Below are 57,002 nucleotides of genomic sequence, written 5' to 3'. Positions count from 1 at the left end.
TTCAACCGTTAAATTGATCCCTTTTAACAAGGAATTTCTATGGCACGCATTATTGTTGTGACTTCGGGTAAAGGAGGCGTTGGCAAGACCACCTCCAGCGCGGCCATCGCTACTGGTTTGGCCCAGAAGGGAAAGAAAACCGTCGTAATCGACTTCGATATCGGTCTGCGTAACCTGGACCTGATTATGGGCTGCGAGCGTCGCGTGGTGTATGACTTCGTGAACGTCATTCAGGGCGATGCCACCCTTAACCAGGCGTTGATTAAAGACAAGCGCACCGAGAACCTCTACATTCTCCCGGCGTCACAGACCCGCGATAAAGATGCCCTGACCCGCGAAGGCGTGGAGAAGGTGCTCGACGATCTGAAAAAAATGGAGTTCGACTTCGTGGTCTGCGACTCCCCTGCCGGTATAGAAACCGGCGCGCTGATGGCGCTTTACTTCGCGGATGAAGCCATCATCACCACCAACCCGGAAGTATCGTCGGTACGTGACTCCGACCGTATTCTCGGCATTCTGGCCTCAAAATCCCGCCGCGCGGAAAATGGCCAGGAGCCGATCAAAGAGCACCTTCTGCTGACCCGCTACAACCCGGGCCGCGTGAATAAAGGTGACATGCTGAGCATGGAAGACGTGCTGGAGATCCTGCGCATCAAGCTGGTTGGCGTCATCCCGGAAGATCAGTCCGTGCTGCGCGCATCAAACCAGGGCGAGCCGGTGATTCTGGATACACAGGCAGACGCGGGTAAAGCGTATGCGGATACCGTTGACCGTCTGCTGGGAGAAGAACGTCCTTTCCGCTTCATTGAAGAAGAGAAGAAAGGTTTCCTCAAACGCCTGTTCGGAGGATAAGTTATGGCATTACTGGACTTTTTTCTCTCGCGGAAAAAAAGCACCGCCAACATCGCAAAAGAACGTCTGCAAATCATCGTTGCGGAGCGCCGTCGTAGCGACGCCGAGCCGCACTACCTGCCGCAGCTGCGTAAAGACATTCTGGAAGTGATCTGCAAATACGTGCAGATTGACCCGGAAATGGTCACCGTTCAGCTGGAGCAAAAAGACGGGGATATTTCGATTCTGGAGCTGAACGTGACGCTTCCGGAAGCGGAAGAGTCACGTTAAATCGTTTGTGGTTCGTAACCCCGGCAAGCGCAGCGCCACCGGGGAAATATGCCGGGTATATGCCCGGCATATTTGTTAGCACAGATACCCTTCCAGCAGGGTATTCAGGCGTTCGGCCATCAGTTCACCCCGCCATCCCGCGACCAGCTCCGGCAGGCCGTTCTGCGGCTTTAACTTCCAGTGCCAGTTCAGCAGCTGGTTAATCTGCCGACGTGAAGCCAGCAGCTCCGCGCTCAGCCTGCTTTCGCTCGCCACCGCCTGCACCAGCGCTTTGATATCCTTGAACGCTTTGCGGTAGCCCGGCATATCCATCAGGTTTAGCAGCGGCTCCGGCAGCGCCTCTTCCGGCAGCTGCCGGGCTTTCTCAACCAGCGCGAGCAGGGTTTTGCCGTGGAAGCGGATCTCGCTCCCGGAAAGGCCGATGCTGTCCAGCTCGCCAAGACTGCCCGGCATGTAGCGCGCTACGGCCCACAGATGCTCTTCGCGCACCACGAAATTAACCGCCAGGTCACGCTCGCGCGCTTTACGCAGGCGCCAGTCGGCCAGCAGCTGCAGGCAGGCCAGCTGGCGCGTGCGCAGCTGCCAGGCGTTGGTGATATCACGCCAGGCCTCTTTCGGGTCAACGACTTCCTGACGACGCTGCTGGGTCATGCGGCACTCGTCCAGCGCGGCGTCCAGCCAGCCGGAGGCTTCCGCCTCCTTCATTAGCTGGCCGGCGATCGGCAGCAGGTAGAACACGTCTGCCGCAGCATATTCAAGCTGGCGCGCGGTCAGCGGACGCGCCAGCCAGTCGGTGCGGGATTCGCTCTTATCGAGCGTCAGGCCGGTGTACTCTTCCACCATCGCCGCAAAGCCCCAGGAGAGCGGACGACCGCTGAACGCCGCGAGGATCTGGGTATCAATCAGCGGCTGCGGCATGATGCCAAAGGTGTTGAGGAATACTTCCAGATCTTCACTGCCTGCATGCAGATATTTCGTTACGGCGGTATCAAGCAACAGCTCGCGCATTGGCGCCCAGTCGGTGATGCCAAGGGGGTCAATCAACGACACGTGTTTGCCGTCATACATCTGAATCAGACCCAGCTGGGGGTAGTACGTTCGGGTGCGGACAAATTCCGTATCCAGGGCGATAGCGGGGAAATCACGCGTCACCTCGCACAGCGAAGCCAGCTCGTCGTTGGTAGTGATCATCTGGTAATTCAAATCGGACTCTCTTTTGTTTGCGCCCATAAAAAACGCCGGCTTAACCGGCGTCTGGGCGATTAACGTGAAGCTCAGGCCTTATTGTCCACGTTGGCACGGGCTTCGTCACGTAATTCTCGTCGTAATATCTTCCCGACGTTGGATTTCGGCAGCTCGTCGCGGAATTCCACCAGCTTCGGCACTTTATATCCCGTCAGGTGACGGCGACAGAAGGTTATCAGCTCCTCTTCCGTCAGCGAACCCTGTTTCCTGACCACAAATATCTTCACCGCTTCGCCGCTGCTGCCGGACGGGACGCCCACTGCCGCCACTTCCAGCACGCCGCTGTGCTGCATGACCACATCTTCAATTTCGTTCGGATAGACGTTGAAGCCGGAAACGAGGATCATGTCTTTTTTGCGATCGACGATGCGCAGGAAACCTTCGTCATCCATCACCGCAATGTCGCCGGTGTAGATCCAGCCGTCTTTGATGATGTCGTCCGTGGCATCCGGGCGCTGCCAGTAGCCCAGCATCACCTGCGGCCCTCTTACGCACAGCTCGCCGGGCTCGCCATGAGGCACTTCGTTGCCCTCATCGTCCACCAGCTTTGCTTCCGTCGACGGCACCGGCAGGCCGATGCTGCCGCTGTGGTAGTCAATATCGTGCGGGTTCACGCTGACCAGCGGCGCGCACTCCGTCAGGCCGTAGCCTTCCAGCAGATACTGCCCGGTGAGTTTCACCCAGCGCTCGGCAACCGCCTGCTGGACGGGCATACCGCCACCGGCCGAAAGGTGCAGCGTGGAAAAATCGAGCTGCTGGAACTCTTTGTTGTTAAGCAGCGCGTTAAACAGGGTGTTCACGCCGGTCATGGCGGTGAACGGGTATTTCGCCAGCTCCTTAACCAGGCCGGGGATGTCGCGCGGGTTTGTGATCAGCACGTTCTGGCCGCCCAGCTCGATAAACAGCAGGCAGTTCATGGTCAGGGCGAAAATGTGATACAGCGGAAGCGCGGTGATCACCAGCTCTTTGCCCGGGTGCAGCAGCGGGCCGTAGGTGGCGTTAACCTGCTCAAGGTTCGCCAGCATGTTGCGATGGGTCAGCATCGCCCCTTTAGCCACGCCGGTGGTGCCACCGGTGTATTGCAGAAACGCCAGATCTTCCGCCACGATTTCCGGCTTCACGTACTGCATCCGGTAGCCCGCATGCAGCGCGCGGCGGAAGGAGATGGCGTCCGGCAGATGGTATTTTGGTACCAGGCGCTTAACGTATTTGACGACAAAGTTGACCAGCGTACCTTTCGCGGTAGAGAGCTGGTCGCCCATGCGCGTCAGGATAACGTGTTTGACCTGGGTTCTTTCAACCACCTTTTCCAGCGTGTGGGCAAAGTTGGAGACGATGACAATCGCCGCCGCACCGCTGTCATTCAGCTGATGCTCCAGCTCGCGCGGGGTGTAAAGCGGGTTGACGTTCACAACGATCATCCCGGCCCTGAGGATCCCGAACAGCGCCACCGGATACTGCAGCAGGTTCGGCATCATCAGCGCGACGCGATCCCCTTTCTGCAACCCCAACCCTTCCTGTAAATAGGCCGCAAACGCCCGGCTGCGCTCTTCCAGCTTACGGAAGGTCATCACTTCGCCCATGTTCACAAATGCGGGCTGGTCAGCGTAACGCCGTACCGAGTGTTCAAATAATTCAATCAGGGATTGATAACGGTCAGGATTGATCTCCGCAGGGACATCCGCGGGATAACGGTTAAGCCAAACCTTTTTCAATGCATCACCTCTGAAATGAGTGTTCGTCGTCATCACAGCCCCGATAATAAACAGTTTGTTAACATTATATTAACTCAGCGTACCAGTTTATTAATTGTTCAGATTGCAGGTTGCGAAGCGCGTCACTCTTTTTTTTCGTTTTATCCGTAAAAAACAGAGACAGCGGCTAAGCCGCTGTCTCTTTTCTATCAATAACAGTAACTTACTCGGTTACGATGGTTTGTACCTGTGCAGGGCCCGGAGTGTACCAGCCCCAGCCACCGTAGCCGTAACGGTACGGATGAGGGCCCCACATCCAGGGGTCGATCGGCTGCGGCGGCATGACGACCTGCTGGGCAATACGCCAGCGCTTGTAGCCGTTAACCTGCATGGTCATAAATTTGTACGGCGTATTGCCGATTTTACCCGCCACCGAACCGGTGATCGGGCCGACAACGGTCACCAGCTGTCCACGGAAATCAACCGGGTCGAGGAAGCCGCTAACGTCCGCGTAGATCCGCCCGCGCGAGGCTTCACCCAGAACAGGCCGCGCGCCGCCGTCCAGCGGGACGGTGGCAATTTCCAGGCGGGTTTTACCCTGCTGGTTAACGACGTCAACCACCTTGCCGCCAAACCGCGCTTCCTGGCCAACGTACAGCTCCGGGGCATTCATCACGCGTACCAGATCCTGCTGTGGCGTCGGGCTGGTGCCCTTAATCGCATCAGGAACGGTAACGCACCCGCTCAGCGCTATGGCAAACGCGCCTGCCATAAAAAAGCGTACAACTTTAGTCTGAACCGCCATGATGCGACTCCTTTTTCTCAGTTCCTGTTACTGAGATTCACTCGCGGCCCGGAAGTTTCTTCCACGCGACGGTGTTTCGTAAATAAACCGGTTCAGCGTGTTCAACCGCCACGGTTTTACCTGCTGTAAGCAGCTGACCGGCGATCGGGAGCATATCTTCAGCGGCAGGCAGGAGCATGTTGCCGTCCACCAGCGTGATGCCGGTATCCTTCGCCATCTCAGGCCATGCCGGCCAGCCGGTTCCGACCGTTGCCCACTCGCCGGTGAGCTGCTTCAGGCGTTCCGTAATGGCTTCAGGCTTAAGCACCGCTTCCGTCTCTTCGCCGTGCCAGACGCCGTTTTCATCGCGGGTATATTCCGCCCAGTACACTTCACCCATGCGGGCATCAATCGCGGCCAGCACGCGGGTGGCCCCGGTCATGCGCCAGGCGCCCTGAGCCATCGTTGCAAGCGTAGAGACGCCGATCATCGGCAGCTCGGCGCCCAGCGCCAGCCCCTGCGCAATGCCAATCCCGATACGTACGCCCGTGAAGCTGCCCGGCCCACGGCCATAGGCCAGCGCGTCGAGATCGGCCAGGGCGGCGTTGCCCTCGGTTAAAATGGTTTTCACCAGGGGCAGAATACGCTGGGTGTGTTCCCGTGGGCACTCTTCGAAATGAGCAAAGATCGTTCCGTCGTTCCACAGGGCAACGGAACAGGCCTCTGTCGCGGTATCAATAGCCAGAATTCGCATCAGTCGTCGCGCTCTCGCAATGGTCAGTCACAAAATGGCGCGCATCTTAACACACTCCGGCGAGAATTACTCCGCCGTTGGGTTCGCCAGGAAGCGAACCGCGCGTTTAATATCCCGCGTGCGCGGCGCGGGCGGCAGGCTGGCAAGGAAGGTGGCACCGTAGGGGCGCATCACCAGGCGGTTGTCGCAGATAACCAGCACGCCACGATCGGTAACGTCGCGGATCAGGCGCCCTACCCCCTGTTTAAGGGTAATTACCGCGTCCGGCAGCTGAACGTCGTCGAACGGATCGCCCCCGCGCAGGCGGCAATCCTCCATGCGCGCTTTCAGCAGCGGGTCGTCCGGCGAGGTGAACGGCAGTTTATCGATAATCACCAGCGAGAGCGTATCGCCGCGCACGTCCACCCCTTCCCAGAAGCTGCTGGTTGCCACCAGCAGGGCGTTACCGGCGCTGACGAACTGCTGGAGCAGCTGGCCTTTGCTGGTTTCTCCCTGCAACAGCACCGGCAGGGTCATGGTGGCGCGGAACTGCTCGGCCAGATCGCGCATCATGGCGTGAGAGGTACAGAGCATAAAGCAGCGGCCGTTGTTGGCCTCAATCATCGGCTTAAGCATTGCCGCCAGATGGCGAGCCGCCCCCGGCTGATTCGGCAGCGGCAGATTGCGCGGCACGCACAGCAGCGCCTGTTTTTCATAGTCAAAAGGGCTCGGCAGAAGCAGGGATTCTGCCTGCTCGATGCCGAGGCGTTCGGTAAAGTGGTGCAGATCGTCATTGACGGACAGCGTGGCGGAGGTAAAGACCCAGGTGCCGGGCTTTTGCGCCATCACCTCTTTGAACTTATCGGCAACGGTCAGCGGCGTCAGCGCCAGGGTGAAGTGGCGAGAGGTGCATTCATACCAGTAGCTGTACCCCGGCTGGTTAATCTCCTTCAGCCGCTTCAGCCGCCCGCGATAGAGCGTGGCGCGCTCAAAGGCGGCGTCCAGCAGGGCGGAGCGTCCGAGAGACAGCTTCGCCACGTCGTAGCAGAGCTCAAGAGCGTCATCGAGCAGCAGCAGCGCGCGCTGAATGTTTTTGTCTGCGAGCAGTTCGCGCAGGTTGCCGCGATAGCCCGGCTCGCCGAGCTGTAAACGGAAGTCCTGCGCGCACTGCGCCAGGCGATCGGCGCACTTTTGCAGCTGCTGGGTGTCTTTTAATTCGGTGCGATAGGCAATGGTGAAATCTTTCGCCAGATCCTGAAGCTGGCGGCTTGAGAGCGACTGGCCGAAATACTGGCTGGCGATGTCCGGCAGCTGGTGGGCTTCATCGAAGATCATCACCTCCGCTTCGGGAATGAGTTCCCCAAAGCCGCTGTCTTTCACCACCATATCGGCGAGGAACAGGTGATGGTTGACCACCACCACATCCGCATCCATGGCGGTTTTGCGCGCTTTCACCACAAAGCAGTCTTTATACAGCGGACAGTCGCTGCCGAGGCAGTTATCGTTGGTGCTGGTCACCAGCGGCCAGGCGGGGGAGTCTTCCGGCACGCTCGCGCAGGTGCTAATATCCCCCTCCTCCGTCTGGTTGGCCCAGGCGCGCAGGACAATCACATCGCTCAGGGTTTGCACCGGCAAATCGCCTCCCGCCAGCGCCTGCTGTTCGAGCCGCTCCAGGCAGAGGTAGTTAGAACGCCCTTTCAGCAGGGCCAGACGGCCTTTGTATTTCAGCGCTTTCGCCACCGTCGGCAGGTCACGGCTGTAGAGCTGGTCCTGTAGCGCTTTTGATCCCGTAGAGATGATTACCTTCTTTTTCGCCCGCAGCGCAGGCGCGAGGTAAGCGTAGGTTTTCCCCGTGCCGGTTCCGGCCTCCACCACCAGAGGCTGCGCCTTGTCGATGGCGTGCGCGACGGCATGCGCCATCTGACGCTGGGGTTCACGCGGCTTAAAGCCGGGAATAGCCTGTGCTAACTGACCTTCTGGGGAAAAATCGTCTGCCACGGTGTTCTCTCACTGTATTTTTGCACAGGGATTATGTCAGTCCATCCTCTCCTGTGCCACCCCAAATAGTGACGACGGCGGAACAATATGGCAGTCTTGCCGGCTGACGACGAAAAATAACGAGGATACGTTTATGACTATTGTGCGCATTGATGCCGAAGCCCGCTGGTCTGATGTGGTGATCCACAACCAGACGCTCTACTACACCGGCGTGCCCGCTAATCTGGACGCCGACGCCTTCGAGCAGACCGCGAACACCCTGGCGCAGATCGACGCCGTGCTGGAAAAACAGGGCAGCGACAAATCCCGCATTCTGGATGCGACGATTTTCCTGGCAAATAAGGACGATTTCGCGGCAATGAACAAAGCCTGGGATGCGTGGGTGGTGGCAGGTCACGCGCCTGTACGCTGTACCGTACAGGCCGCGCTGATGAAACCGGAATATAAGGTAGAGATCAAGATTATCGCGGCGGTGTAAGCCCGTTACTCTTCATCTTCATCCTCAAAACGCGCCACGATCCGCTCGCCGGTATGGGTGGCGCGAAGTTCTTCCGCGACCTGGGAAATCGCCTGTCCGCTGCTCATCCCCTGGGACATCAGCTCCTGGATACGCTCAACAGCTTTCTGCTGCTGGTCATGGCTGAGAGAAGGTAAACCTGCAAACATCGTCAACTCCTGCTAAATTATTCGCGCTAATTATTTCACGCTGCCCGGTAGTATGCCATACATGAACATGCGCTTCCCCACAGTTATTGCCTTGCCCTGGCGTGAAGACGCCGCCGAGTTCTGGTTTTCTCGTCTGAGCCATCTTCCCTTCGCCATGCTGCTGCACTCGGGCCATGCGGATCACCCCTACAGCCGTTTCGATATTCTGGTAGCCGACCCGGTAAAGACGCTGACCACCGAAAGCCTTTTACCGACGGACGATCCGCTGATGCGGCTTCAGGAGGAGATCGGCGCGCTGGGATTATCAGCCGCCCCAAACCCGGATCTCCCGTTCCAGGGTGGCGCCCTGGGCCTGTTTGGCTACGATCTGGGCCGCCGCTTTGAAACGCTGCCCGGACGGGCGCTGGCGGATATTTCCCTGCCCGATATGGCGGTGGGGCTGTATGACTGGGCGCTGATCGTGGATCACCGCAAACAGACGGTTTCCCTGTTATGCCATGGTGACGTGCAGGCACGTCTGGCCTGGCTTGAGGCGCAACGTCCCGCTCCGGTGGAACCATTCAGGCTTGCCTCCGGCTGGCGCTCGAACATGACCGCCGCGGACTACGCGGAAAAATTCTCCCGCGTACAGGCCTATCTGCAAAGCGGTGACTGCTATCAGGTTAACCTTGCCCAGCGTTTCCAGGCCGCGTACCGCGGGGACGAGTGGCAGGCGTTCACCCGCCTTAATGCCAGCAATAAGGCCCCGTTCAGCGCGTTTTTACGCCTTGAACGCGGCGCGATCCTCAGCCTGTCGCCCGAGCGTTTTATTCATCTGGCGGAAGGTATTATTCAGACACGCCCGATTAAGGGCACCCTGCCGCGCCTTGCCGATCCGGATGCCGACCGCCAGCAGGCGGAAAAGCTGGCGGCCTCGCCGAAAGACCGGGCTGAAAACCTGATGATTGTCGACCTGATGCGCAATGATATCGGCCGCGTCGCCGAGCCGGGCAGCGTGCGAGTGCCGGAGCTGTTCGTCGTGGAGCCTTTCCCGGCGGTACATCATCTGGTCAGCACCGTTACCGCGCGTCTGCCCGCGTCGCGCTCGGCCTGCGATCTGCTTCGCGCGGCGTTTCCTGGCGGCTCCATCACCGGTGCGCCAAAGGTCCGCGCAATGGAGATTATCGATGAGCTGGAGCCACATCGCCGCAACGCCTGGTGCGGAAGCATCGGCTATATCAGCCTGTGCGGGACTATGGATACCAGCATCACCATTCGCACCCTGACGGCCAGCAACGGCACCCTGTACTGCTCTGCGGGCGGCGGCATTGTCGCCGACAGTCAGGTTGAGGCGGAATATCAGGAAACCTTTGATAAAGTGAATCGTATTCTGAAGCAGCTGGAGAACTAACGGTGGAGAAAGAGAACCTGACGCTGGATGATTTTTTATCGCGCTTTCAGCTTTTGCGGCCCCAGATTAACCGCGCCACGCTGAATCAACGTCAGGCGGCGGTGCTGATCCCCGTGGTGCGTCGGGAGCAGCCGGGCCTGCTGCTGACGCAACGCTCCCCCCATATGCGAAAACACGCCGGCCAGGTTGCGTTTCCCGGCGGCGCGGTGGACAGCACCGACGCTTCGCTGATTGCTGCCGCACTGCGTGAGGCGCACGAAGAAGTGGCCATCCCGCCTGAAGCCGTCGAGGTCATCGGGGTGCTGCCGCCGGTGGACAGCGTAACCGGTTTTCAGGTCACCCCGGTCGTCGGCATTATCCCCCCCAACCTTCAGTATCACGCCAGCGTCGATGAAGTGTCTGCGGTGTTCGAAATGCCGCTGGAAGAGGCCCTTCGATTAAGCCGCTATCACCCGCTGGATATTCACCGTCGCGGACACGATCATCGGGTCTGGCTGTCGTGGTACCAGCATTATTTTGTCTGGGGCATGACGGCAGGCATTATTCGTGAACTGGCCCTGCAAATCGGCCTGAAGCCTTGACTATACTTTACATTCCACCCTTTTCTGGCAGGTTTGCGATCGGCGTCGCGCTATTAGCAAAACCATCGTTAACCATTAGTTTAATTCATGTGAATAGTTAAGCCGAGGTTGATGTTCCCTCTTACACTATGCGCAGTTATAACATCGTTACTGGAACCCCAGTAACCCTGTCAGGAGTGTGAAAGTGATTAGTATATTCGACATGTTCAAAGTGGGGATTGGCCCGTCCTCTTCCCACACTGTAGGGCCGATGAAGGCCGGTAAACAGTTCGTCGATGATCTGGTCGAAAAAGGATTACTGGAAAGCGTTACCCGTGTCGCCGTAGACGTTTACGGTTCACTGTCATTAACGGGTAAAGGCCACCACACCGATATCGCCATTATTATGGGTCTGGCGGGCAACATGCCGGACACTGTTGATATTGATGCCATTCCGGCATTCATCCGCGACGTGGAAACGCGCGGTCGCCTGCTGCTGGCTAACGGTCAGCACGAAGTGGATTTCCCGCAGGATGACGGGATGCGTTTTCGCAGCGACAACCTGCCGCTGCATGAAAACGGCATGACCATTCATGCCTGGAGCGGCGAAAAAGAGATCTACAGCAAAACCTATTACTCCATCGGCGGCGGCTTCATCGTTGATGAAGAGCATTTTGGTAAAGAGAGCGCGGGCGACGTCAACGTCCCCTATCCGTTCAAATCCGCTACCGAAATGCTGGGCTACTGCAAAGAGACCGGCCTGTCCCTGTCCGGTATGGTGATGCAGAACGAGCTGGCGCTGCACAGCAAAAAAGAGATCGAAGACTATTTTGCCAACGTGTGGCAAACCATGCGCGCCTGTATCGACCGCGGGATGAACACCGAAGGCGTTCTGCCCGGGCCGCTGCGCGTGCCGCGTCGTGCCTCTGCGCTGCGCCGTATGCTGGTGACCACGGACAAGTTCTCCAACGACCCGATGAACGTGGTTGACTGGGTAAACATGTTCGCGCTGGCGGTTAACGAAGAGAACGCCGCGGGTGGCCGCGTCGTGACGGCGCCAACCAACGGCGCGTGCGGTATCGTTCCGGCCGTGCTGGCCTACTACGATCACTTTATTGAGCCCGTGACGCCGGACATTTATATCCGTTATTTCCTCGCGGCAGGCGCCATCGGCGCGCTGTACAAGATGAACGCGTCTATCTCCGGCGCTGAGGTAGGCTGTCAGGGTGAGGTGGGCGTTGCCTGCTCCATGGCGGCAGCCGGTCTGGCGGAGCTGCTGGGTGCAAGCCCAGAGCAGGTTTGCGTGGCGGCCGAAATCGGTATGGAGCATAACCTCGGTCTGACCTGCGATCCGGTTGCCGGTCAGGTACAGGTGCCGTGCATTGAGCGTAACGCCATCGCCTCCGTCAAGGCCATCAACGCCTCTCGCATGGCGATGCGCCGTACCAGCGAGCCGCGCGTGTCGCTGGATAAGGTTATCGAAACCATGTACGAAACCGGCAAGGACATGAACGCGAAGTACCGCGAGACCTCTCGCGGCGGTCTGGCCATTAAGGTGCAGTGCGACTAATACTTCCCCTCGCCCGTCTGCAACGGATGGGCGAATTTTCCCTTCTCGTCTCGTCGCTTCCCGTATTCCCCACTACACTGTCTCTGTTGCGTCCGGCTTTTTTGACTGGTGCTTATCAGGCGACCGTTCATGCAAAATGCACAAACGATCATTAAAGACTATCGCCGAAAGCGCGCTATCGTCTGCGTCACGGTTGCGCTCGTTACGCTCGTCCTGACCCTGGGCGTGCGCTTTATTTCGCAGCGCAACATAAATCAGGATCGGATCCTCGACTTTACCCACGGCACCGTGCGCGCGCTGGACAAGGTGCTTATGTCCCTGGAAACCCACCGTGAAACGCTCCTCTCGCTGGTTGGCGAACCCTGTTCTGAGGTGAATCTGGTCCTGCGAAAGCAGGCTGCGATTCTGCAAACCGTACGCTCGATCGCCCTCATAAAAGACGGAACGCTGTATTGCTCAAGCGTGTTTGGCATTCGTAACGTTCCCGTCAGCGAATTTCAGCCGATACTGCCGTCCAGTGAACCAAAGCTGCTGTTACTGACCGACCGGTGGCTGTTAAAAGGCAGCCCGGTGCTTATCCAGTGGTCCCCCGTGGCGGGCCAGGGCACGGACGGGGTAATGGAGGTGGTGAATATCGATCTTATTACCAAAATGATCCTCGAGCCGCAGCGGCCGCTTATTACCGACGTTGTCCTCAAGGTAGGCGATAATTTTCTCCGCTACGGGCAGCAGGTTTCGGATACCCTGGCCCTGGATGAAAACGCGGCCCGGCTGGAACAGCCCTCGCAGCGTTATCCGTTCAGCGTTACCGTGAGCGGGCCAGGCCCCGGCGAGATGGCGTTAAAAAATCTGCCAACCCAGCTGCCGCTGGCGCTGATGCTCAGCTTGCTGATGGGCTATATCGCGTGGCTTGCTACGGCGCGGCGCATGAGCTTTACCTGGGAAATCAACATGGGGATCGCCGCCCGGGAGTTTGACCTCTTTTGCCAGCCGCTGGTCAATGCCCGCACCGGGGAGTGCGTCGGCGTTGAGATCCTCCTGCGCTGGAATAACCCGCGCCAGGGGTCGATCTCTCCCGACGTGTTTATACCCCTGGCCGAAGAACATAATCTGATTGTGCCGCTTACCCGCTACGTCATCAGCGAAACGGTGCGTCAGATTGGCTATTTTCCCGCCTCACGGGATTTTCATATTGGCATCAACGTGGCAGCCAGCCATTTTCGCCGCGCCGCGCTGATCCGGGATCTCAACCGGATCTGGTTTAACGCCAGCCCGGTTCAACAGCTGATTATTGAGTTAACCGAACGCGATGCGCTGCTCGACGTGGATTACCGCATCGTGCGCGAGCTGCACCGTAAAGGGGTGAAGCTTGCGATTGATGATTTTGGTACCGGCAACAGTTCCCTTTCCTGGCTCGAAAAGCTTCATCCGGACGTGCTGAAAATCGATAAGTCCTTCACCGCCGCGATCGGCACCGACGCCGTAAACTCAACGGTAACGGATATTATTATTGCCCTGGGCCAGCGGCTGAACATTGAACTGGTTGCGGAAGGGGTTGAAACCGGGGAGCAGTCGCGCTATTTGCGCCGTCACGGCGTGCATATTCTGCAGGGATTTTTGTATGCGCGGCCTATGCCGCTGCGGGAGTTTCCGAAATGGCTGGCGGAGAGTTCCCCTCCGCCAGCGCATCACAACGGACACATCGTGCCCTTAATGCCGTTACGCTAGATGGCGTTACTCTTCTTCGTCGTGGGCTGACTGCTCTTTAACAATACGCACCATATCCACGCGATAGTCGTTGGCCTCAACGATGGTAATTTGCAGCGGCGGCAGTTCAAGCACGTCACCGACGCGCGGGATCTGTCCGTTAACCGCAATCACCAGTCCCGCCACGGTAGCGATGTCTTCGTCATCATTCACCACGTTTTCCACGCCCAGCGTGTGCGACAGCGCGTGCAGGTCGGTGGTCCCTTTTACCAGCCAGCCGTCGCCGTCGGCAACGATTTCCGGCGTTTCATCCGCATCGGGGAATTCCCCGGCGATGGCTTCCAGCACGTCCAGCGGCGTCACCAGACCCTGTACCACACCAAATTCGTTGGTGACGATAACAAAGCTTCCGCGCGCGCGGCGCAACACGCCCAGCAGGTTAATCGGATCCAGCGTCTCCGGCACCACAATAGCGGGCGACGCGGCGGCGACAGCTTCGACGTTGATGCCCTCTTCCAGCGCCACCAGCATCTCCTTCGCGCGCACCACACCGATGATTTCATCCAGCTCGCCCCGGCAAACCGGGAACAGGCTGTGCGGTGAGGAGAGCAGCTGCTGACGAATTTCATCGACGCTCAGGTTGGCATCGACCCAGCTGATTTCACCGCGCGGCGTCATGATGCCGCGCAGGGAGCGGGAGGCCAGGGAGAGCACGCCGTTAATCATGTAACGTTCTTCTTCCACGAACGCCCCTTCCGGAACCGGCACCGGGTTACGGTTTTCGGAATCAGACTGCACGTTCACCTGTCGGCGACCGCCCATCAGACGCAGGATCGCATCTGCGGTACGGGCGCGCAGCGGCTGATTCGACTGCTGCTTAATAAAGTTACGGCGTGCAATCTGGTTAAACAGCTCGATCAGGATCGAGAAGCCAATCGCGGCGTACAGGTAGCCTTTCGGAATATGGAAGCCAAAGCCTTCCGCCACCAGGCTCAGACCAATCATCAGCAGGAAGCTCAGACACAGCACCACTACCGTCGGATGCTGGTTGACGAAGCGCGTCAGCGGCTTCGAGGCCAGCAGCATTACCGCCATCGCAATCACAACGGCCGCCATCATCACCGGCAGATGGTTCACCATGCCCACCGCCGTAATCACCGCATCCAGCGAGAAGACCGCATCAAGCACCACAATCTGAAGCACGACCACCCAGAAGCTGGCGTAGCCTTTCCCGTGCCCACCGTCGTGCTGCCGGTTCTCCAGCCGTTCATGTAGCTCTGTTGTGGCTTTGAACAGCAGGAAAAGCCCCCCCACCAGCATGATCAAATCGCGTCCGGAGAAGGTGAAATCCATAACGGTGAACAGGGGCTTCGTCAGGGTGACCATCCACGAGATCACGGACAGTAAGCCCAGTCGCATGATCAGCGCCAGCGAGAGGCCGATCAGACGCGCTTTATCACGCTGTTTCGGCGGCAGCTTGTCCGCGAGGATGGCGATAAATACCAGGTTGTCGATACCGAGAACGATCTCCAGCACGACCAGCGTAAGCAAGCCGACCCAGATTGACGGGTCCATTAAGAATTCCATGAGACGCTCCTGCTAAAGAAATGACAAAGCGGTGCCCCGGTACGGTTGGGCAGATCACAGGGAATGAGCGATGGTGCGTGGCGAAGATCGCCGTTGAAGAAGGCGCGGGATGGCCTGATAGATGACTGACGTCGGTGACGGTCCATATAGTGGGCTGTAGCCCTATACTCCTGAATAATTAAACGGAGGCTAAACATATCAGAGACAAGTGGTTTTTAGCAAAGATTTACGTTCCTTTGCAATCTTCTGTAACACGCGCGGTTTATCTTACAGAAAAATCTGTAAGGCGTAGCTAAATTACGGATCTTCATCACATAAATTATTTTTTCACTATCTAAAATAATTCGCGGAAGTCTTAGTTTTTTAGAACTCTAACCCTTATCTGAATCGATTCGGTTCGCCAATACGATTCTCAATACGCCTGCCTGGCAGACGTATCAATGATAATAAAAGGAGGTAGCAAGTGACCATTGCTATTGTCATAGGCACACATGGTTGGGCTGCGGAGCAGTTACTCAAAACGGCAGAGATGCTGTTGGGCGAGCAGGAAAACGTCGGCTGGATCGATTTCGTTCCCGGTGAAAACGCCGAGACGCTGATTGAAAAGTACACTGCTCAGCTGGAGAAACTGGATACCAGCAAAGGCGTGCTGTTTCTCGTGGATACATGGGGCGGCAGCCCGTTCAACGCTGCCAGCCGCATTGTCGTCGATAAAGAGCATCATGAAGTCGTCGCCGGGGTGAATATCCCGATGCTGGTGGAAACCTTCATGGCGCGCGACGACAACCCAGGCTTCGATGAACTGGTGGCGCTGGCGGTGGAAACCGGCCGCGAAGGCGTGAAGGCGCTGAAGGCCCAGCCGGTTGAAAAACCCGCCCCTGCTCCCGCGGCACCGAAAGCGGCAGCCCCGGCGAAGCCAATGGGCCCGAACGATTATATGGTTATCGGCCTCGCGCGTATCGATGACCGTCTGATCCACGGGCAGGTGGCGACGCGCTGGACCAAAGAGACCAACGTACAGCGTATTATCGTGGTCAGCGACGAAGTGGCCGCCGACACCGTCCGTAAAACCCTTCTTACCCAGGTTGCACCGCCGGGCGTCACCGCGCACGTTGTGGATGTCGCCAAAATGATCCGCGTTTATAACAACCCGAAATACGCGGGCGAGCGCGTGATGCTTCTGTTCACCAACCCGACAGACGTCGAGCGCCTCGTTGAAGGCGGCGTGAAAATCACCTCCGTTAACATTGGCGGCATGGCATTCCGTCAGGGCAAAACGCAGGTCAACAACGCGATTTCAGTCGATGCGAAAGATATCGAGGCCTTCAACAAGCTGAATGCACGCGGTATCGAACTGGAAGCCCGCAAGGTTTCCACGGATCCGAAACTGAAAATGATGGATTTGATCGGCAAAGTGGGGAAATAAGCCCGGGCCGGTTTTCACATAAAGCTTATGTAATAGGAGAAGTACAATGGAGATTACCACTCTTCAGATTGTGCTGGTGTTCATCGTCGCATGTATTGCGGGTATGGAGTCCGTACTTGATGAATTTCAGTTCCACCGCCCTCTGGTGGCCTGTACGTTGATTGGCGCCGTTCTCGGGGACATGAAAACCGGTATCATCATCGGTGGTACCCTGGAAATGATCGCCCTCGGCTGGATGAACATCGGTGCGGCAGTGGCGCCGGATGCGGCGCTGGCGTCCATTATTTCAACCGTTCTGGTTATCGCCGGTCATCAGAGTATCGGTGCCGGTATCGCACTGGCCATCCCGCTGGCCGCTGCGGGCCAGGTGCTGACCATCATCGTTCGTACTATCACCGTTGCCTTCCAGCACGCGGCGGATAAGGCAGCCGAAAACGGCAACCTTACGGCGCTCTCCTGGATCCACGTTTCGTCCCTGTTCCTGCAGGCGATGCGTATCGCGATCCCTGCGGTTATCGTGGCGATCTCCGTCGGTACCAGCGAAGTTCAGGGCATGCTGAACGCTATTCCTGAAGTGGTCACCAGCGGTCTGAACATCGCCGGGGGTATGATCGTGGTGGTTGGTTATGCGATGGTCATCAACATGATGCGCGCAGGCTATCTGATGCCATTCTTCTACCTCGGCTTCGTTACCGCGGCGTTCACCAACTTCAACCTCGTTGCGCTGGGCGTGATTGGTGCAGTGATGGCGATTCTCTACATCCAGCTCAGCCCGAAATATAACCGCGTGGCGGGTGCCCCGGCGCAGGCTGCTGGTAACAACGATCTCGATAACGAACTGGACTAACAGGTGAGCGACATGGTTGATATGACTAAAACTACCACTGAGAAAAAACTCACTCCGGGTGATATTCGTGGCGTGTTCATCCGTTCTAACCTGTTCCAGGGTTCGTGGAACTTCGAACGTATGCAGGCGCTCGGCTTCTGCTTCTCCATGGTGCCGGCCATCAAGCGCCTGTATCCGGAAAACAACGAAGCACGTCGCCAGGCGATTAAGCGTCACCTGGAATTTTTCAACACCCATCCGTACGTCGCCGCGCCGGTTCTCGGCGTGACGCTGGCGATGGAAGAGCAGCGTGCGAACGGCGCAGAGATTGACGACGGTGCCATCAACGGTATCAAAGTCGGCCTGATGGGGCCGCTGGCAGGCGTGGGCGACCCCATCTTCTGGGGTACCGTGCGTCCCGTCTTTGCGGCTCTGGGGGCCGGGATCGCCATGAGCGGCAGCCTGCTTGGTCCGCTGCTGTTCTTCATCCTGTTCAACGCGGTGCGTCTGCTGACCCGTTACTACGGCGTGGCGTACGGTTATCGCAAAGGGGTGGATATCGTTAAGGATATGGGCGGCGGCTTCCTGCAAAAACTGACCGAGGGGGCGTCAATCCTCGGCCTGTTTGTGATGGGAGCACTGGTTAACAAGTGGACGCACGTGAATATCCCGCTGGTGGTATCGACCATCACCGGTCAGGATGGCCAGACGCGCGTCACCACCGTGCAGACCATTCTGGACCAGCTGATGCCGGGCCTGGTGCCGCTGCTGTTAACCTTCGCCTGTATGTGGCTGCTGCGTAAGAAAGTAAACCCGCTGTGGATCATCGTTGGCTTCTTCGTCATCGGTATCGCGGGCTACGCCGTCGGCCTGCTGGGTCTGTAATAAACTGCGTTATCGACCGGGGGCTTGCCCCCGGTCTTTTTATCTGGAGGATGAATGACTGTCACGGACACCCTACTGGTTTTGTTTATTGTTGCCCTTCTGGCTTACGCGATCTATGACGAGTTCATTATGCCTCGCCGCCACGGCGAGACGCTGCTGACCCTTCCTCTCTTACGCCGTGGACGCATTGATGCGTTTATCTTCGCCGGCCTGGTCGTTATCCTGATTTACAATAACGTGACCAGCCATGGTGCAATATTAACCACATGGTTATTATGTGCGCTGGCCCTGATGGCGATTTACCTGTTCTGGATCCGTTCGCCAAAACTCATCTTTAAAAAACACGGATTTTTCTTCGCCAATGCGTGGATAGAATATAACCGTATTAAAGAGATGAATTTATCCGAAGACGGCGTGCTCGTCATGCAATTAGAACAGCGCCGGCTGCTTATTCGGGTCAAAAATATTGATGACCTTGAAAAGATCTACAAACTACTTCTTAAAACTCAATAACTTAATATTATAGCGCCGGCTATATAACGCGATATTCTTTCGCACTCAGTATAGCCGTTGCTATATCTTGCTTGCGTAATAACTTATATTTATTAACGATATTTTCACGCATAAACCTAAATGAAAATCGTTATCAAACAATAAGCTAAATTACGCCTTCTTCATTGTTGTTTTATATTCTCAAAATATGTTAAGGTTGCGCCCGTCGTTGGGGAGTAGCCGATTTCCTGCATGCAGGAAATGTACGTGTCAACATACTCGTTGAAAAACGTGGCGCGTACGGATCGCTTTCAGCACGTTATCGTGCCAAAAGGATCAGGCGAGACCATAGATACATCAACTGCTGTTTACTGGGGGCAGTGATGTGTCATATGGATATCCCCGGTCTGGACGCTCTGATGAATATCTCCGCTACGATCCTTCTCGCTTTTGGCATGTCCATGGACGCGTTTGCCGCCTCCATCGGTAAAGGTGCCACGCTCCATAAACCTAAATTTTCTGAAGCTCTGCGTACCGGCCTCATCTTTGGCGCTATCGAAACGCTGACGCCGCTTATCGGTTGGGGTCTGGGAATGCTCGCCAGCCAGTTCGTGCTGGAGTGGAACCACTGGATTGCCTTCGTGCTGCTGGTCTTCCTCGGTGGTCGCATGGTGATTGAAGGTGCTCGCGGTAACGGCGACGACGAGGAAGCGCCGCTGCAACGCCACGGCTTCTGGCTCCTGGTCACCACAGCGATTGCCACCAGCCTGGACGCGATGGCCGTCGGCGTCGGTCTGGCCTTCCTTCAGGTCAATATTATCGCCACCGCGCTGGCGATTGGCTGCGCGACGCTTATCATGTCGACGCTGGGAATGATGGTTGGCCGCTTTATCGGCCCGCTGTTAGGCAAGCGAGCGGAAATTCTGGGCGGTATCGTGCTGATCGGGATTGGTGCCCAAATCCTCTGGGCACACTTCGCGGGTTAAGCGTCGCGCTGCCAGCAGTGGATGCTGAAATCCGTCTGGCAGCGAAATTCTGCGCAGGTCGCTAACGTTTCCCATACCTCTGGTTTTGCCCGCCACGCGAACGGCGTCATTTGCAGCAGCGCCACGGCTTCACTTCCCTGCAGCGTCATTTCATACCCCACCGACTGCGCCTGCGTTAACGTAAAGCCCGCCAGCTGTTCAGAGTGAGGCGCATGCAGGCGTACGTCATCGTAGATTAGTCCCTTCAGCTCCATCAGATGGCGTGGCCCGGGCGTGACGGTGATAACCCACCCGCCGGGCTTAACGACGCGCGCCAGCTCCTCTGCCTTACAGGGCGCATAGATGCGCACTACGGCATCCATACTCGCATCCTCAAACGGCAGCCTGTGGCTGGAGGCCACGCAGAACGTTACGGCGCAGTAGCGTTTTGCCGCCGCGCGGATAGCCACCTTCGACACGTCCAGGCCGAACGTTTCAGCGCCCTTCTCTCGCGCCACGTCAGCAAACGCTGCGGTGTAGTAGCCTTCGCCGCAGCCGATATCCAGCACGGCGGAGGCGGTATCCGGCAGGCTTTCAGCCAGCCGGTGTGCAACGGTGTCCCTGAGCGGCTGGTAGTGCCCGGCATCAAGAAACGCCCGGCGCGCCTGCATCATCTCTGCGCTGTCTCCCGGATCCCGGGAGCGCTTGTGCTGCACCGGCAGCAGGTTCACATAGCCCTCCTTCGCCATGTCAAACTGATGGCCCTGCGGACAGGTAAAGCTTTTCTCCGAGCGCGTCAGCCGCGCGTGACAAAGGGGACAACTGAAAGACATGACAACTCCGGGGACGTAAACCAAAGGGCGAAGTGTACCGCTATTCGCCGGGGTTATAAACGGCTGGGTTGCGCATCACGATCAGATGGTCAGAATCTGCCGGCAGCCCGTCGGGCTTCACGTTTTCCAGGCGCAGGACGTTCCCCATAATTTCGCTAAACACCGGCGCGGAAACGGCTCCCCCGTAATAGGCGCCGTTTTGCGGATCGTTGATCACCACCACCAGCGCAAAGCGGGGATCGCTCGCGGGCGCAACGCCTGCGGTATACGCGACGTATTTATCCACGTACTTACCGTGCTCATCGATTTTTTTGGCCGTCCCGGTTTTTATCGCCACGCGGTAGTTACGCACCGCCGCCTTTACCCCACCGCCGCCGGGGAGCGCGACGCTTTCCATCATGTGCTCCACCTCGTGAACAATCTGTTCGGGCATCACCCGTTTGCCAATTACCGGCGGATCGATACGGGTGATCGACAGAGGACGTTCAATCCCGTAGCTGCCGATGGTGGCATACACGTGCGCCAGCTGGAGTGGCGTTACCATCAGACCATAACCGAACGCGAAGGTCGCCCGATCGAGCTGACTCCAGAATTTTCGCTGCGGCAGTAAGCCCGAACTCTCCCCGGTTAAGCCAAGCCCGGTACTCTCACCAAAACCAAAGCTTTTGTAGGTATCAAGCAGCCGCTGTACGGGCATAGCCAGAGAAAGACGGGACACGCCCGTGTCGCTGGATTTTTGCAGGATCCCGGTCATCGTCAGCTCCGGGTAGTAGCCCACATCGCGAATACGGTGACCGTCAATGGTGTAGGGATGGGTATCTATCACGCTGTCAGGCTGAACCAGCCCCTGCTGAAGCGCCGTCATCAGCACCAGGGGCTTGACGGTTGAGCCGGGTTCGAAGGTGTCGCTGATAGCGCGATTGCGAAAATCATCCAGCGTCGCTCCTTCCCTGTTGTTGGGGTTGAAGTCCGGGAAGCTCGCCATCGCCAGAATTTCACCCGTATGGATATCGATCAGCACCGACGCGCCTGACTCGGCTTTGTTCCATGCCACGGCGTTATCCAGCGCGTCCTCCGTGATGGTTTGCAGGCGTTCATCGATACTGAGCTGGATATTATGCGCCGGTACGGGCGCCACCTCGGTGAGGTTCTCCACCACGTGCCCGTAGCGATCTTTCCTCACCTGCCGCACGCCAGCCTTTCCGGTGAGCTGCGCATTAAAGCTTTTCTCAACGCCTTCAATGCCCTGACCGTCAATGTTCGTAAAGCCGAGAAGGTTAGCGGCCACGTGCCCGGCAGGATAAAACCTCCGGGATTCATCCCGAAGGTTGATACCCGGAAGGCGCAGCTTATCGATCCACTTAGCCTGGGCGGGATCGACCTGACGGGCGAGATAAATAAATCGGCCATGCGGATTACTGTTGATGCGCGACGCAAGCGTGCTCAGGGAGAGGTGCAAGGCGTTTGCCAGCGCCTGCCAGCGCGAATCAAAACCCACTCCACCTTTTTCCAGTACGGTTTTCGGATCGGCCCAGACGGCCTGGACAGGTACGCTTACCGCCAGCGGGCGTCCTTCACGGTCGACGATCATTCCCCGCGGGGCATCGATTGGCACTTCGCGCAGGGAGCGCATATCTTCCTGCTTCACCAGATTGTCCGGTTTGACGATCTGTAACCACGCCACCCTGCCCAGCAGAAAGGCCAGACTGCAAAAGATAGCGAGACACAGAAGAGCAAAACGCGCCGGCGTAAAATTTCCGGTGGCCGTTATAGTATTTTTTTTCACCTTAACCCCAGGGCTGTTAAACAACCCACTGATTTAACGGGAAAAGAGGACGATAAGGCGGGAAAACAATGCTAATAACCTCGCAGCTTTGCAACAAGTTACTAACAGGGAAGGATTACGTAATAATTTGAGAAATAAACGCATAAAAAAGCCCCGCATCGGCGAGGCTTATGTCTGAGATCGAAGCGCCAGGCGCTTCAGTCAGCAGTGATTCGATCAGATAGCAGTTACGTTAACCGCAGCTGGGCCTTTCTGGCCGTCCTGAATTTCGAACTCAACGTTCTGGCCTTCAGCCAGAGTTTTGAAGCCGTTACCCTGGATTGCAGAGAAGTGTACGAACACGTCTTTGCTGCCGTCAGCAGGAGTAATGAAGCCAAAACCTTTAGACTCGTTGAACCACTTAACTTGACCTTTAATCTTTGCCATTTGCAAAATTCCTTAGAGTGTTTTCTTAGCCCGCAGGCATAACTGAGATAAAACTGAGACATTACTGCATGAGGCACTAATATAAGGTTCGGCAGAGAAGCGGTATTCATCGACAACGTGTTTACTCAGGACTTCTTTACTGAAAATGCCACACATAAACAGAACTGTACCTCGTTTGACCCAAACCGTGTTATCACATACAACGTTTAATATGGCAAGCCATTTTTAAACGTGTCTCGATCCGCCGCACAAACTCTGGCGTTACTTCGCCACACTCCGCACAGTTATGCGTATTGCAAAGTAAAGCACCAGCCGTTTTACCTGCCCTCGGGGTGCACTGACGCGCCCTGTAATCAAAGACTTTTTAAACATAGCTCAACTATTTCAGGTCGTCCATATTCCGCCAAACATTTCTTTAAAAGAATGACTGAGTTAGAACATTTTGTGAAAAGTTATGCTGAAATCTTTGCAATGCACCAAAACTGTGACACGCAATATTCAATGTTAAATACCTTTCACTAACTGTATTAAAATTCACCATTTAACAGTCGTTGTTATGCACCAAAATAATGAAATTTTTATGAACGTGCCTCAAAAGAAGGCAAGCAAAACGTTTCGATTAAAATAAAACACTTCTAGAAATTTAAAGTACATTCTTTATTCAACGAAACGGCACCCGTTATATGCGGATAATTCTTCGCCATTTTTCAGCGCACTGAATCAATAGTTAAGTGCTGCTTAATATTAGGAGGGGATTTTACGGGGGTTTGTTGTTCAGGGAGGAAATTTACGCCGTACGCTCGGGCTACCTCCCCGTTCGGGGCAGACTATCGTTCGGCCACCAGACGAATGAAGTCATCATCTTCTTTTTGCTGAACCGCGGCTTCCTTCGGCACGTCTTTCGCCTCCGGTTCGTTGGCTTCACACAAACGACGCAGCAGCGCATTCTGGCGCTTCTGCTGATCGAGTAACGCTTCCAGCAGCTCAATCTGCTCGTTTGTACGGGAACTGGCACGGTTAACGTAGAACCACAATACCAGCCCAACAACCAGCACAACCAAAGCCATCACCAGGGATGCAATGCTCAGCAGCCCCGCATTCAGTAACTCACCCATCTTACCACCTCAGTAAAAAAAGCCATCTTACCACTGCCGCAGGGGAAGGAAATCACCCAGCGAAAAAATGACGATCTACCAGGGGATAAACTGATTAATTGAACAAATGCCGCTAAAGAACTGTACATCCTGATCGCACATCACGTTGATAGTCTGCGTCCACAGCACTACGCATGCCACCAACACTATAATCAGAATTACCCAGCGTATTTTTTTCACTCCACACTCCGTTTTATCACCTGATGTAGCCAGGTTATCACGGCTATCTTAAACAGGGGCTAACTGTACCCGCAACAGACCCTTTTAGGAATCGTGCACTTGTTTCACTGCGTAAACCCGGTACGCTTACCCTATGACAACAAAGAAAAAAGAGGCATTAATGCGTTTAATTATTCGTACGGTTATTGTACTGGCCATCGTGTGGATTGGCCTTCTGTTAAGTGGGTATGGCGTATTAATGGGGAGCAAAGAAAATGCCGCGGGCCTGGGTATCCAGTGCAAGTATCTGACCGCGCAGGGCGTGAGCACGGCCCAGTACATTCATTCAGACAGCGGAATTATCGGGCTGACCAACTGCCCGGTGCTGCGTAAAACGTCTGTAGTGGTTGATAACGGCTAAGCCCGGTTAAATGCAGTTTACAAAAACGCCGCATTTCTGCGGCGTTTTTAATGGGTGCAAGGATCAGAACGGGTAGTCGTTATAGCCCATCTGCTCTGAAATTTTGCGCGCGGCGGTGTGCAGAATCGCTACGTACTCATGGAGACGCTCTTCAGAGAATCGCAGCGTAGGGAACGAAATGCTCAGGCCCGCAATCACAACCCCGAAGCGGTCAAACACCGGCACGCCGATGCAGCGCAGCCCCTCTTCCTGCTCTTCGTTATCTTCACCGTAACCCTGTTCACGGACCTTATCCAGCACGGCCAGCAGTTCATCGGTACTGGTGATGGTGCGGTCAGTGCTGCGTTTGTATTCCACGCCGTCGAGGATCTGCTTCACCTCTTCGCGATCGCGCCAGGCCAGCAGCACTTTACCAATTGCGGTACTGTACAGCGGGTTGCGGCGACCGATACGGGAGTACATGCGCAGGTTGTACATGGAGTCAATTTTGTGGATGTAAACGATGCTGTCTTCATCCAGCGCGCCGAGGTGAATCGTCTCTTTCGTCAGGCGCGAAAGCTCGCGCATCTGAATGTCCGCGCTGCGGATCAGATCCACGTTTTGCAGCGCGCGGGCGCCCAGCTCAAACAGCTTCAGCGTCAGAGAATATTTTTCTGATTCACCTTCCTGTGCGACATAACCCAATGATTTCATTGTCTGCAAAAAGCGATAAACGGTGCTTTTCGACATCATCACACGCTGCGATAACTCTGTAATACCAATTTCACGCTCTTCTCCGAGCGCCTGCAAGATGCCAAACACCTTCAGCACGGAAGAAACAGAATCTGGCTGCTTATCCAAATCTGCGATTGCCATTTATCACCTCATGGAGAGTGTTTTATAAAAATCAGAACCGGTTTTTATTATAAATTCGTGCGGTGCGTGCTGCAATCAATCTGGGTTTACTTCGTTACAAATCTGCGACATAAAACTGAAATAACGATGCTAAAATAGTTACCCTGAAAATAATTTCACCCTGAGCCATTTTTTTCCATGCAAAAACACCTTTCTGATGGCCTGCCCTTACCCCAGCGGTACGGCGCAATTGCCACTATTATCATCGGTATTTCGATGGCCGTCCTTGACGGCGCTATTGCCAACGTTGCCCTCCCCACAATAGCCAGCGATCTTAACGCGTCTCCGGCAAGCTCAATCTGGATTGTGAACGCGTACCAGATAGCGATTGTGATTTCACTCCTGTCACTCTCGTTCCTGGGCGATATGTTTGGCTATCGCCGGGTTTACCAGTGCGGGCTGGTGGTGTTTACGCTCACCTCGCTGTTCTGCGCCCTTTCCGATTCACTTCATACCCTGACGATAGCGCGTATTGCCCAGGGGTTCGGCGGCGCGGCGCTGATGAGCGTCAATACGGCCCTGATACGGCTCATCTATCCCCATCGCCACCTTGGGCGCGGCATGGGAATTAACTCGTTTATTGTCGCGGTGTCGTCTGCCGCCGGGCCGACGATTGCCGCCGCGATTCTCTCCGTCGCGTCGTGGCAGTGGCTGTTTGCCATCAACGTGCCGCTTGGCATTGTGGCCATCTTCTTCGCGCTGCGTTATCTCCCGGAGAATGGCCCGAAAAGCACCGTACCGCGTTTCGACCTGCCCAGCGCAGTGATGAACGCGCTGACGTTTGGCCTGCTTATTACCGCCCTTAGCGGCTTTGCGCAGGGGCAGTCGCTGACGCTAATCGCCGCAGAAGCAGTGGCTATGCTCACCGTCGGCTTTTTCTTCGTTCGTCGCCAGCTGGCGCTGCCGGTACCGTTATTACCGGTAGACTTGCTGCGCATTCCGCTGTTTTCACTCTCGATTTGCACCTCGATCTGCTCGTTCTGCGCCCAGATGCTGGCGCTGGTTGCCCTGCCGTTCTTCCTGCAGAGCGTAATTAGCCGTTCGGAGGTGGAAACGGGCCTGTTGCTCACGCCCTGGCCTCTGGCAACGATGGTGATGGCTCCGCTGGCCGGATACCTTATCGAGCGCGTGCATGCCGGGCTGCTGGGGGCTATCGGGCTGGTCGTGATGGCAATAGGGCTGTTCTCATTGGCGCTGCTGCCCTCGTCGCCGGGCGATCTGGATATTATCTGGCGCATGATCCTGTGCGGTGCAGGTTTTGGTCTGTTCCAGTCACCCAACAACCACACCATTATCACCTCCGCTCCGCCGCAGCGCAGCGGTGGCGCCAGCGGGATGCTGGGAACGGCGCGGCTGCTGGGACAAAGCACCGGGGCCGCCCTGGTGGCGCTGATGTTCAATCTTGCCGGGCAACACGCGACCCACGTTGCGCTGCTTACCGCCGGAGCGCTGGCGACCCTCGCGGCTATCGTCAGCGGGCTTCGCGTCACCCAGCCGCGGGTACAGGCATAAAAAAACCGGGCGGAGAGAGTCTCCTGCCCGGCTTTTTTCAACCCTATAGCGTTACTTCAGGTATTCACCGCTGCGCAGCGCTTCAATGCGTTTATCCAGCGGCGGGTGAGACATAAACAGCTCACTCAGCGATTTCGATTTGCCGTTGATGCAGAAAGCCATCATGCTGTTCGCTTCCTGCGGCTCGTAGCTGGTTTTCAGACGCTGCAGCGCGGCAATCATCTTCTCACGACCTACCAGCTTCGCTGAGCCGGCATCCGCATGGAACTCGCGGTGGCGGGAGAACCACATGGTAATGATGCTTGCCAGAATGCCAAACACCAGCTCCAGCACCATTGAAACCGCAAAATAGATCAGCGGGTTACCGTTGCTCTCTTCACCCTCGTCACGGTTGCCCCCCATAAACCCGGCGGCGATCTGCGCCAGAATACGGGAGATGAAGATAACGAAGGTGTTCACTACGCCCTGGATCAGGGTCATGGTGACCATATCACCGTTGGCAATGTGGCTGATCTCGTGGGCAATAACCGCTTCCGCTTCGTCGCGGCTCATGTTTTGCAGCAGACCGGTACTGACGGCCACCAGAGAGGCGTCACGACGCGCGCCGGTGGCGAAGGCGTTGATATCCGGCGCGTGGTAAATTGCCACCTGCGGCATGGCAATGCCCGCCTGCTTTGACTGCTGAGCAACCGTGCTCATCAGCCACTGTTCCATATCGTTACGCGGCTGCTCAATAACTTCACCGCCCACGGATTTCAGCGCCATCCACTTCGACATCAGCAGTGAAATGAAGGAGCCACCAAAACCAAACAGCAGCGCCATAATCAACAGACCCTGAACGCTGCTCGACTGAATTCCCGTCAGGCTTAGCACCAGCCCGAAAACCACCATTACCGCCAGGTTGGTGAGCAGGAAGAGCGCGATTCGCATCATAATATTCTTTTAACCTCAGTTTAACAAAACGCACTATGCGATTACCCACATCGTATGGGTATTCCGGCTATTTTCAAGCATCCAGGCGGCGTAAGTCACCAGAAAGACACAACTTTACACAATTGGAAATCTGCTTGACGGGAGAGTGCGGAACAAAAAGAAACAGGCACAATCGCTTGTGCCTGTTGGGGGATTATTTTGCCGGAGCGGGTTGCACGGCAGGCTTCTCTTTTTCCAGATTCGCCAGGTCGAGCGCGATATGCACCGTCTCGTCGAGGTACGGATCCGGCTCCTGGTAATCTTTAGGCAGATCGTCCAGCTTCTTGAGCAGCGGCTTGCCTTCACGTTTGAAGCGATCGTTAATACGCGCCAGACGCGTTGCATCATCTTCGTTGTTCTCTTTCTCACGCTGAGCGAAGTTAAGAGAGACAATGTTCCGTTTCGCTTTCAGGGCATTGAAACGCGCGATGTCCTTCATGATGTACTGGAATTCCGGATCTTTCACGATGCGGTCGTTATGATTTTTCAACAGTTCCGGTCCGAACTGTTTCATATCACCCGACTTCACGAATGTCGCGGCATCAATGCTGTCCCACGGCAGCGCATTATCTTCAAACTTCTCGCCCGTTTCCGTCTCTTCGGTACCTGTCGGCATCAGGATATCCGGCGTAACGCCCTTACGCTGCGTACTCCCGCCGTTCACGCGGTAGAATTTCTGAATGGTGTACTGTACGGAACCCAGCGCAGGCCATTCCGGGCGCAGCATCTGGTCGTAGATACGGTTCAGAGAGCGGTACTGCTGAACGGTGCCTTTACCAAAGGTCGGTTCACCGACGATTAGCGCACGGCCATAGTCCTGCATCGCAGCAGCAAAGATTTCGGATGCAGACGCGCTGAAGCGGTCGACCAGTACCACCAGCGGGCCTTTGTAGTAGACCACGCCGTCGGTGTCGGCATCTTCACGCACCTTACCGTTGTTATCACGCACCTGCACCACCGGGCCGGACGGGATAAACAGACCGGACAGCGAGACCGCTTCGGTCAGGGCGCCGCCGCCGTTGCTGCGCAGATCGATGATCACGCTGCTGACGTTTTGCTTCTCGAGCTTCTGCAACTGCACCTTCACATCGTCGGTCAGGCCAACATAGAAGCCAGGGATATCAAGAACGCCAACCTTCTCTTTACCGACGGTTTTCACCGACATTTTCACCGCGCGATCTTCCAGGCGGATACGCTCGCGGGTCAGGGTAATGATTCGGGTCTTGGTCCCCTTACCGGCAGGGAGAATTTCCAGGCGAACTTTGCTGCCCTTTGGCCCTTTAATCAGCGCAACCACGTCGTCGAGACGCCAGCCGATCACGTCTACCATGCTCTGGCCGCTCTGACCGACGCCCACAATGCGGTCACCAACGCTGATCGCTTTGCTTTTGGATGCAGGACCGCCGGCCACCATGGAGTTGATTACGGTGTAGTCATCGTCCATCTGGAGCACCGCACCAATACCTTCCAGAGACAGGCTCATTTCGGTATTGAACTGTTCGGTGTTACGCGGAGAGAGGTAATTAGTGTGCGGGTCAATTTCATGGGCAAACGCGGTCATCGCCAGCGAGAAGACATCTTCACTGTTGGTCTGCGCCAGGCGACGGATGGCAAATTTGTAGCGACGGTTTAGCGTCTCACGAATCTCTTTCTCGTCTTTACCCGTGAGCTTGAGGCTCAGTTCGTCGTACTTAACCTTTGCGTCCCACAGCGCGTTCAGTTCGGCCTCGTCTTTCGGCCATGGCGCTTTGCTACGGTCCAGATTAAAGGTGTCGTTGCCGGTAAAGTCCATCGGACGTTCCAGCACCTTCAGCGCGTATTGATAACGTTCAAAACGGCGCTTTTGCGATAAATTGTACAGATCGTAGAACAGATCCAGCTTTCCGGAGCGCAGCTCATCACCCACTTCGGATTTGCGTTTAGCGAACTGTTCGACATCGCTGGCCAGCAGTACGTTGTGGCTGTAATCCAGCAAGTTCAGATAACGGTCAAAGATTTTGGCCGAGAAGGCCTGATCGAGATCGAACTGACGATAGTGCGAACGAGTAAAGCGCGACGTCACGCGCTCACTCACCGTCGCGTGCTGCGTCTCTTCCTTGAGAACAGGAATTTGATCAACACGCGTAATATCGTCCACAGCGAAAGCGTGGCCTGTTATAGCAAACAGGCCAGCCAGCGCGGTGAGCTTAAAAAAAGTGTTCATGCCAGGCTCGGCCTCCGTTTCAGAACAACAAGTGTTCTGCGCGTACAATCATTGACATACCAGAAGTCAGCTGTACACGAACGCCATCTTTGGTGATTTCCAGTACGGTGGCGTCCATCGCGTTGTTACCCGCTTTCACCTTCAGCGCCTGACCCACGCTCAGCGCGTTGATGTCAGAAACCGGGGTGTGGCGCGGCTCTTCGCGCGGCGCACGTGGGGCTTTAGCTGCTGGTTTGTCAGCACGCGGTTTGCGATCGTTATTTTCAGAACGACGCGGTGCCGGGCGTGGTTTGCGCTCGCGACGAGGGGCGTCTTCCTGACCGTTTGCCGCTGCGGCTTCGCGTTTTTTCGCCTGCTGCTCCGCACGCTGTGCCTGCACGCGAGCTTTGGCTTCTTCAAGCTGCTTGCGTGCGTGCTCTACGTGCTGCTCATCCAGCTCACCGCACGGGTTGCCGTCAAGGTCGACACGGGTCGCGCCCGGCTTGATACCGTACAGGTAACGCCAGCTTGAGGTATAAAGGCGTAAGGCAGAACGAAGCTGCGTTTTGCTGAGGTTCATTTCGCCCTCAACGCGCGCGACCAGATCCTGAAAGATACCGACTTTCAGAGGACGCGCTTCACCTTCAGCGCTGAAGCACTGCGGGAAACGCTCGGCCAGAAATGCGATAACTTCTTTACTGCTATTCAACTTAGGTTGATTTTCCATGAAATTTCCTGATTACAACGGACGTTGCCAACAAGCGCAGGCATGAACAGGCGACATTATAATGACGCTATCAGTAAATGCTACGTTATCCGTTGATTATCCTGCGACGCTCGCAAAGAATTTATGATAATCGGTTGCTGCCAGAACATTTTCCAGGTTCGCCGCCAGCTCGCGCAGCCCCTGTTCGTCCTCGGCAGTAAAGCGGCTGAAGACCGTACTGTCGATATCCAGAACGCCAATAATCTGATTTTTGACCACCAGCGGCAGAACGATCTCTGAATTGCTGGAGGCATCGCAGGCGATATGCCCATCAAACGCGTGGACATCTTCAACGCGCTGAACCTGACGGGTTGCCACCGCGGTACCGCATACGCCGCGCCCTACCGGAATGCGCACGCAGGCAAGCTTGCCCTGGAAAGGCCCAAGCACCAGCGTTTCACCTTCAAGCAGGTAAAAGCCCGCCCAGTTCACGTCTGAAAGGCGTTCGAACAGTAACGCGCTGGTATTTGCCAGAGTGGCTAAGAAACTGGTTTCCCCCGCCATTAATGCCTTAAAATCGCGATTCAGATCCGCGTAGAATTCTGTTTTGTTCATTATTCAATCACTTAGTTATCTTACATATTTACCGCATAGCCTATTAAAATAAGCATTAAATGCGCTCATGCTCAAGATGAATCCGTTCATGAGTTATTATAACTTTCAACATTACTAATCTGCGCGCGACTCATGGCCATAAAAACACCCAAAATTACGCCGACAAGCAAGATCGTTGTCCATACGGTAAGCCAGCCTTTGCCTCGTGCACATTATCAGCGTTGCCCCCAGTGCGATACGCTTTTTATGTTGCCGAAGATGAAATCGCATCAAAGCGCCTTTTGCCCGCGCTGCGATGCCAAAATCCGCGACGGACGAGACTGGTCATTAACGCGTCTGGCGGCAATGGCGGTGACGATGCTGCTGCTGATGCCCTTCGCCTGGACCGAGCCGCTGCTGAAGCTCTATCTCCTGGGCGTGCGAATCGACGCCAACGTACTGCAGGGGATCTGGCAGATGACGCGCGAGGGCGATCCGCTCACCGGCGCGATGGTGCTGTTCTGCGTCGTCGGCGCGCCGCTGGTGCTGGTCGCGGCGATTGCCTACCTGTGGTTTGGCAACATCCTGGGGATGAACCTGCGCCCGGTCCTGCTCATGCTGGACAAGCTCAAGGAGTGGGTGATGCTGGATATCTATCTGGTCGGCGTCGGCGTCGCCTCCATCAAGGTGCAGGACTATGCGTTTTTGCAGCCCGGCATTGGCCTTTTCGCGTTTATTTCGCTGGTCCTGCTGAGCATTCTGACCATGATTCATCTGAACGTTGAACAGCTCTGGGAGCGATTTTACCCCCAGCGCCCTGCCACCCGGCCAGATGAAAACCTGCGCGTCTGCCTGGGATGCCACTACACCGGCCTGCCGGATGGGCGTGGACGGTGCCCGCGCTGCCATATACCGTTAAGATTACGGCGCAACAATAGCCTGCAAAAATGCTGGGCGGCCTTAATCGCTTCCCTGGTATTTTTATTCCCGGCAAACATGCTGCCGATCTCCGTGATATACGTAAACGGCGCCCGCCAGGAAGACACGATCCTTTCCGGGATTATCTCCCTTGCACACAGCAACGTGGGGGTTGCCGCCATCGTTTTTATCGCCAGTATCCTGGTGCCGTTTACTAAAGTGGTGGTGATGTTCACGCTGCTCATCAGCATCCACTTTAAGTGCGAACAAGGACTTCGCACCCGCATCCTGCTTCTGCGATTCGTGACCTGGATAGGTCGCTGGTCGATGTTGGATCTGTTCGTGATTTCGTTAATGATGTCGCTCATTAATCGCGATCAGCTACTTGCTTTTACCATGGGACCCGCAGCTTTTTATTTCGGCTCTGCGGTGATATTGACTATTCTTGCAGTGGAATGGCTGGACAGCCGCTTACTTTGGGACGCACATGAGTCAGGAAACGCCCGCTTCGCCGACTGAAGCGAGAATTAAAACAAAACGCCGCATTTCGCCATTCTGGCTACTGCCTGTCATCGCGCTGCTGATTGCAGGCTGGCTTATCTGGACGAGCTATGAAGATCGCGGAAGCACCATCACCATTGACTTCCAGTCTGCGGACGGCATTGTCGCCGGACGGACTCCCGTTCGCTTCCAGGGGGTGGAAGTGGGGACCGTACAGGATATTTCCCTGGGCAAAGGACTGAACAAAATCCAGGTACGGGCAAGCATTAAGTCCGACATGCAGGACGCCCTGCGCGCCGAAACGCAGTTCTGGCTGGTGACGCCTAAAGCCTCTCTGGCCGGCGTTTCGGGGCTGGATGCCCTCGTTGGCGGTAACTATATCGGCATGATGCCCGGCAAAGGTGAGCCCCAGGATCACTTTGTTGCGCTGGATACGCAGCCGAAATACCGGCTCAATAACGGGGATTTGATGATTCATCTCCGCGCGCCGGATCTAGGCTCCCTGAACAGCGGCTCACTGGTCTATTTCCGTAAAATTCCGGTCGGCCGCGTCTACGATTACGCCATCAACCCAAACAAAGATGGCGTGACCATTGACGTGCTCATTGAGCGGCGCTTTACCAGCCTGGTGAAAAAAGGCAGCCGCTTCTGGAACGTTTCGGGCGTTGATGCCGACCTGAGCCTGAGCGGTGCGAAGGTGAAGCTCGAAAGCCTGGCGGCGCTGGTAAATGGCGCTATCGCCTTTGATTCCCCGGAAGGCTCAAGCCCGGCCGCCGCAGAAGATACGTTTGGCCTGTACGCGGACCTGGCGCACAGCCAGCGCGGCGTTATCGTCAAGCTGACCCTGCCGGATGCTAAAGGGCTGAAGGCCGGCTCGACTCCGCTCATGTACCAGGGGTTAGAGGTCGGTCAGCTGACAAAATTAACCCTCAACGCGGGCGGCTCCGTTACCGGTGAAATGACCGTGGATCCAAGCGTGGTCGATCTCCTGCGCGAAAAAACGCGCATTGAGCTGCGTAATCCGAAGCTGTCGCTCAGCGACGCCAGCATCAGCACCCTGCTGACGGGCAGTACCTTCGAGCTGATCCCGGGTGAAGGTCCTCCGAACAAAAGCTTTGTTATCGCGCCGGCGGATAAAGCCCTGCTGCAAAAGCCAGGCGTGCAGACCGTAACGCTTAACGCCCCGGAGAGCTATGGTATCGAGGCCGGGCAACCGCTGATCCTGCACGGCGTGCAGGTAGGCCAGGTTCTGGAGCGCAAGCTGTCGGAAAAAGGGGTCTCCTTCTCCGCCGCCATCGATCCGCAGTACGGCAACCTGGTTCACGGCGACAGCAAATTCGTGGTTAACAGCCGCGTCGACGTGAAGGTGGGCCTGGACGGCGTTGAGTTCCTGGGAGCCAGCGCCAGCGAGTGGGTAAACGGCGGGATCCGCATTCTGCCGGGCAGCAAAGGCGCGCTGCGCGAAAGCTATCCGCTGTTTGCCAATCTGGATAAGGCAATCGAAAACAGCCTGGGCGACCTGCCGACCACCACCCTGACCCTGAGCGCTGAAACGCTGCCGGACGTACAGGCGGGCTCGGTCGTGCTGTATCGTAAATTTGAGGTCGGGGAAGTGATCACCGTTCGCCCTCGCGCGGACGCGTTTGATATCGAACTGCACATTAAGCCGGAATACCGCAAGCTGCTCACGCCAAACAGCGTGTTCTGGGCAGAGGGCGGCGCGAAGGTACAGCTCAACGGCAGCGGCCTGACCGTGCAGGCCTCTCCCCTCTCTCGTGCCCTGCGCGGGGCTATCAGCTTTGATAACCTGAGCGGCGCGGGCGGCAATATGCGTAAAGGCGACAAGCGGATCCTCTTCTCGTCAGAAACCGCTGCGCGCGCCGTCGGCGGGCAGATCACGCTGCACACCTTTGATGCCGGCAAGCTGGCGGAAGGGATGCCAATCCGCTATCTGGGCATCGATATCGGGCAGGTGCAGAAGCTGAAGCTGATCACCGCGCGCAACGAAGTCCAGGCCACCGCCGTGCTTTATCCGGAATACGTGCAGACGTTTGCCCGTGCAGGCTCGCGCTTCTCGGTGGTTACGCCGCAAATCTCTGCCGCCGGCGTTGAGCACCTCGACACCATTCTCCAGCCGTACATCAACGTTGAACCGGGTCGCGGCAATACGCGTCGCGAATTTGAACTGCAGGAAGCGACCATTACCGATTCCCGTTACCTGGACGGCCTGAGCATTGTGGTTGAAGTGCCGGAGGCGGGTTCGCTGGGCATTGGCACGCCGGTGCTGTTCCGCGGTATCGAGGTGGGAACGGTAACGAGCCTGACGCTGGGGAACCTGTCCGACCGCGTGATGGTCGGCCTGCGCATCAGCCAGCGTTATCAGCACCTGGTGCGCAACAACTCGGTGTTCTGGCTGGCTTCAGGCTACTCGCTGGACTTCGGCCTCACCGGCGGGGTGGTGAAAACCGGCACCTTCAACCAGTTCATTCGCGGGGGCATTGCCTTTGCCACGCCGCCGGGCACGCCTCTGGCACCTAAGGCGCAGGCGGGTAAACACTTCCTGCTGCTGGAAAGTGAACCGAAAGAGTGGCGTGAATGGGGAACGGCGCTGCCGCGTTAATCTCACAGGCTCCGGTGTCAACGCGCCGGAGCCTTTATGCTACACTGCTCGCCTGAATGTTTCCCTGTGGTGTGCCCGTGGCTCAAAACTCCGTATTTCTTCCTGAACAGTTCCTGGCGCAGATGCGCGAGGCGCTTCCCGCTCATCTCTCTTTTGATGATTTTATCGCTGCCTGCCAGCGCCCCTTGCGCCGGAGCATTCGCGTCAATACGCTCAAAATCAGCGTCGAGGCGTTTCTGGATCTTGTCTCCCCCTACGGCTGGCAGCTAACGCCGGTCCCGTGGTGTGAAGAGGGTTTCTGGATCGAGCGGGATGATGAAGAGAGCCTGCCGCTCGGCAGCACCGCCGAACACCTGAGCGGGCTGTTTTATATTCAGGAAGCCAGCTCCATGCTGCCGGTTGCCGCGCTGTTTGCCGATGACAATCAGCCTGAGCGGGTAATGGACGTCGCCGCGGCGCCCGGCTCTAAAACCACCCAGATTGCCGCCCGGATGCACAACCGCGGCGCCATCCTCGCCAACGAATTTTCAGCCAGCCGCGTCAAAGTCCTGCATGCCAATATCAGCCGCTGCGGGATCCACAACGTGGCACTGACGCACTTCGACGGACGCGTGTTTGGGGCCGCTCTGCCGGAGGCCTTTGACGCCATCCTGCTGGACGCCCCCTGCTCCGGCGAAGGCGTGGTGCGTAAAGATCCCGATGCGTTAAAAAACTGGTCCGTTGAAAGCAACCTGGAGATCGCCGCCACGCAGCGTGAACTGATCGACAGCGCCTTTCATGCCCTGCGCCCCGGCGGGACGCTGGTTTACTCCACCTGCACGCTGAACCGCGATGAAAACGAGGACGTCTGCCTGTGGCTGAAGCAACGCTATGCGGATGCCGTCGAGTTTCTCCCGCTGGACGCCCTCTTCGATTCGGCCAATGCGGCCGCCACGCCTGAAGGCTTCCTGCACGTCTTCCCGCAGATTTACGACTGCGAAGGCTTCTTCGTCGCGCGTCTGCGCAAAACATGCGCCGTTGCCCCTCTCCCTGCCCCTAAGTTTAAGGTCGGCAACTTCCCGTTCTCCCCGGTCAAAGGACGAGATGCGGCGCAGGCAGAGGCGGCTGCCGGCAAAGTGGGCCTGCGCTGGGATGAGAGCCTGCGCCTCTGGATGCGCGACAAAGAGCTGTGGCTGTTCCCTGCGAATATCGAACCGCTGATTGGTAAGGTGCGCTTCTCCCGCCTCGGTATTCGCCTCGCGGAAATCCACAACAAGGGCTACCGCTGGCAGCATGAAGCGGTTATTGCGCTGGCCGGTCGTGAAAACACCTTCGCCCTGACGCATCAGGAAGCGGAAGAGTGGTATCGCGGCCGTGACGTTTATCCGGAAAACGGCCCGGCGCAGGATGAAGTTATCGTGACGTATCAGGGCTATCCGCTGGGGCTGGCAAAAAAAGTTGGCTCGCGGCTAAAAAACAGCTATCCGCGTGAATTGGTACGCGATGGCCGCCTGTTTACCGGTAACAGCCGCACCGCCTGAAAAAAACGCATTTTTTTACTGGCGATTTCGCTCTCCTTGTCTAGGCTCAAAGATGGGTGGCTGTACTGGTCATACCAGATTTTGGGCAACGAACCGGAGAGCATTATGACGAAAACCAGCGTACGCATTGGCGCTTTTGAAATCGACGACGCTGAACTGCGCGGCGAAGCACAAGGCGATCGAACGTTAAGTATTCCCTGCAAATCCGATCCGGATTTGTGCATGCAGCTGGATGCCTGGGACGCGGATACCAGCGTCCCGGCTATTCTTGATGGGGAACATTCCGTTCTGTACCGTGAGCATTACGACAGTAAAACCGATGCCTGGGTCCTGCGTCTTGCGTGACCCAAAGAGAACCCGCCCGAAGGCGGGTTATTTATTACTGAAGCTGCACCAGCGTCAGAAAGCCTCCAAAAACCGCCCCCGTATCGATATAGTGCAGATTGTTAAAATCATATCGTTTGTCTAAAGGCGTATGCCCGAACCAGAAGTGATCCGCGCCGCTGATGCCCTGCCCTTTACCCGCCATCAGCCCCGTTAAGCGATCTCGATCCCACAGCACGCGCTGCGCATCCACCGGCCTGTTCCAGACATATTCGGCTGACGGATAATCCGCATGGGCGACAACGTTCAGCCCGTTTGCGCAGGTTATTTCAATGACGTGCGGTAAGGCCCGACACGCGTCGAGTAAAGCCATCGCCTGTTTTTGCTCGTCACCCTTAAGCCCGGTAAACCAAATACCGCCATTTATCGACCAGAGAGTAATATTATTATTTTCAAGCGCATCCAGCGCCATTTGCTCGTGGTTGCCGCGAACAGCGCAAAACCATTTTTCCTGCACTAGCTGTAAACATTTTACGCTGTCAGGCCCGCGGTCGATAATATCCCCCACCGAGATCAGCAGATCCGCGTCAGGATTAAAACGCCGCTGCTTCAGCTCCTCCATAAGCCCCTGATAGCAGCCATGAATGTCGCTGACAACCCAGACATGACGCCAGCGATCCCCGCTAATTTTCCGATACATAACGCCTCCTGTAAAAAGTATAGCTGCAACAGAAAATGTCATGGGCTGACGTCAGACGCCTCGAATCCAAACGAATCGTAAACCAGCCGGAAATAAAGATCGCTGCGCTATTAATCCCTTATCCCCGGCCCTTTAAAATAGTGCGGAATAAAACGAGGGATTTTCACGTGTCAAACATACACCTGCAAAACGATGTTTTTTACCCACATCGTACAAATATTATTTCTGAACTGGTGAAGGGAAAACGCGTTCCTGGCCCTATATGGCAGAAACGTGAATACCGGTTAAAGTTCCTGTTGCGCTCGCTTTTATTCTGGTCCTCCACCCATCGCATGCTGGAGGCGCTGTCCGGACGCGACGACTTTGACAAACTGCTGGCGTCTCAAATTACGCTGCCGAGCAAAACCCACCGCCAGTATCTGATGCGCGGCCTGAACTCAAGCGACAGAGCGGATGCTATCGTCAGCCACTATGACTGGATCGATAGTCTGAAAAATACCGCCCTTGCCCACGCCCTGACCAGCCCGCAGGAGATGCCGGTTGTGCAGTTTGAGGCTAAAAACGGCGTCACGTATACCGTCAATGCCTCGTCCGCGGGTAAAGCCGAGCGCGAAGGCGAAAGCACGCTGTGGCTGCACGACAGCGACAACACGCTGCTCGCCAGCCTGACCTTTTGCGTCGCACGCAGCAACGGCCGCGCGGTGCTGGTGATCGGTGGGCTCCAGGGTCCGCGTCGCAACGTGCCGCGTGAGGTGATTAAAGAGGCCACCCGCGCGTGCCACGGTCTTTTCCCGAAGCGCGTGCTGATGGAGGTAGTCTTTCAGCTTGCCGCACGCTCGAACATCAGCGCTATTTTTGCCGTCAGCGATGAAGGACATGTGTTCCGCGCGCTGCGCTATCGCCTGAGCAAAGGCCGCCATTTCCACGCCAGCTATGACGAGTTCTGGGAAGGGCTCAACGGTAAAAAGGTCTCCCCATTCTGCTGGCAGCTGCCGCTGCGGATGGAACGTAAATCGTTAGAGGAGATTGCCAGCAAAAAACGCGCTGAATACCGGCGCCGCTTCGCGTTACTCGATGAAATCGCGGCATCGGTTGATTCGCGGTTTTAGCCCGCTGCCGCTTGAGGCAAAATAGACACAAAAATTTAACAATGCAGCCCAAAAGGACTGGACTTTCGCCCGTCGGGTGGTGAATGGTGAAGAAGGCAAACAGGACGTAAACCTCCTGTGAAGGCAATAAGCGGATAATATCGTTTGCTTTCATGCTGATCAAAGAAAACGACTTCGATTCCTGTTTTCTCTATGTCCAGTCCTTTAGTCTTAATTCAATACCCTTCCTCTGTAAACGTCATTTCCAGGGTTTCACCTTTACGTTCTCCAGATAAGACGAGCACATAATCGCTCTGTATCAAAATTATTCAAATGGATGCAGGACCAGTTTACGGTTGGCCTAAGTAGCTTTCATTTCCCTCCTGTCGCGTTATTTGAAAATGACGCATCCGCGTTAACCAACTCTTAGAACCAAAAATATTGAAGATTATAATAGATATAACTTCAGATAAATCAAAAGCGCCTTCTACTAACATCCATTGCACCCTTCATCCCCATTAAGAAACAAATCCCAAACAAATTCCCTAAATATAGCTACAGTTGAAACATTTTATAAATAAACAAAAAGTCAAAAAATCAACTCAATTTTATTTTTTTGTTGATTATTGCGAATTTTAAAATTAATCTCTACGGATCATAAGGTTCATTTTACATGCGCTTTATGATTAAGTTGGTTGAACGTTAAATAAATTATAATTTACGTTAAATGTTATAACTGGTTAATTTACCGCCAAAACTACGAGCCAAAGTATGATCATGCAATCACCAACCACACAACACGCTGTTTTTGTTGAAGATAAAAATAACGAGCTACTATCAAACCTGGTATCTGTTATATCGTCAGTAATGGATGCCATGGAAAAAGCGATACCCAAAAATATCGAGGTTGTTTTACATGATTTAACTCACCCCGATACATCAGTTATTAAAATCATTAACGGAGAGATTACGGCCAGAAAAAGAGGTGACTCATTATTGAAGGCTCCCGATAACAATGATGGTTTTGCAGGCATGCTCTTAAAAGACAGAGATCGTCTTAATCCGTTTATACTTAGTGGGTATAATTGCGTAATAAACACTGGCGAGGTAGTTAAAAGCGGCAGTAGCACATTCTATAATGACAACGGTGAACCTATCGCCGCATTTGCTATAAACGTTTTGGTTTAATCAGATAAATCCTATTACATTATCGTAATTCATATAAATATATAACGAGAGCATAAGCACTCGTCAGTCATTATATGCCCTCTTTGTGCAATGTCATATTGTCTATACGGGCCTGCGTTTTAATCTTTTAATACAAAGAGGGCTTTTGTCGCAAATACCATGAATAAAAAATCTTATTCATTGTATGCGTTATTATTACCATTCAACAACATGCGCTTCCTGCGATAGCAGAGCATTGCCTCCAGGCAGCAGTTTGCTCAGGGAGGCGATCGTCGAGGGGTAACTGGCAGGAACCCGGCTGCCCCCTTTTGACTTCATGCTTTACTCACCGGCACATCGCGGGGGAAGAATTTGCATTACGATTGCCGGGACACAAAAATTTAACAATGACCAAAAAATACCTGGACGCACGCGGTGCAGAGTATGTTATGGTTTAGACAGGATATGGAATATTCGAGTAATTTTCGGGGGCGTTCGTGTTGAGAACGGTAAATCCTTGAAAAATGAATAGATAAAAAGAGACCGAATACGATTCCTGTATTCGGTCCAGGGAAATGGCTCTTGGGAGAGAGCCGTGCGCTAAAAGTTGGCATTAATGCAGGCTCTGTCGCCTTGCCCTTTAAGAATAGATGACGACGTCAGGTTTTCCAGTCCACAGCAAAAGTGGCCTGAAAAAAAGCGTCAGAGCATCACTAAATGTGAAAAACCGCAGCGCTTTTGCAAGCCCTGCGGTTTTTTTTACTGGAAACCTGACGGCTAACAGAGCTTTTCTGCGCGCGCAATAAACGGTGCCAGGCTCTTCTTTTGCCCCGGATTAGCCGGATCGTCAACCTGAATCACGCTGACGGGCTGACCATTGCTTTTCCCGCTGGCTACCTGCCGCTCTGCCACGTCATTTAACGGATACTGGACCAGCGTGCTGGGATTAATGACGTACAGCGCGTGGCCGGGACGGCAGGTGAGCATCACCTCTTCGCGATTAAACGCCCAGTTATCCTTGCCCATCTCAAAACGGCTGACGGTAATCACCTGCGGTGCGGCCAGCGCGCTGCCCGCACTGGTAAGAAGTAAAAGAGAAAGCAGTGTCTTTTTCATATGTTTATTAACCTTGTCAGAAGGGTTCCCAGGTTGCGAAGAGACTGACTGCCGCCAGCACCAGCGCGCCCAGCACCACTTCTGCCTGTGTCATCCTGATAAAAATCTGTTGTTCCCGCCCGGCCTCAGGGCGAAAGCGTGGCACCAGAAAATACCGATTCGCCAGCGCAATTGCCACCATCATGATGACCAGCGCACATTTAAACAACAGCAGCCGTACGTAAGGCGCCTGCCACGGCACGTCAATGCCAACGATGAACAGCGTATTTACGAGCCCGGTAAGCAGCACGCCTGCAACGGCGTAATGCCCCACGCGGGAGAAGCGCATCATGGTAAAGATAGCCGCTGGCCGCCAGCGCCCTGTTGCCAGACGCATGCAGAAAAGCAGCGGCACCAGACCGCCCAGCCAGGTCGCGGCACAAAGAAGATGAAGCGCATGGTTCAGACGGTGCAGCGCCCCCGGAGCGCCTGCGTCCATCGCGGCATGCCCAACCCCTGCCAGCAGCACGAGCTGTCCCATGGCAAGCAGTAACAGCCGTGAGCCTTTATGTGGTGCCAGCCATGCTGCGCCCACGGTGACCGCTGCCAGAACCATTTGCCACAGCCAGACGCCGCCAAACTGCGTCCCCAGCACGCTGCGCCAGACCTCCGGGCTAACGACATCGCCCCAGCCGTTGCCCATCAATCCGCTTTGCAGGCCAAACATCAGCCCAGCCGTCACCAGGCCGATGAGGGCCGCGACCTTCTGCTGTAGCTGGAAACGCTGCGTCATCAGACGCTGCAGCGACGATGGCGCAAACCAGACGCTGTATAACGCGTTGCCAAAGAGCAGCATCAGCGCGGAAAAATGGATAAAGCGTAACGCTACGTAGCTCAGTGCCAGCATACTATTTCACGCTAAAGCGATAGCTGCCCCTGGTTTTGTGGCCGTCCACTGAAACCACGTGCCAATCCACCGTGTAAGTGCCCGTCGCCAGCGGCTGCTCAAGAGGAACGATCAGCCGCGCGTTGTCCTTCTCGTCACGCTTCACCGCGCCGGTTTTGATCTTCTGCTGCTGCGCGTCGGTCACCGCTACCCCGCTAAAGGCTGGCTCAATGCCTTCCGAGAAGCTCAGGGTGATGAACTTCGGCGCCGCCGCGACCGTATTTGCCTGCGGGGATTGCTGTTTAAGATGGGCGTGGGCCAGAGCCGAGGGCGTTACTGCCGAGGATACAAGGAAAACCAGCGCGCACGCGACGCGGGAAGGGGTAAGATGCATCACAATCATTCCTTTTCGTTATGCCTGAATGGTAAAGAATAACGCTGTATAATAGACGAGTCGAGGATCATCCTTTGCTCCCTTGTCATCGTTGAATAATCGCGGTAACGTTGCCGCCGCAGAAAAAGGAGAAGGAAATGAACGTTAATCTGGCCGCCCTTCCTCAGGACGAGATGGACAAAGTCAACGTCGATCTCGCCGCCGCTGGCGTTGCATTTAAAGAGCGTTACAACATGCCCGTTGTGGCCGAAGTGGTTGAACGTGAGCAGCCCGCGCATCTTCGCGACTGGTTTCGCGAACGCCTGATCGCGCATCGCCTCGCGTCGGTTAACCTCTCGCGCCTGCCGTACGAACCTAAAGTTAAATAAGCTTAACGTCTCGTTACACTTCCTTACGCGTTATGTGGCAGGATAAGAAAACCCTGATAAATTTAGGTGTAATCTTAGAATCCCAGCGACTCAGTGTATAAGGAAGTCACGATGTCACGATGGAATATTGCCGCGGCCCAGTATGCCCCGCGGCACGGCTGCGTAGACGAGCACGTAAAACACCACCTGCATTTCATTGACGAAGCAGCCCGGCAAGGGTGCGATTTAATCGTCTTTCCGGAGCTGTCGCTTACCGGCCCCGGGGATCCAACGTTACCTCCGCCACCCGACGATTTACAGCTTGCTCCCCTCCTTCACGCCGCGCAGTCGCGCTTTATCACGGTAATTGCCGGCGTAACGCTCCAGCAACACGGCCAGCGCCAGAAGGGCCTCGCGCTTTTTACCCCCAGCCTCTCGACCATTCGCCGTTATCCCCAGGGCAACGGGGCGGGCGTGATCCCAGGCGACAAACGCTTAGCCATTGTTGATAACCAGGGTGAAGCCCCGGAGCTGGATCCGGAGGCGACGCTGTTTACCAGCAGCCTTGCGGTGGGCGATCACCGCTGGCGGCAGTCCATTAGCGCGCTACAGCGCTTCGCACACAAATACGCTATTGCCGTTTTAATGGCGAACGCGCGCGGCGGGAGCGCGCTATGGGATGAGAAAGGCCAGCTGATCGTTCGCGCCGATAAGGGCGAGCTGCTGCTAACCGGTTCTTTAGGCCGACAGGGTTGGCAAGGCGATATCATTCCTTTAGGCTAGGCATTTTAGGATCAGGAGCGATCGATGCTGCGCGTTATCGATACCGAAACTTGCGATTTGCAGGGTGGAATTGTGGAAGTCGCTTCCGTCGACGTGATTGACGGAAAGATAGTCAACCCGATGAGTCACCTGGTGCGGCCAGATCGCCCCATCAGCGCGCAGGCGATGGCCATTCATCGCATTACGGAGTCGATGGTGGCGGACAAGCCGTGGATTGAAGAGATCATTCCTCACTATCACGGCAGTCAGTGGTACGTGGCGCACAACGCCAGCTTTGACCGCCGCGTGCTGCCGGAAATGCCCGGCGAGTGGATTTGCACCATGAAGCTGGCGCGCCGCCTGTGGCCGGGGATCAAGTACAGCAATATGGCGCTGTATAAGTCACGCAAGCTCAGCGTGCGGACGCCGGAGGGGCTGCATCATCACCGGGCCCTGTATGACTGCTACATCACCGCCGCGTTGCTGATAGACATCATGAATACCTCTGGCTGGACGCCGGATGATATGGCAACCATTACCGGGCGTCCCGCGCTCCTGACCACCTTCACGTTCGGTAAATATCGTGGAAAACCGGTGGCGGAAGTTGCGGATAAGGATCCGGGCTACCTGCGCTGGCTGTATAACAACCTCGACAGAATGAGCCCGGAACTGCGCCTGACGCTGAAGCATTACTTAGGCGAAGCCTGAGTTCCCGCATGGCCTGGCAGCGTACCCTGCGCCAGGCCAATCAAAAAGGCGTACTCCAGCGCCACCCCTTCGTACGATTTAAATCGCCCTGACTTACCGCCGTGCCCGGAGTCCATGTCGGTACACAGCAGCAGCAGGTTATCGTCGGTTTTCAGCTCGCGCAGCTTCGCCACCCATTTCGCGGGCTCCCAGTACTGGACCTGCGAATCGTGCAGGCCGGTGGTCACCAGCATGTGCGGGTAGGCTTTCGCCTCGACGTTATCGTAGGGGCTGTACTCCTTCATGTACCGGTAATACGTTTCATCCTGCGGGTTACCCCACTCCTCGAACTCGCCGGTCGTCAGCGGTATGGACTCGTCCAGCATGGTCGTCACCACGTCCACAAACGGCACCTGGGCGATAACCCCCTTAAAACGTTCGGGACGCTGGTTGATTACGGCCCCCATTAACATTCCGCCCGCGCTGCCCCCCATGCCAAAGCAGAGCTGCGGATCGCCATACCCCTGCGCGATCAGCGCGTCGCAGACGTCAAGGTAATCATTAAAGGTGTTTTTCTTTTTGAGGAATTTACCGTCTTCGTACCAGTGCTGCCCAAGCTCGCCGCCGCCGCGAATATGGGCGATGGCATAGACAAAGCCGCGGTCGAGCAGGCTCAGCCTGCTGCTGCTGAAATCGGCATCCATGCTGGATCCGTAAGAGCCGTAGCCGTAGACCAGAATGGGGTTTTTGCCCTTGCTGAAGTGGTCCTTGTGATAGACGAGGGACACGGGGACTTCAACGCCGTCGCGCGCGGTCACCCACAGGTGCTCGCTGCGGTAGTTTTCCGACTCGAACCCTCTGACCTCCGCCTGCTTAATCACCTGACGCTGCCCGGTATCCATATCCAGCTCAAACAGCGTATCCGGAGTGGTCATGGAGGAATATCCGTACCGCAGACGTGACGATTCCGGTTCCGGGTTAAAGCCAATCCACGTCACGTAGGCCGGATCGTCAAACGCAATGCCCACCACCTCGCGGGTTTTGCGGTTGATCTGGCGGATACTGGTCAGCCCGCGCTGGCGCTCCTCCACCACCAGCCAGTCGGTGAACAGGGTAAAGCCCTCAAGCATTACCTGATCGCGCGCGGGAATTAACACTTCCCACTTGCGTTCATCGCGTACTTTGGTTTTATAGAGACCAAAGTTTTTGCCCTCCCGGTTGGAGCGCAGGTAAAAGCTGTGCTGGAAGTGATCGAGGCTGTACTCATGATCTTTACGGCGCGGCAGGAAGCACAAAGGCTGCGCATCCGGCAGTTCGGCATCCAGCAGCAGCACTTCGGATGTCGTGGCGCTGGAGAGGAAAATAATCACGTAGTGGCGCGATGACGTTTTATGCAGGCTGACGTAGAACGTTTCGTCTTTTTCCTCGTAGACCAGTTCATCGTCGGCGGAATCGGTCCCTACCGTATGACGCCACACCTGGTAAGGCAGCAGCGTTGAGGCATGCTTTTTAACGTAGTAGACCGTTTCCGAATCGTTGCCCCAGACGAAATCCGGGGAGACATTTTCCAGCATCTCGGGATACCAGTTTCCCGTTTCGAGATTGCGAAAACGCAACCCGTACTGGCGGCGGGAGAGGTAATCCTCAGCCAGCGCCATAATGGCGTTATCCGGTGAGATCGACATGCCGCCCAGGGTGTAAAACTCGCTGTGGGCCGCGCGCCTGTTGGCATCCAGCAGTATATCCCATTCGTCCCACTCGGCGCTCAGCACCGACTGTCGCTGGTAGATGGGATACTCGTTTCCGGGTTCATAGATATGGCGATAGCGATAGCCGTTTTTAGTCCACGGGGCGGAGATATCGCGCTGGGGGATACGCTGCACCATTTCATTCAGCAGCCTATCCTGAAGCGCCTGCTGGGTGGCCATGACCTTCCGGCCATAGTCGTTTTCTTCGTGCAGATAGTCGAGCACTTCTGGCCGGGAACGAGAGTCGTCCCGCAGCCAGTAGTAGTTATCTATACGCGTATCGCCATGCGTGACGATCGCATAAGGAGTACGTCGGGCTTTTGGAGGCATGGCATTCTTACTTTTTCGTTTTACATCCTATAAGGTTGGCAAAACGCGCGCATGATGCAAGCGAAACATGGCCTCCTAGCCCACAAGCGCCTGTTTCTGCTGCTGGATATCCTTCTCGATGCCCTCGCGAACGTCCTGCGGGATCTTCAGCGCATCGCCCAGCGCGTTCAGGTAGCTTCGCTCCATAAAGTGGTCGATGTCGATGGCGGCACAGCTCAGGAAGTAGAGTTCCAGCGCCTCTTCTTCGTTTTTTACGCCCTGCGCCAGGCGCTGCGGATCGAGCGGCTGTTCGATAGCTTTCGCCACCAGCGCCCTGCCCTGCTCCTCAACGCCCGCTTCGCGCATCTGCTGGTCAATCGCGGCGCGTTCGTTATCGTCGATATGGCCGTCGCTTTTGGCCGCAAACACCAGCGCGAGGAGCAGCCGCTCGGTGCGTAAATCTAACGGCGACACCTGGTTTCCGTACTGCGGTTCATCCTGATGCGCGCTGCGCACCTTGTCTTTATATTTGTTCCACAAAACGGAGCCCGCAATGGCCCCTCCGCCCGCCAGCAGCGCGCCGGTGCCGTATTTAGTGAGCAGCTTGCGCGATGATTTATTGGCGACCAGCAAACCGGCCAGCCCGCCGAGCGCGCCCGGCACCAGCAGCTTGCTTAGCCCCTGCTCGCCGGACGACGAGCCTTTTTGTCCCAACAGGGATTGCAGTTGATTCATCCAGCCTGACATATTTTTCCTCACGTAACGGTGCTTAACGTTCACAGCCTAAGCGAGCAGGTGTCAGGAAATGTCTGTCAGTGCTAAAGAAGCGCAAATTTCTCGCCTGCCGCGGCGGTCACGGACAAGACAGACGCAAACGTTTTCGTTTATACTGCCCGCATCGTTTTCAGGGGGATTTTTATGACTCGTTTAGGAACTGCGCTGCGTCCTGCCGCGACGCGCGTCATGCTGTTAGGATCGGGCGAACTGGGAAAAGAAGTGGCCATTGAGTGCCAGCGTTTGGGCGTTGAGGTGATTGCGGTTGATCGTTATAAGGATGCACCTGCCATGCACGTTGCTCACCGCTCGCACGTTATCGACATGCTTGACGGTAACGCCCTGCGCGCGTTAATTGCCGGGGAAAAGCCGGATTTCGTGGTACCGGAGATTGAAGCCATTGCCACCGATATGCTGATCGCCCTTGAGCAGGAGGGACAGCGCGTGGTGCCCTGTGCTAAGGCGGCAAAACTGACCATGAACCGCGAAGGTATACGTCGTCTGGCAGCCGAGGAGCTGCAGCTTCCGACCTCCAGCTACCGTTTTGCCGGCGATAAAGCCGGGTTTATTCAGGCCGTTGAAGAAATTGGCTACCCGTGCATCGTTAAGCCCGTGATGAGCTCCTCCGGCAAAGGGCAGAGCTTTATCCGCGACAGCAGCACGCTGGACATGGCCTGGGACTATGCCCAGCAGGGCGGTCGTGCCGGGGCCGGTCGCGTCATCGTGGAAGGCGTGGTGAAGTTTGATTTTGAAATTACCCTGTTGACCGTCAGCGCCGTGGACGGCGTCCATTTCTGCGATCCGATTGGCCATCGCCAGGAAGACGGCGATTATCGCGAATCCTGGCAGCCGCAGCAGATGAGCGCCCTGGCGCTGGAGCGCGCGCGGGAAATCGCCCGCAAGACGGTGCTGGCCCTTGGGGGCTATGGCCTGTTCGGCGTCGAGCTGTTTGTATGCGGTGACGAGGTGATTTTCAGCGAAGTCTCCCCTCGCCCGCACGATACCGGAATGGTTACGCTGATTTCGCAGGATCTCTCCGAGTTCGCGCTGCACGTACGCGCCTTCCTCGGCCTGCCGGTTGGCGGCATCCGCCAGTACGGCCCGGCGGCATCAGCGGTTATTCTGCCGCAGTTGACCAGCCAGAACGTCACCTTTGATAACGTCGAAGGGGCGGTTGGCGCCGGGATGCAGGTCCGACTGTTTGGTAAACCGGAGATCGACGGCACCCGTCGTCTGGGCGTGGCCTTAGCGACGGGTAATACCGTAGACGAGGCCGTCTCGAGGGCGAAAGCGGCCGCCGCAGCCGTGAAGGTCGAAGGATAAAAAAAACGGGCCATCAGGCCCGTTTTTAGTTTGCAGGTCGGCAAAAGGCTTACTGCTTCGCGCCTTCAACCGCTTCGCGAGCCAGCTTAGTGATGCGATCCCAGTCGCCCGCTTCCAGCGCGTCCGCCGGAACCAGCCAGGAGCCACCGATGCACAGCACGCTTTTCAGCGCCAGGTAGTCGCGGTAGTTGGCCGGAGAGATGCCGCCCGTCGGGCAGAAACGCACCTGTGAGAAGGGACCCGCAATCGCCTGTAGCGCTTTGGTGCCGCCGTTGGCTTCCGCCGGGAAGAACTTGAACTCTTTCAGACCGTAGTCCATACCCAGCATCAGCTCAGAGACGGTGCTGATACCCGGGATCAGCGGAATGGTGCCCTCGGTTGCCGCTTTCAGCAGCGGCTCGGTCAGGCCCGGGCTGATGGCAAACTGCGCGCCCGCTTCGGTCACTTCCGCCAGCTGCTGCGCGTTCAGAACGGTGCCCGCACCGATAATGGCTTCCGGCACTTCTTTCGCGATAGCGCGGATCGCGTCCATCGCGCAGGCAGTACGCAGGGTCACTTCCAGAACGCGAACGCCGCCTGCAACCAGCGCTTTCGCCATAGGTACGGCGTGCTCCAGCTTATTCACCACGATAACCGGCACGACAGGGCCAGTGGTCAGGATTGCTTCTGCACTTGTTTTCCAGTTTTTCATCAGAGTTTTCTCTCGCCAGATCGTTAAAATCAAGTCGTCTTAAAACGTAATACAGGTTGCGCCCTGCTCCGCGCCGGAGAGTTTCTCACGCAGCGCGCCAAACATTTCGCGTCCGGTGCCCACGCGCGACGCGCTCAGGTCAGGAATGTGCGGCTGACGTGCCGCCAGCTCGGCCTCATCCACCAGCAGGGTTAACTCGCCTGTCTGACCGTTAACGCGGATCGTGTCACCATCGCGCACTTTCGCCAGCAAGCCACCGTCGTAGGCTTCCGGAGTGACGTGGATAGCAGAAGGCACTTTACCGGACGCACCCGAGAGGCGTCCATCGGTCACCAGCGCAATTTTGAAACGGCGGTCCAATAATACACCAAGCGGCGGCATAAGTTTATGTAATTCTGGCATTCCGTTCGCTTTTGGCCCCTGATGGCGTACTACAACCACGCAGTCTTTATCAAGCAGCCCTGCTTCAAAGGCAGGTAAAACGTCATGCTGGCTTTCAAACACTACCGCCGGCGCCTCGATAACCTGGTTCTCTTCCGGCACGGCAGAGGTTTTCATCACCGCACGGCCAAGGTTGCCGCTCAGCACCTTAGTGCCGCCGTGAGGAGAGAACGGCTGTTCGAAGGTTGCGATGACCTGCGGATCGAGAGAGTGGCTCGCCCCTTCGCGCCAGTCCAGCTCACCGTTGTTCAGCCACGGCTCCAGGATATAGCGGTGCAGGCCAAAGCCCGCCACCGTGTTCACGTCCTCATGCAGCAGCCCGCCCTTCAGCAGCTCGCGCATCAGCACTGGCACCCCGCCTGCCGCCTGGAAGTGGTTGATGTCAGCCGGACCGTTCGGGTACAGGCGCGCCATCAGCGGCACCACGGACGAGATATCGGAGAAGTCATCCCAGTTGATCAGAATGCCCGCCGCGCGCGCCATCGCGACAAGGTGCATGGTGTGGTTGGTTGAGCCGCCGGTCGCCAGCAGGGCGACAATACCGTTAACGATGACTTTTTCATCCACCATTTTGCCCATCGGCATCCACTCGTTACCGTTGCCGGTAAGACGCGTCACCTGACGGGCCGCGGCTTCGGTCAGCGCTTTACGCAGTGGCGCATCCGGCTGGATGAACGACGAGCCCGGAAGCTGCATCCCCATGAACTCCACCACCATCTGGTTGGTGTTAGCCGTACCGTAGAAGGTACAGGTGCCCGGGGCGTGGTAGGACGCGGCTTCCGCTTCCAGCAGCGCCTGACGATCCGCTTTCCCTTCAGCGTACAGCTGGCGGATACGGACTTTTTCTTTATTCGGCAAACCGCTTGCCATCGGGCCTGACGGCACAAAAATCGCGGGCAGATGGCCAAACGACAGCGCGGCCATCACCAGGCCGGGGACGATTTTATCGCAGACGCCCAGATAGAGCGCGCCATCGAACATATTGTGAGACAGGCCAACCGCCGCCGACATGGCGATCACCTCGCGGCTCAGCAGCGACAGCTCCATACCGTCCTGCCCCTGGGTTACGCCGTCGCACATGGCCGGCACGCCGCCCGCAACCTGCCCCACCGCGTTTACGCTGTGCAGCGCGTTGCGGATGATAGTCGGGTAGACCTCATACGGCTGGTGCGCAGAGAGCATGTCGTTATAGGAGGTAATGATGGCGATATTGTTACGCAGCATGCTCTTCAGCGCGTCTTTATCACCGGGCTGGCAGGCCGCAAAGCCGTGGGCCAGATTGCCGCATGCCAGCTGCGATCGGTGAACCGTTTCGCTCTTCGCCTGTTCGATGCGGGCAAGGTAGGCTGAACGGGTCTCTTTCGAGCGCTCAATAATGCGTTGTGTTACGCGTAACAATGTCGGATTCATAAAAGCTCCTCTAATTTATCTGTCCGGGCTCGGGAGTTTACATAGTCTCTGGCGATGGTTAACAACGCTGAAACGCCTGGTGTCCGGAGCACAGGGGCAAAATGTCTTCCGGCAGTGTAATAAAAAAAGCCCCGCGGGTGAATCCACGCGGAGCTTAAAAGATTAAAAATTGTGCCCGTTGCTGTGTTAGATCATGTTACCGGTAAAATAACACCTTCGGGCTAGAGGACGATTTACTCAAACTCGTTCCAGGAGCGGCCATCGCGGGTGATCATCGCAACGGAGGCGACAGGACCCCACGTTCCCGCCTGATACGGTTTTGGCGCGTCCTGATCGGCAGCCCAGGCTTCGGTAATTGAGTCGACCCACTTCCACGCCTCTTCCACCTCATCGCGACGAACGAACAGCGCCTGAATGCCGCGCATGGTTTCCAGCAGCAGACGCTCGTAAGCATCGGCCAGGTGCGTCTGGTTAAAAGTTTCGGAGTAGCTCAGATCCAGCTTGGTGGTTTGCAGATTGTGCTTGTGATCGAGGCCCGGCACCTTGTTCAGGATCTGAATATCCACACCCTCGTCCGGCTGCAGACGGATGGTCAGCTTGTTCTGCGGCAGCTCCTGCCAGGACTCCTTGAACAGGTTCAGTTCCGGGTTTTTGAAGTAGACCACCACTTCGGAGCATTTCGCAGGCAGACGTTTACCGGTACGCAGGTAGAACGGAACGCCGGCCCAGCGCCAGTCGTCGATATCCACGCGGATCGCCACAAACGTTTCCGTGTTGCTGGACTTATTCGCGCCCTCTTCTTCCAGGTAGCCCGGCACTTTTTTACCCTGAGCAAAGCCTGCGGTGTACTGGCCGCGCACGGTTTTCTCGCGCACGTTGGAGCGGTCAATGCGGCGCAGGGATTTCAGTACTTTTACCTTGGCGTCACGGATGCTGTCTGCCGTCAGATCCGACGGTGGAGACATGGCAATCATGCACAGGATTTGCAGCAGGTGGTTCTGAATCATGTCGCGCATCTGGCCTGCCTGGTCGAAGTAGCCCCAGCGGCCTTCGATACCCACCTCTTCCGCCACGGTGATTTCCACGTGGTCGATAGTGCGGTTGTCCCAGTTGTTCACGAACAGGGAGTTGGCAAAACGCAGCGCCAGCAGGTTCAGTACCGTCTCTTTCCCCAGGTAGTGGTCAATACGGTAGACCTGGCACTCTTCGAAGTACTCGCCCACCTGGTCGTTGATTTCACGGGAGGTTGAAAGCGAGGTGCCCAGCGGTTTTTCCATCACGACGCGCGCCGGCTTGGCGTTCAGCTTCGCTTCGCCCAGGCCTTTGCAGATGGCGCCGAAGGTGCTTGGCGGCATCGCGAAATAGTTAATGGTGACGCGATTTTTCTGGTCCAGCATGTCGCCCAGACGGGTGAAGGCGCTTACGTCGTTCACGTCCAGGTTGCAGAAATCGAGGCGCCCGCTCAGCGTATCCCACAGGCTTTCATCAATTTTCTCCTTCATGAACGTTTCGAGCGCCTCGCGCACCACTTTGGTATAAGCTTCCTTATCCCAGTCGGCGCGCCCTACCCCCAGAATACGGGTGTCGGGATGGATCTGGCCCGCTTTTTCCAGCTGATACAGGGAAGGCAGCAATTTCCGGCGTGCAAGATCGCCTTTCGCGCCGAAAATGACCAGGTCACATGCCTGGGCTGTTTGCGTTACCGCCATGTCATTCTCCTCAGTTAGATCCCCTGGTACTCTGCCAGGTATCGTTGTAATTTTATTACAATGCACTGTACTGCTTTTACGAGTTTCCTGAAACCATTAGCGCTTAACGTCGCGTGCGATACGGCGATTTTTCGCCGGTCAGGCGTAAGCAGCGACCCAATGACGCAACAAACGTCGATTCTTTGCGCAACGCGGCCACAGTAAAACCCGACATCGATCAAGTAATGAAAAAAAACAACAACATTTCTTGTCGACGATTACCCTTTCGGGAATCCCGGGGGTAATATCGGCTACATCGACTCAGGATTTCATCTATTAATGAAATCGTTTCTGCCCCCACAAGCGTCTTGTTAACAATGAACATGCTGGAAAAAATCCAGTTTCAACTGGAACACCTTAGCAAATCCGAGCGCAAAGTGGCTGAAGTTATTCTCGCCGCTCCCGCTCAGGCGATTCATTCAAGCATCGCCGCTCTGGCTCAGGAATCGGGCGTCAGCGAACCGACGGTAAATCGATTCTGTCGTAGTCTGGACACCCGCGGCTTTCCTGATTTTAAACTGCATCTGGCCCAAAGTCTGGCAAACGGCACCCCGTATGTTAATCGCAATGTGGATGAAGACGACAGCGTTGATGCCTACACGGCGAAAATATTTGAATCGGCCATGGCCACCCTCGACCACGTTCGTCAGTCGCTTGAGATGAGTTCAGTTAACCGTGCGGTCGATCTGCTCACCCAGGCCAAGCGGATTGCCTTCTTTGGCCTCGGCTCGTCCGCTGCCGTGGCCCATGACGCGATGAACAAGTTCTTTCGCTTCAACGTGCCGGTGATTTACTCCGATGACATTGTGCTGCAACGCATGAGCTGTATGAACTGTAGCGAAGACGATGTGGTCGTTCTCATCTCGCACACCGGTCGCACCAAGAGCCAGGTAGAGCTGGCGCAGCTCGCGCGCGACAACGATGCTATGGTGATCGCCCTGACGACAGCAGGCACCCCGCTGGCGCGCGAAGCAACGCTCGCCATTACGCTGGACGTGCCGGAGGACACCGACATGTACATGCCGATGGTCTCCCGCCTGGCGCAGCTGACGGTCATCGACGTGCTGGCGACCGGTTTTACCTTACGCCGGGGCGCAAAATTCCGGGATAACTTGAAGCGGGTCAAGGAAGCCCTGAAAGAATCGCGTTTTGATAAAGAATTGCTTATAAAGAGCGATGTTCCCTAATAACTACGATGTACGATTTACGGCATTCGGTCCGCTCGCTACTGCCTTGCGATAGATGAAGATCGATTCAATGTTCACGCAACACCAAAGTTGTTTCAGTCAACGGAGTATTACATGTCCAGAAGGCTTCGCAGAACCAAGATCGTCACCACCTTAGGCCCGGCCACCGACCGCGATAATAACCTCGAAAAGATTATCGCCGCGGGCGCCAACGTGGTGCGTATGAACTTCTCTCACGGTACGCCAGAAGACCATAAGTTACGTGCCGACAAAGTGCGTGAAATCGCGGCAAAACTGGGCCGCCACGTTGCTATCCTCGGTGACCTCCAGGGTCCAAAAATTCGCGTATCGACCTTCAAAGAAGGCAAAGTCTTCCTCAACATCGGCGATAAATTCCTGCTGGATGCCAACCTGAGCAAAGGCGAAGGCGATAAAGAGAAAGTGGGTATCGACTATAAGGGCCTGCCTGCTGACGTTGTGCCAGGCGACATCCTGCTGCTGGACGATGGCCGCGTGCAGCTGAAAGTGCTGGAAGTTCAGGGCATGAAGGTGTTCACCGAAGTGACCGTCGGCGGCCCGCTCTCCAACAACAAAGGCATTAACAAGCTCGGCGGTGGCCTGTCTGCCGAAGCGCTGACCGATAAAGACAAAGCGGATATCGTCACCGCAGCGCAGATTGGCGTGGATTACCTGGCCGTCTCCTTCCCGCGCTGCGGCGAAGACCTGAACTATGCCCGCCGCCTGGCGCGCGATGCAGGCTGCGATGCGAAAATCGTTGCCAAAGTTGAACGCGCTGAAGCCGTATGCGATCAGGACGCGATGGACGACGTGATCCTGGCGTCTGACGTGGTGATGGTTGCCCGTGGTGACCTTGGCGTGGAAATTGGCGACCCTGAGCTGGTCGGCATCCAGAAAGCGCTGATCCGTCGCGCGCGTCAGCTGAACCGTGCGGTGATCACCGCTACCCAGATGATGGAATCCATGATCACCAACCCGATGCCTACCCGTGCGGAAGTCATGGACGTGGCCAACGCCGTGCTGGACGGTACCGATGCGGTGATGCTGTCAGCAGAAACCGCTGCGGGCCAGTATCCGGCGGAAACCGTAGCCGCAATGGCGCGCGTCTGTCTGGGTGCAGAGAAGATCCCAAGCATTAACGTCTCCAAGCACCGCCTGGATATTCAGTTCGACAATGTGGAAGAAGCAATCGCGATGTCCGCGATGTATGCCGCCAACCACCTGAAAGGGGTTACGGCGATCATCACCATGACCGAATCCGGCCGCACCGCGCTGATGACGTCCCGTATCAGCTCCGGCCTGCCGATCTTCGCAATGTCCCGCCACGAGCGTACGCTGAACCTGACGGCGCTGTACCGCGGCGTTACGCCCGTGCATTTCGACAGCACCAACGACGGCGTGGCCGCGGCGCACGATGCGGTGAACCTGCTTCGCGACAAAGGCTACCTGGTATCGGGTGATATCGTCATCGTGACGCAGGGCGACGTGATGAGCACCATCGGCTCAACCAATACCACTCGCGTACTGACCGTAGAGTAAGATCCGATCCCCTCTCCCCTAAGGGGGAGAGGGATAAGGTGAGGGTTTTCTATTTCTTCGGGAAAAGCTCTTTACGCTTGTACGGCTCCGTTTCGCCCGGTTTACGTGTTTTAAGCAGCTTCAGGATCCACGTATACTGCTCCTTGTGCGGCCCCACCAGCAGCTCCACCTCTTCATTCATACGACGTGCAATGGTGCGATCGTCTGCGGTCAGCAGGTCGTCCATCGGCGGACGAACCTCAATGCTCAGTCGATGCGTTTTACCGTCATAAACCGGGAACAGCGGGATCACCCGGGCGCGGCAGACCTTCATCAGGCGGCCAATCGCGGGCAGCGTTGCCTTATAGGTTGCGAAGAAATCGACAAATTCGCTGTGCTCCGGGCCGTGATCCTGATCGGGCAGGTAGTAGCCCCAGTAGCCCTGACGTACAGACTGAATGAAGGGTTTAATCCCATCGTTACGGGCATGCAAGCGTCCGCCAAAGCGACGGCGCACGGTATTCCAGACGAAATCGTAGATTTTGTTACCCTGGTTATGGAACATCGCCGCCATCTTTTGTCCTTGCGAGGCCATTAGCATCGCCGGAATGTCGACGCCCCAGCCGTGCGGCACCAGGAAAATCACCTTCTCGTCGTTGCGACGCATCTCGTTAATGATCTCCAGCCCCTTCCAGTCAACGCGGCCGACGATCTTCTCAGGCCCCTTCAGCGCCAGCTCCGCCATCATCGCCATCGCCTGTGGCGCGGTGGTATACATAGCATCAATGATGGCCTCGCGTTCGGCGTCGCTTTTATCCGGGAAACAGTACAGCAGGTTAATTTGCGCACGGCGGCGCGCGCTTTTTCCCAGGCGGCCCGCAAGGCGTCCCACGGTGCCGAGCACCGGATCGCGGACCGAAGCAGGCAGCAGCGCCATGCCGGCAAACGCGTAAACGCCAAGCCAGGCGCCCCAGTTACGCGGGTGGCGAAAGGATTTTTCAAACTCGGGAATGTACTCAATATTGTTTTTTTTGGTTTCCATGCGGGTTCCAGGGTCTGGTGACGCAAAAAATTATGCAGATAGTGTAGCGAGGCAGCGGTCCTCGTACAAAAGAAAAAGCCGGCGCACACTGACGCCGGCTTTATTCACATACGGAAGGCTTAGTCGAAGCGCAGCTGCGGCATAACCTCTTTCACCTGCGCCAGATAATCTTTACGATCTTTGCCGGTCAGCCCTTCGGTGCGCGGCAGTTTCGCCGTGAGCGGGTTAACCGCCTGCTGGTTGATCCACACTTCATAGTGCAGGTGCGGGCCGGTCGAACGACCGGTATTACCGGACAGCGCGATGCGGTCACCGCGCTTCACCTTCTGGCCCGGCTTGACCAGCAGCTTGCGCAGGTGCATATAGCGGGTGGTGTACGTACGGCCGTGACGAATGGCAACGTAGTACCCGGCAGCGCCGCTGCGCTTAGCCATCACCACTTCACCATCCCCTACCGCCAGCACCGGCGTGCCCTGCGGCATTGCGAAGTCAACG

General features: G+C 56.3%; 56 protein-coding genes (2 of these 56 running past the window's edge). 27 read left to right on the top strand and 29 right to left on the bottom strand.

The window, feature by feature from the left end:
* The 3 genes in view from minC to minE are tightly spaced (at most 22 nt apart) and all read left to right on the top strand, a layout consistent with a single transcriptional unit that may run on beyond the window.
* Positions 1-17: the final stretch of a septum site-determining protein MinC gene (gene minC / locus IM304_RS09065; RefSeq protein ID WP_148418030.1), read on the top strand. The gene continues 691 nt to the left of window position 1, outside the view; only the last 17 of its 708 coding nucleotides appear in the window; the start codon falls outside the window, past its left edge; the stop codon is at positions 15-17.
* A gap of 22 nt (positions 18-39) precedes the next feature.
* Positions 40-852 carry a septum site-determining protein MinD gene (minD, locus tag IM304_RS09060; protein ID WP_003859938.1) on the top strand — a complete coding sequence of 271 codons (813 nt, stop codon included), beginning with the start codon at positions 40-42 and terminating at the stop codon, positions 850-852.
* Between the two features lie 3 nt (positions 853-855).
* Entirely contained in the window at positions 856-1,122 is a 267-nt protein-coding gene (gene minE / locus IM304_RS09055) for a cell division topological specificity factor MinE (RefSeq protein WP_003859937.1), read from the top strand.
* 75 nt (positions 1,123-1,197) lie between these two features.
* Here minE and rnd read toward each other — a convergent pair whose 3' ends face one another.
* The 5 genes from rnd to IM304_RS09030 form a co-directional block, all read right to left on the bottom strand.
* The gene (rnd, locus tag IM304_RS09050; RefSeq protein WP_193354721.1) at positions 1,198-2,313 is read right to left on the bottom strand and encodes a ribonuclease D; all 1,116 of its coding nucleotides are present in this window, start codon (positions 2,311-2,313) and stop codon (positions 1,198-1,200) included.
* Between the two features lie 83 nt (positions 2,314-2,396).
* A complete protein-coding gene (fadD, locus tag IM304_RS09045; RefSeq protein WP_193354614.1) occupies positions 2,397-4,082 on the bottom strand; it encodes a long-chain-fatty-acid--CoA ligase FadD in 1,686 nt (561 codons plus the stop codon).
* A gap of 202 nt (positions 4,083-4,284) precedes the next feature.
* Complete coding sequence (locus IM304_RS09040) at positions 4,285-4,866, bottom strand: Slp family lipoprotein (RefSeq protein WP_176610063.1); 582 nt, start codon at positions 4,864-4,866, stop codon at positions 4,285-4,287.
* Between the two features lie 37 nt (positions 4,867-4,903).
* Entirely contained in the window at positions 4,904-5,599 is a 696-nt protein-coding gene (tsaB, locus tag IM304_RS09035) for a tRNA (adenosine(37)-N6)-threonylcarbamoyltransferase complex dimerization subunit type 1 TsaB (RefSeq protein WP_193354616.1), read from the bottom strand.
* Positions 5,600-5,665: 66 nt separating this feature from the next.
* Entirely contained in the window at positions 5,666-7,576 is a 1,911-nt protein-coding gene (locus IM304_RS09030; protein WP_148418034.1) for an ATP-dependent DNA helicase, read from the bottom strand.
* 133 nt (positions 7,577-7,709) lie between these two features.
* Between IM304_RS09030 and IM304_RS09025 the strand changes: the two genes are divergently transcribed.
* The gene (locus IM304_RS09025) at positions 7,710-8,054 is read left to right on the top strand and encodes a RidA family protein (RefSeq protein WP_148418035.1); all 345 of its coding nucleotides are present in this window, start codon (positions 7,710-7,712) and stop codon (positions 8,052-8,054) included.
* 5 nt (positions 8,055-8,059) lie between these two features.
* Here IM304_RS09025 and IM304_RS09020 read toward each other — a convergent pair whose 3' ends face one another.
* Complete coding sequence (locus IM304_RS09020) at positions 8,060-8,242, bottom strand: YoaH family protein (RefSeq protein WP_003859925.1); 183 nt, start codon at positions 8,240-8,242, stop codon at positions 8,060-8,062.
* Positions 8,243-8,303: 61 nt separating this feature from the next.
* Between IM304_RS09020 and pabB the strand changes: the two genes are divergently transcribed.
* The 4 genes from pabB to IM304_RS09000 all read left to right on the top strand — a co-directional run bounded on the left by pabB (position 8,304) and on the right by IM304_RS09000 (position 13,490).
* Positions 8,304-9,632 (top strand): aminodeoxychorismate synthase component 1, encoded by a 1,329-nt coding sequence (pabB, locus tag IM304_RS09015; RefSeq protein ID WP_193354617.1) that lies wholly within the window; start codon positions 8,304-8,306, stop codon positions 9,630-9,632.
* A gap of 2 nt (positions 9,633-9,634) precedes the next feature.
* Entirely contained in the window at positions 9,635-10,213 is a 579-nt protein-coding gene (locus IM304_RS09010) for a CoA pyrophosphatase (RefSeq protein ID WP_148418036.1), read from the top strand.
* 184 nt (positions 10,214-10,397) lie between these two features.
* Positions 10,398-11,762, top strand: coding sequence for an L-serine ammonia-lyase (sdaA, locus tag IM304_RS09005; protein ID WP_003859920.1), 1,365 nt, complete (start codon positions 10,398-10,400; stop codon positions 11,760-11,762).
* A 129-nt stretch (positions 11,763-11,891) separates the two neighbouring features.
* On the top strand, positions 11,892-13,490 hold the full coding sequence (locus IM304_RS09000; protein ID WP_193354619.1) for an EAL domain-containing protein: 1,599 nt from the start codon (positions 11,892-11,894) through the stop codon (positions 13,488-13,490).
* 6 nt (positions 13,491-13,496) lie between these two features.
* Here IM304_RS09000 and yoaE read toward each other — a convergent pair whose 3' ends face one another.
* Complete coding sequence (yoaE, locus tag IM304_RS08995) at positions 13,497-15,056, bottom strand: CNNM family cation transport protein YoaE (RefSeq protein ID WP_148418038.1); 1,560 nt, start codon at positions 15,054-15,056, stop codon at positions 13,497-13,499.
* Between the two features lie 463 nt (positions 15,057-15,519).
* Between yoaE and manX the strand changes: the two genes are divergently transcribed.
* The 5 genes from manX (at position 15,520) to mntP (ending at position 19,671) form a co-directional block, all read left to right on the top strand.
* Positions 15,520-16,482, top strand: a complete 963-nt coding sequence (manX, locus tag IM304_RS08990; RefSeq protein ID WP_193354620.1) for a PTS mannose transporter subunit IIAB — start codon at positions 15,520-15,522, stop codon at positions 16,480-16,482.
* Positions 16,483-16,528: 46 nt separating this feature from the next.
* Positions 16,529-17,329, top strand: coding sequence for a PTS mannose transporter subunit IIC (gene manY / locus IM304_RS08985; RefSeq protein ID WP_003859914.1), 801 nt, complete (start codon positions 16,529-16,531; stop codon positions 17,327-17,329).
* Positions 17,330-17,341: 12 nt separating this feature from the next.
* A complete protein-coding gene (locus IM304_RS08980; protein ID WP_006810994.1) occupies positions 17,342-18,193 on the top strand; it encodes a PTS mannose transporter subunit IID in 852 nt (283 codons plus the stop codon).
* A gap of 54 nt (positions 18,194-18,247) precedes the next feature.
* A complete protein-coding gene (locus IM304_RS08975) occupies positions 18,248-18,706 on the top strand; it encodes a DUF986 family protein (RefSeq protein WP_193354622.1) in 459 nt (152 codons plus the stop codon).
* A 398-nt stretch (positions 18,707-19,104) separates the two neighbouring features.
* On the top strand, positions 19,105-19,671 hold the full coding sequence (gene mntP, locus IM304_RS08970) for a manganese efflux pump MntP (RefSeq protein ID WP_148418041.1): 567 nt from the start codon (positions 19,105-19,107) through the stop codon (positions 19,669-19,671).
* Here the strand turns inward: mntP and rlmA are convergent.
* From rlmA to mgrB, 6 genes are all read right to left on the bottom strand, one after another.
* Entirely contained in the window at positions 19,668-20,483 is an 816-nt protein-coding gene (gene rlmA / locus IM304_RS08965) for a 23S rRNA (guanine(745)-N(1))-methyltransferase (protein WP_193354624.1), read from the bottom strand. The two genes, mntP and rlmA, sit on opposite strands and share 4 nt — an antisense overlap.
* Before the next feature lie 40 nt (positions 20,484-20,523).
* On the bottom strand, positions 20,524-22,269 hold the full coding sequence (gene ftsI, locus IM304_RS08960; protein ID WP_193354625.1) for a peptidoglycan glycosyltransferase FtsI: 1,746 nt from the start codon (positions 22,267-22,269) through the stop codon (positions 20,524-20,526).
* A gap of 216 nt (positions 22,270-22,485) precedes the next feature.
* Positions 22,486-22,695 (bottom strand): transcription antiterminator/RNA stability regulator CspE, encoded by a 210-nt coding sequence (gene cspE, locus IM304_RS08955; RefSeq protein WP_001062678.1) that lies wholly within the window; start codon positions 22,693-22,695, stop codon positions 22,486-22,488.
* Positions 22,696-22,707: 12 nt separating this feature from the next.
* On the bottom strand, positions 22,708-22,851 hold the full coding sequence (locus IM304_RS08950) for a DUF2627 domain-containing protein (RefSeq protein ID WP_193354627.1): 144 nt from the start codon (positions 22,849-22,851) through the stop codon (positions 22,708-22,710).
* A gap of 671 nt (positions 22,852-23,522) precedes the next feature.
* Entirely contained in the window at positions 23,523-23,810 is a 288-nt protein-coding gene (locus tag IM304_RS08945) for a YebO family protein (protein WP_193354629.1), read from the bottom strand.
* A gap of 75 nt (positions 23,811-23,885) precedes the next feature.
* Positions 23,886-24,029 carry a PhoP/PhoQ regulator MgrB gene (gene mgrB / locus IM304_RS08940; RefSeq protein WP_148418046.1) on the bottom strand — a complete coding sequence of 48 codons (144 nt, stop codon included), beginning with the start codon at positions 24,027-24,029 and terminating at the stop codon, positions 23,886-23,888.
* 160 nt (positions 24,030-24,189) lie between these two features.
* Here mgrB and IM304_RS08935 point away from each other — a divergent pair, with 160 nt between their 5' ends.
* Positions 24,190-24,429, top strand: a complete 240-nt coding sequence (locus IM304_RS08935) for a YobH family protein (RefSeq protein WP_148418047.1) — start codon at positions 24,190-24,192, stop codon at positions 24,427-24,429.
* 63 nt (positions 24,430-24,492) lie between these two features.
* Here IM304_RS08935 and kdgR read toward each other — a convergent pair whose 3' ends face one another.
* Positions 24,493-25,284, bottom strand: coding sequence for a DNA-binding transcriptional regulator KdgR (gene kdgR / locus IM304_RS08930; RefSeq protein ID WP_148418048.1), 792 nt, complete (start codon positions 25,282-25,284; stop codon positions 24,493-24,495).
* 177 nt (positions 25,285-25,461) lie between these two features.
* Here kdgR and IM304_RS08925 point away from each other — a divergent pair, with 177 nt between their 5' ends.
* Entirely contained in the window at positions 25,462-26,835 is a 1,374-nt protein-coding gene (locus tag IM304_RS08925; RefSeq protein WP_193354631.1) for an MFS transporter, read from the top strand.
* A 51-nt stretch (positions 26,836-26,886) separates the two neighbouring features.
* On the opposite strand, the gene htpX is transcribed toward IM304_RS08925, so the two are convergent.
* From htpX to IM304_RS08905, 4 genes are all read right to left on the bottom strand, one after another.
* A complete protein-coding gene (htpX, locus tag IM304_RS08920) occupies positions 26,887-27,768 on the bottom strand; it encodes a protease HtpX (RefSeq protein WP_003859899.1) in 882 nt (293 codons plus the stop codon).
* A gap of 193 nt (positions 27,769-27,961) precedes the next feature.
* Complete coding sequence (gene prc / locus IM304_RS08915; RefSeq protein WP_193354633.1) at positions 27,962-30,010, bottom strand: carboxy terminal-processing peptidase; 2,049 nt, start codon at positions 30,008-30,010, stop codon at positions 27,962-27,964.
* 19 nt (positions 30,011-30,029) lie between these two features.
* A complete protein-coding gene (gene proQ, locus IM304_RS08910; RefSeq protein WP_176610053.1) occupies positions 30,030-30,716 on the bottom strand; it encodes an RNA chaperone ProQ in 687 nt (228 codons plus the stop codon).
* Positions 30,717-30,812: 96 nt separating this feature from the next.
* Entirely contained in the window at positions 30,813-31,310 is a 498-nt protein-coding gene (locus IM304_RS08905) for a GAF domain-containing protein (protein WP_176610052.1), read from the bottom strand.
* Positions 31,311-31,442: 132 nt separating this feature from the next.
* Here IM304_RS08905 and yebS point away from each other — a divergent pair, with 132 nt between their 5' ends.
* The 4 genes from yebS to IM304_RS08885 all read left to right on the top strand — a co-directional run bounded on the left by yebS (position 31,443) and on the right by IM304_RS08885 (position 37,193).
* Entirely contained in the window at positions 31,443-32,726 is a 1,284-nt protein-coding gene (yebS, locus tag IM304_RS08900; protein WP_148418053.1) for a membrane integrity lipid transport subunit YebS, read from the top strand.
* Positions 32,695-35,328, top strand: coding sequence for a PqiB family protein (locus IM304_RS08895; protein WP_193354635.1), 2,634 nt, complete (start codon positions 32,695-32,697; stop codon positions 35,326-35,328). The genes yebS and IM304_RS08895 overlap by 32 nt, the downstream gene beginning before the upstream one ends.
* Before the next feature lie 71 nt (positions 35,329-35,399).
* On the top strand, positions 35,400-36,848 hold the full coding sequence (gene rsmF / locus IM304_RS08890) for a 16S rRNA (cytosine(1407)-C(5))-methyltransferase RsmF (protein ID WP_322091059.1): 1,449 nt from the start codon (positions 35,400-35,402) through the stop codon (positions 36,846-36,848).
* 105 nt (positions 36,849-36,953) lie between these two features.
* On the top strand, positions 36,954-37,193 hold the full coding sequence (locus IM304_RS08885) for a YebV family protein (RefSeq protein WP_006176013.1): 240 nt from the start codon (positions 36,954-36,956) through the stop codon (positions 37,191-37,193).
* Positions 37,194-37,227: 34 nt separating this feature from the next.
* Here IM304_RS08885 and pphA read toward each other — a convergent pair whose 3' ends face one another.
* The gene (gene pphA, locus IM304_RS08880) at positions 37,228-37,872 is read right to left on the bottom strand and encodes a protein-serine/threonine phosphatase (protein ID WP_193354639.1); all 645 of its coding nucleotides are present in this window, start codon (positions 37,870-37,872) and stop codon (positions 37,228-37,230) included.
* A gap of 167 nt (positions 37,873-38,039) precedes the next feature.
* Between pphA and IM304_RS08875 the strand changes: the two genes are divergently transcribed.
* On the top strand, positions 38,040-38,981 hold the full coding sequence (locus IM304_RS08875) for a VirK/YbjX family protein (RefSeq protein WP_193354640.1): 942 nt from the start codon (positions 38,040-38,042) through the stop codon (positions 38,979-38,981).
* 756 nt (positions 38,982-39,737) lie between these two features.
* Complete coding sequence (locus IM304_RS08870) at positions 39,738-40,148, top strand: PAS domain-containing protein (RefSeq protein ID WP_193354641.1); 411 nt, start codon at positions 39,738-39,740, stop codon at positions 40,146-40,148.
* Between the two features lie 756 nt (positions 40,149-40,904).
* On the opposite strand, the gene IM304_RS08865 is transcribed toward IM304_RS08870, so the two are convergent.
* From IM304_RS08865 to yobA, 3 genes are read right to left on the bottom strand one after another with little or no spacing between them, the layout of a single operon-like run.
* Positions 40,905-41,243 carry a YebY family protein gene (locus IM304_RS08865; protein ID WP_176610045.1) on the bottom strand — a complete coding sequence of 113 codons (339 nt, stop codon included), beginning with the start codon at positions 41,241-41,243 and terminating at the stop codon, positions 40,905-40,907.
* A gap of 16 nt (positions 41,244-41,259) precedes the next feature.
* Positions 41,260-42,129: a copper homeostasis membrane protein CopD gene (gene copD, locus IM304_RS08860; protein WP_193354642.1), complete on the bottom strand. Its 870-nt coding sequence runs from the start codon at positions 42,127-42,129 to the stop codon at positions 41,260-41,262.
* A 1-nt stretch (position 42,130) separates the two neighbouring features.
* Positions 42,131-42,502, bottom strand: a complete 372-nt coding sequence (gene yobA / locus IM304_RS08855) for a CopC domain-containing protein YobA (protein ID WP_193354722.1) — start codon at positions 42,500-42,502, stop codon at positions 42,131-42,133.
* Between the two features lie 137 nt (positions 42,503-42,639).
* Between yobA and IM304_RS08850 the strand changes: the two genes are divergently transcribed.
* The 3 genes from IM304_RS08850 (at position 42,640) to exoX (ending at position 44,319) form a co-directional block, all read left to right on the top strand.
* Positions 42,640-42,870 (top strand): DNA polymerase III subunit theta, encoded by a 231-nt coding sequence (locus tag IM304_RS08850; RefSeq protein WP_003859784.1) that lies wholly within the window; start codon positions 42,640-42,642, stop codon positions 42,868-42,870.
* A 111-nt stretch (positions 42,871-42,981) separates the two neighbouring features.
* Positions 42,982-43,632, top strand: a complete 651-nt coding sequence (locus IM304_RS08845) for a carbon-nitrogen hydrolase family protein (RefSeq protein ID WP_193354643.1) — start codon at positions 42,982-42,984, stop codon at positions 43,630-43,632.
* A gap of 24 nt (positions 43,633-43,656) precedes the next feature.
* A complete protein-coding gene (exoX, locus tag IM304_RS08840; protein WP_148418063.1) occupies positions 43,657-44,319 on the top strand; it encodes an exodeoxyribonuclease X in 663 nt (220 codons plus the stop codon).
* Here exoX and ptrB read toward each other — a convergent pair.
* Positions 44,301-46,376 carry an oligopeptidase B gene (gene ptrB, locus IM304_RS08835; RefSeq protein ID WP_148418064.1) on the bottom strand — a complete coding sequence of 692 codons (2,076 nt, stop codon included), beginning with the start codon at positions 46,374-46,376 and terminating at the stop codon, positions 44,301-44,303. The genes exoX and ptrB overlap by 19 nt on opposite strands.
* Before the next feature lie 75 nt (positions 46,377-46,451).
* A complete protein-coding gene (locus tag IM304_RS08830; protein ID WP_148418065.1) occupies positions 46,452-47,102 on the bottom strand; it encodes a tellurite resistance TerB family protein in 651 nt (216 codons plus the stop codon).
* A gap of 171 nt (positions 47,103-47,273) precedes the next feature.
* Here IM304_RS08830 and purT point away from each other — a divergent pair, with 171 nt between their 5' ends.
* On the top strand, positions 47,274-48,452 hold the full coding sequence (gene purT / locus IM304_RS08825; RefSeq protein ID WP_193354644.1) for a formate-dependent phosphoribosylglycinamide formyltransferase: 1,179 nt from the start codon (positions 47,274-47,276) through the stop codon (positions 48,450-48,452).
* Between the two features lie 49 nt (positions 48,453-48,501).
* On the opposite strand, the gene kdgA is transcribed toward purT, so the two are convergent.
* The 3 genes from kdgA to zwf form a co-directional block, all read right to left on the bottom strand.
* Entirely contained in the window at positions 48,502-49,143 is a 642-nt protein-coding gene (gene kdgA, locus IM304_RS08820; protein WP_023300441.1) for a bifunctional 4-hydroxy-2-oxoglutarate aldolase/2-dehydro-3-deoxy-phosphogluconate aldolase, read from the bottom strand.
* Positions 49,144-49,182: 39 nt separating this feature from the next.
* Positions 49,183-50,994, bottom strand: a complete 1,812-nt coding sequence (gene edd / locus IM304_RS08815) for a phosphogluconate dehydratase (protein WP_193354645.1) — start codon at positions 50,992-50,994, stop codon at positions 49,183-49,185.
* A 233-nt stretch (positions 50,995-51,227) separates the two neighbouring features.
* On the bottom strand, positions 51,228-52,703 hold the full coding sequence (gene zwf, locus IM304_RS08810; protein WP_148418068.1) for a glucose-6-phosphate dehydrogenase: 1,476 nt from the start codon (positions 52,701-52,703) through the stop codon (positions 51,228-51,230).
* Between the two features lie 356 nt (positions 52,704-53,059).
* On the opposite strand from zwf, the gene IM304_RS08805 reads away from it, so the two are divergent.
* Positions 53,060-53,929: a MurR/RpiR family transcriptional regulator gene (locus tag IM304_RS08805; RefSeq protein WP_148418286.1), complete on the top strand. Its 870-nt coding sequence runs from the start codon at positions 53,060-53,062 to the stop codon at positions 53,927-53,929.
* 114 nt (positions 53,930-54,043) lie between these two features.
* Entirely contained in the window at positions 54,044-55,486 is a 1,443-nt protein-coding gene (pyk, locus tag IM304_RS08800; protein ID WP_010432595.1) for a pyruvate kinase, read from the top strand.
* Positions 55,487-55,535: 49 nt separating this feature from the next.
* Here pyk and lpxM read toward each other — a convergent pair whose 3' ends face one another.
* Complete coding sequence (lpxM, locus tag IM304_RS08795; protein ID WP_193354646.1) at positions 55,536-56,507, bottom strand: lauroyl-Kdo(2)-lipid IV(A) myristoyltransferase; 972 nt, start codon at positions 56,505-56,507, stop codon at positions 55,536-55,538.
* Between the two features lie 119 nt (positions 56,508-56,626).
* Positions 56,627-57,002, bottom strand: the 3' end of a protein-coding gene (mepM, locus tag IM304_RS08790; RefSeq protein WP_148418070.1) for a murein DD-endopeptidase MepM. It continues 944 nt past the right edge of the window; the window shows 376 of its 1,320 coding nt (coding positions 945-1,320); its start codon lies off the right edge, out of view; it ends in the stop codon at positions 56,627-56,629.

The organism is Enterobacter cloacae complex sp. P40C2, from assembly GCF_014930695.1.
GTDB lineage: Bacteria > Pseudomonadota > Gammaproteobacteria > Enterobacterales > Enterobacteriaceae > Enterobacter > Enterobacter pasteurii.
This window is presented reverse-complemented; position numbering and strand designations above follow the sequence as displayed.

Bases quoted from the DNA above. Each gene is read 5' to 3' on its own strand.
- minD (WP_003859938.1), top strand. From the start codon at position 40: ATGGCACGCATTATTGTTGTGACTTCGGGTAAAGGAGGCGTTGGCAAG.
- minE (WP_003859937.1), top strand. From the start codon at position 856: ATGGCATTACTGGACTTTTTTCTCTCGCGGAAAAAAAGCACCGCCAAC.
- rnd (WP_193354721.1), bottom strand. From the start codon at position 2,313: ATGATCACTACCAACGACGAGCTGGCTTCGCTGTGCGAGGTGACGCGT.
- IM304_RS09040 (WP_176610063.1), bottom strand. From the start codon at position 4,866: ATGGCGGTTCAGACTAAAGTTGTACGCTTTTTTATGGCAGGCGCGTTT.
- tsaB (WP_193354616.1), bottom strand. From the start codon at position 5,599: ATGCGAATTCTGGCTATTGATACCGCGACAGAGGCCTGTTCCGTTGCC.
- IM304_RS09025 (WP_148418035.1), top strand. From the start codon at position 7,710: ATGACTATTGTGCGCATTGATGCCGAAGCCCGCTGGTCTGATGTGGTG.
- IM304_RS09020 (WP_003859925.1), bottom strand. From the start codon at position 8,242: ATGTTTGCAGGTTTACCTTCTCTCAGCCATGACCAGCAGCAGAAAGCT.
- pabB (WP_193354617.1), top strand. From the start codon at position 8,304: ATGAACATGCGCTTCCCCACAGTTATTGCCTTGCCCTGGCGTGAAGAC.
- IM304_RS09000 (WP_193354619.1), top strand. From the start codon at position 11,892: ATGCAAAATGCACAAACGATCATTAAAGACTATCGCCGAAAGCGCGCT.
- yoaE (WP_148418038.1), bottom strand. From the start codon at position 15,056: ATGGAATTCTTAATGGACCCGTCAATCTGGGTCGGCTTGCTTACGCTG.
- manY (WP_003859914.1), top strand. From the start codon at position 16,529: ATGGAGATTACCACTCTTCAGATTGTGCTGGTGTTCATCGTCGCATGT.
- IM304_RS08980 (WP_006810994.1), top strand. From the start codon at position 17,342: ATGGTTGATATGACTAAAACTACCACTGAGAAAAAACTCACTCCGGGT.
- IM304_RS08975 (WP_193354622.1), top strand. From the start codon at position 18,248: ATGACTGTCACGGACACCCTACTGGTTTTGTTTATTGTTGCCCTTCTG.
- mntP (WP_148418041.1), top strand. From the start codon at position 19,105: ATGAATATCTCCGCTACGATCCTTCTCGCTTTTGGCATGTCCATGGAC.
- rlmA (WP_193354624.1), bottom strand. From the start codon at position 20,483: ATGTCTTTCAGTTGTCCCCTTTGTCACGCGCGGCTGACGCGCTCGGAG.
- cspE (WP_001062678.1), bottom strand. From the start codon at position 22,695: ATGGCAAAGATTAAAGGTCAAGTTAAGTGGTTCAACGAGTCTAAAGGT.
- IM304_RS08950 (WP_193354627.1), bottom strand. From the start codon at position 22,851: ATGTGTGGCATTTTCAGTAAAGAAGTCCTGAGTAAACACGTTGTCGAT.
- IM304_RS08945 (WP_193354629.1), bottom strand. From the start codon at position 23,810: ATGGGTGAGTTACTGAATGCGGGGCTGCTGAGCATTGCATCCCTGGTG.
- IM304_RS08935 (WP_148418047.1), top strand. From the start codon at position 24,190: ATGCGTTTAATTATTCGTACGGTTATTGTACTGGCCATCGTGTGGATT.
- kdgR (WP_148418048.1), bottom strand. From the start codon at position 25,284: ATGGCAATCGCAGATTTGGATAAGCAGCCAGATTCTGTTTCTTCCGTG.
- IM304_RS08925 (WP_193354631.1), top strand. From the start codon at position 25,462: ATGCAAAAACACCTTTCTGATGGCCTGCCCTTACCCCAGCGGTACGGC.
- htpX (WP_003859899.1), bottom strand. From the start codon at position 27,768: ATGATGCGAATCGCGCTCTTCCTGCTCACCAACCTGGCGGTAATGGTG.
- prc (WP_193354633.1), bottom strand. From the start codon at position 30,010: ATGAACACTTTTTTTAAGCTCACCGCGCTGGCTGGCCTGTTTGCTATA.
- proQ (WP_176610053.1), bottom strand. From the start codon at position 30,716: ATGGAAAATCAACCTAAGTTGAATAGCAGTAAAGAAGTTATCGCATTT.
- IM304_RS08905 (WP_176610052.1), bottom strand. From the start codon at position 31,310: ATGAACAAAACAGAATTCTACGCGGATCTGAATCGCGATTTTAAGGCA.
- yebS (WP_148418053.1), top strand. From the start codon at position 31,443: ATGGCCATAAAAACACCCAAAATTACGCCGACAAGCAAGATCGTTGTC.
- IM304_RS08895 (WP_193354635.1), top strand. From the start codon at position 32,695: ATGAGTCAGGAAACGCCCGCTTCGCCGACTGAAGCGAGAATTAAAACA.
- IM304_RS08885 (WP_006176013.1), top strand. From the start codon at position 36,954: ATGACGAAAACCAGCGTACGCATTGGCGCTTTTGAAATCGACGACGCT.
- pphA (WP_193354639.1), bottom strand. From the start codon at position 37,872: ATGTATCGGAAAATTAGCGGGGATCGCTGGCGTCATGTCTGGGTTGTC.
- IM304_RS08870 (WP_193354641.1), top strand. From the start codon at position 39,738: ATGCAATCACCAACCACACAACACGCTGTTTTTGTTGAAGATAAAAAT.
- IM304_RS08865 (WP_176610045.1), bottom strand. From the start codon at position 41,243: ATGAAAAAGACACTGCTTTCTCTTTTACTTCTTACCAGTGCGGGCAGC.
- copD (WP_193354642.1), bottom strand. From the start codon at position 42,129: ATGCTGGCACTGAGCTACGTAGCGTTACGCTTTATCCATTTTTCCGCG.
- yobA (WP_193354722.1), bottom strand. From the start codon at position 42,502: ATGCATCTTACCCCTTCCCGCGTCGCGTGCGCGCTGGTTTTCCTTGTA.
- IM304_RS08850 (WP_003859784.1), top strand. From the start codon at position 42,640: ATGAACGTTAATCTGGCCGCCCTTCCTCAGGACGAGATGGACAAAGTC.
- IM304_RS08845 (WP_193354643.1), top strand. From the start codon at position 42,982: ATGTCACGATGGAATATTGCCGCGGCCCAGTATGCCCCGCGGCACGGC.
- exoX (WP_148418063.1), top strand. From the start codon at position 43,657: ATGCTGCGCGTTATCGATACCGAAACTTGCGATTTGCAGGGTGGAATT.
- ptrB (WP_148418064.1), bottom strand. From the start codon at position 46,376: ATGCCTCCAAAAGCCCGACGTACTCCTTATGCGATCGTCACGCATGGC.
- IM304_RS08830 (WP_148418065.1), bottom strand. From the start codon at position 47,102: ATGTCAGGCTGGATGAATCAACTGCAATCCCTGTTGGGACAAAAAGGC.
- purT (WP_193354644.1), top strand. From the start codon at position 47,274: ATGACTCGTTTAGGAACTGCGCTGCGTCCTGCCGCGACGCGCGTCATG.
- kdgA (WP_023300441.1), bottom strand. From the start codon at position 49,143: ATGAAAAACTGGAAAACAAGTGCAGAAGCAATCCTGACCACTGGCCCT.
- edd (WP_193354645.1), bottom strand. From the start codon at position 50,994: ATGAATCCGACATTGTTACGCGTAACACAACGCATTATTGAGCGCTCG.
- zwf (WP_148418068.1), bottom strand. From the start codon at position 52,703: ATGGCGGTAACGCAAACAGCCCAGGCATGTGACCTGGTCATTTTCGGC.
- IM304_RS08805 (WP_148418286.1), top strand. From the start codon at position 53,060: ATGAACATGCTGGAAAAAATCCAGTTTCAACTGGAACACCTTAGCAAA.
- pyk (WP_010432595.1), top strand. From the start codon at position 54,044: ATGTCCAGAAGGCTTCGCAGAACCAAGATCGTCACCACCTTAGGCCCG.
- lpxM (WP_193354646.1), bottom strand. From the start codon at position 56,507: ATGGAAACCAAAAAAAACAATATTGAGTACATTCCCGAGTTTGAAAAA.